General features: G+C 56.3%; 36 protein-coding genes. 18 read left to right on the plus strand and 18 right to left on the minus strand.

What is annotated here, in order from left to right; genetic code table 11:
* Positions 1-5 precede the first annotated feature (5 nt).
* From FHS27_RS31660 to FHS27_RS18380, 4 genes are all read left to right on the plus strand, one after another.
* On the plus strand, positions 6-140 hold the full coding sequence (locus FHS27_RS31660) for an IS4 family transposase (RefSeq protein WP_221225216.1): 135 nt from the start codon (positions 6-8) through the stop codon (positions 138-140).
* Between the two features lie 522 nt (positions 141-662).
* On the plus strand, positions 663-3656 hold the full coding sequence (locus tag FHS27_RS18370) for an FAD-binding and (Fe-S)-binding domain-containing protein (RefSeq protein WP_184306347.1): 2994 nt from the start codon (positions 663-665) through the stop codon (positions 3654-3656).
* A 448-nt stretch (positions 3657-4104) separates the two neighbouring features.
* Positions 4105-5124, plus strand: coding sequence for a hypothetical protein (locus FHS27_RS18375; protein WP_184306348.1), 1020 nt, complete (start codon positions 4105-4107; stop codon positions 5122-5124).
* 257 nt (positions 5125-5381) lie between these two features.
* Positions 5382-5642, plus strand: coding sequence for a hypothetical protein (locus FHS27_RS18380; RefSeq protein ID WP_009094362.1), 261 nt, complete (start codon positions 5382-5384; stop codon positions 5640-5642).
* 212 nt (positions 5643-5854) lie between these two features.
* On the opposite strand, the gene FHS27_RS18385 is transcribed toward FHS27_RS18380, so the two are convergent.
* Entirely contained in the window at positions 5855-6682 is an 828-nt protein-coding gene (locus FHS27_RS18385; RefSeq protein ID WP_184306349.1) for a purine-nucleoside phosphorylase, read from the minus strand.
* 126 nt (positions 6683-6808) lie between these two features.
* Between FHS27_RS18385 and FHS27_RS18390 the strand changes: the two genes are divergently transcribed.
* The 3 genes from FHS27_RS18390 (at position 6809) to FHS27_RS18400 (ending at position 14364) form a co-directional block, all read left to right on the plus strand.
* Positions 6809-9244, plus strand: coding sequence for an ATP-binding protein (locus FHS27_RS18390; RefSeq protein ID WP_246420113.1), 2436 nt, complete (start codon positions 6809-6811; stop codon positions 9242-9244).
* Between the two features lie 474 nt (positions 9245-9718).
* Positions 9719-13492 carry a secretin N-terminal domain-containing protein gene (locus tag FHS27_RS18395; RefSeq protein ID WP_184306351.1) on the plus strand — a complete coding sequence of 1258 codons (3774 nt, stop codon included), beginning with the start codon at positions 9719-9721 and terminating at the stop codon, positions 13490-13492.
* 5 nt (positions 13493-13497) lie between these two features.
* Positions 13498-14364, plus strand: coding sequence for a hypothetical protein (locus tag FHS27_RS18400; protein WP_184306352.1), 867 nt, complete (start codon positions 13498-13500; stop codon positions 14362-14364).
* Between the two features lie 155 nt (positions 14365-14519).
* On the opposite strand, the gene FHS27_RS18405 is transcribed toward FHS27_RS18400, so the two are convergent.
* The 3 genes from FHS27_RS18405 to FHS27_RS18415 all read right to left on the minus strand — a co-directional run bounded on the left by FHS27_RS18405 (position 14520) and on the right by FHS27_RS18415 (position 20242).
* Positions 14520-15866, minus strand: a complete 1347-nt coding sequence (locus tag FHS27_RS18405; RefSeq protein ID WP_184306353.1) for an MFS transporter — start codon at positions 15864-15866, stop codon at positions 14520-14522.
* A gap of 214 nt (positions 15867-16080) precedes the next feature.
* Positions 16081-18309 carry an outer membrane protein assembly factor BamB family protein gene (locus FHS27_RS18410; RefSeq protein WP_184306354.1) on the minus strand — a complete coding sequence of 743 codons (2229 nt, stop codon included), beginning with the start codon at positions 18307-18309 and terminating at the stop codon, positions 16081-16083.
* A 310-nt stretch (positions 18310-18619) separates the two neighbouring features.
* Positions 18620-20242 carry a cation:proton antiporter gene (locus FHS27_RS18415; RefSeq protein ID WP_184306355.1) on the minus strand — a complete coding sequence of 541 codons (1623 nt, stop codon included), beginning with the start codon at positions 20240-20242 and terminating at the stop codon, positions 18620-18622.
* 295 nt (positions 20243-20537) lie between these two features.
* On the opposite strand from FHS27_RS18415, the gene FHS27_RS18420 reads away from it, so the two are divergent.
* Entirely contained in the window at positions 20538-22232 is a 1695-nt protein-coding gene (locus tag FHS27_RS18420; protein WP_246420116.1) for a cytochrome c biogenesis protein, read from the plus strand.
* Between the two features lie 231 nt (positions 22233-22463).
* Here FHS27_RS18420 and FHS27_RS18425 read toward each other — a convergent pair whose 3' ends face one another.
* Positions 22464-22937 (minus strand): CBS domain-containing protein, encoded by a 474-nt coding sequence (locus FHS27_RS18425; RefSeq protein ID WP_184306356.1) that lies wholly within the window; start codon positions 22935-22937, stop codon positions 22464-22466.
* A gap of 805 nt (positions 22938-23742) precedes the next feature.
* Here FHS27_RS18425 and FHS27_RS18430 point away from each other — a divergent pair.
* The 8 genes from FHS27_RS18430 to FHS27_RS18465 all read left to right on the plus strand — a co-directional run bounded on the left by FHS27_RS18430 (position 23743) and on the right by FHS27_RS18465 (position 34194).
* Positions 23743-24054 carry a BON domain-containing protein gene (locus tag FHS27_RS18430; RefSeq protein WP_184306357.1) on the plus strand — a complete coding sequence of 104 codons (312 nt, stop codon included), beginning with the start codon at positions 23743-23745 and terminating at the stop codon, positions 24052-24054.
* A gap of 453 nt (positions 24055-24507) precedes the next feature.
* Positions 24508-25797 carry a DUF1559 domain-containing protein gene (locus tag FHS27_RS18435; RefSeq protein WP_184306358.1) on the plus strand — a complete coding sequence of 430 codons (1290 nt, stop codon included), beginning with the start codon at positions 24508-24510 and terminating at the stop codon, positions 25795-25797.
* Between the two features lie 219 nt (positions 25798-26016).
* The gene (locus FHS27_RS18440) at positions 26017-26196 is read left to right on the plus strand and encodes a hypothetical protein (protein ID WP_184306359.1); all 180 of its coding nucleotides are present in this window, start codon (positions 26017-26019) and stop codon (positions 26194-26196) included.
* Positions 26197-26630: 434 nt separating this feature from the next.
* Entirely contained in the window at positions 26631-27587 is a 957-nt protein-coding gene (locus FHS27_RS18445; protein ID WP_184306360.1) for a universal stress protein, read from the plus strand.
* Between the two features lie 182 nt (positions 27588-27769).
* The gene (locus FHS27_RS18450) at positions 27770-30550 is read left to right on the plus strand and encodes a cation-translocating P-type ATPase (protein WP_184306361.1); all 2781 of its coding nucleotides are present in this window, start codon (positions 27770-27772) and stop codon (positions 30548-30550) included.
* Positions 30551-30743: 193 nt separating this feature from the next.
* Positions 30744-31796 carry a class I fructose-bisphosphate aldolase gene (locus FHS27_RS18455; protein ID WP_184306362.1) on the plus strand — a complete coding sequence of 351 codons (1053 nt, stop codon included), beginning with the start codon at positions 30744-30746 and terminating at the stop codon, positions 31794-31796.
* A 24-nt stretch (positions 31797-31820) separates the two neighbouring features.
* Positions 31821-32129 (plus strand): hypothetical protein, encoded by a 309-nt coding sequence (locus FHS27_RS18460; RefSeq protein ID WP_184306363.1) that lies wholly within the window; start codon positions 31821-31823, stop codon positions 32127-32129.
* Positions 32122-34194: a glycogen debranching protein gene (locus FHS27_RS18465; RefSeq protein ID WP_246420119.1), complete on the plus strand. Its 2073-nt coding sequence runs from the start codon at positions 32122-32124 to the stop codon at positions 34192-34194. Before FHS27_RS18460 ends, FHS27_RS18465 begins: the two co-directional genes overlap by 8 nt.
* Positions 34195-34229: 35 nt before the next feature.
* Here the strand turns inward: FHS27_RS18465 and FHS27_RS18470 are convergent, their stop codons facing one another.
* From FHS27_RS18470 to FHS27_RS18505, 8 genes are all read right to left on the minus strand, one after another.
* On the minus strand, positions 34230-35282 hold the full coding sequence (locus FHS27_RS18470) for a dihydroorotate dehydrogenase-like protein (protein ID WP_184306364.1): 1053 nt from the start codon (positions 35280-35282) through the stop codon (positions 34230-34232).
* A gap of 86 nt (positions 35283-35368) precedes the next feature.
* A complete protein-coding gene (locus FHS27_RS18475; protein ID WP_184306365.1) occupies positions 35369-36931 on the minus strand; it encodes a bifunctional aminoglycoside phosphotransferase/ATP-binding protein in 1563 nt (520 codons plus the stop codon).
* 3 nt (positions 36932-36934) lie between these two features.
* On the minus strand, positions 36935-37354 hold the full coding sequence (locus tag FHS27_RS18480) for a hypothetical protein (RefSeq protein WP_246420121.1): 420 nt from the start codon (positions 37352-37354) through the stop codon (positions 36935-36937).
* A gap of 215 nt (positions 37355-37569) precedes the next feature.
* Positions 37570-38544, minus strand: coding sequence for a universal stress protein (locus FHS27_RS18485; RefSeq protein WP_184306367.1), 975 nt, complete (start codon positions 38542-38544; stop codon positions 37570-37572).
* A 48-nt stretch (positions 38545-38592) separates the two neighbouring features.
* Positions 38593-39495 (minus strand): universal stress protein, encoded by a 903-nt coding sequence (locus FHS27_RS18490; RefSeq protein ID WP_184306368.1) that lies wholly within the window; start codon positions 39493-39495, stop codon positions 38593-38595.
* 189 nt (positions 39496-39684) lie between these two features.
* Positions 39685-40680 carry a helix-hairpin-helix domain-containing protein gene (locus tag FHS27_RS18495; protein ID WP_184306369.1) on the minus strand — a complete coding sequence of 332 codons (996 nt, stop codon included), beginning with the start codon at positions 40678-40680 and terminating at the stop codon, positions 39685-39687.
* A 618-nt stretch (positions 40681-41298) separates the two neighbouring features.
* On the minus strand, positions 41299-46515 hold the full coding sequence (locus FHS27_RS18500) for a PAS domain S-box protein (RefSeq protein WP_184306370.1): 5217 nt from the start codon (positions 46513-46515) through the stop codon (positions 41299-41301).
* 218 nt (positions 46516-46733) lie between these two features.
* Positions 46734-46874, minus strand: a complete 141-nt coding sequence (locus FHS27_RS18505) for a hypothetical protein (RefSeq protein ID WP_184306371.1) — start codon at positions 46872-46874, stop codon at positions 46734-46736.
* 116 nt (positions 46875-46990) lie between these two features.
* Between FHS27_RS18505 and FHS27_RS18510 the strand changes: the two genes are divergently transcribed.
* Positions 46991-48949, plus strand: coding sequence for an ATP-binding protein (locus FHS27_RS18510; RefSeq protein ID WP_246420122.1), 1959 nt, complete (start codon positions 46991-46993; stop codon positions 48947-48949).
* 77 nt (positions 48950-49026) lie between these two features.
* Here the strand turns inward: FHS27_RS18510 and FHS27_RS18515 are convergent, their stop codons facing one another.
* From FHS27_RS18515 to FHS27_RS18530, 4 genes are read right to left on the minus strand one after another with little or no spacing between them, the layout of a single operon-like run.
* On the minus strand, positions 49027-50295 hold the full coding sequence (locus FHS27_RS18515) for an outer membrane protein assembly factor BamB family protein (RefSeq protein ID WP_246420125.1): 1269 nt from the start codon (positions 50293-50295) through the stop codon (positions 49027-49029).
* The gene (locus tag FHS27_RS18520; RefSeq protein WP_184306373.1) at positions 50292-51662 is read right to left on the minus strand and encodes a hypothetical protein; all 1371 of its coding nucleotides are present in this window, start codon (positions 51660-51662) and stop codon (positions 50292-50294) included. Before FHS27_RS18520 ends, FHS27_RS18515 begins: the two co-directional genes overlap by 4 nt.
* Complete coding sequence (locus FHS27_RS18525) at positions 51659-54169, minus strand: serine/threonine-protein kinase (protein ID WP_184306374.1); 2511 nt, start codon at positions 54167-54169, stop codon at positions 51659-51661. Before FHS27_RS18525 ends, FHS27_RS18520 begins: the two co-directional genes overlap by 4 nt.
* Positions 54166-54822, minus strand: coding sequence for a sigma-70 family RNA polymerase sigma factor (locus FHS27_RS18530; RefSeq protein WP_184306375.1), 657 nt, complete (start codon positions 54820-54822; stop codon positions 54166-54168). Before FHS27_RS18530 ends, FHS27_RS18525 begins: the two co-directional genes overlap by 4 nt.
* Positions 54823-55452: 630 nt before the next feature.
* Between FHS27_RS18530 and FHS27_RS18535 the strand changes: the two genes are divergently transcribed.
* Positions 55453-56070 (plus strand): hypothetical protein, encoded by a 618-nt coding sequence (locus FHS27_RS18535; protein ID WP_184306376.1) that lies wholly within the window; start codon positions 55453-55455, stop codon positions 56068-56070.
* 179 nt (positions 56071-56249) lie between these two features.
* Here the strand turns inward: FHS27_RS18535 and FHS27_RS18540 are convergent, their stop codons facing one another.
* Positions 56250-57608, minus strand: a complete 1359-nt coding sequence (locus FHS27_RS18540) for a YHYH protein (protein WP_184306377.1) — start codon at positions 57606-57608, stop codon at positions 56250-56252.
* Between the last annotated feature and the right edge of the window lie 63 nt (positions 57609-57671).

Here is a 57671-nt window from a genome sequence, read left to right on the forward strand (position 1 = left end):
AGTTCATGCTGATCCTGGCAAAGCTGGGAGGCTACCTGGATCAGAAAGGCCAAGGCTCGCCTGGATCAAAGACCATCTGGCGAGGACTGCGGCGAATGGAAGCCTACCGCGAAGCCTACACCGTCTTCGGAACTAGCTAATAAGATGTGGGCTATAAAGAGGGTTTACACCCCCGGCATCCGGTGTACCGGCCCTCCGGGCCTGAAGTGCAACCAACATCGATGAGCACACACAAAAAGGGCACCAAAACCAGCACGGCCGACACAACTCTGCCATCCCAAGCCCGGAGGGCTGATACAACTAATGCCGGGGCCGACAGGCCCCGGATACTTAACTCATCCAAAACTAAGGCCTGAAGGGCCGATACAACTCTGTCACGACACCCAGTAGTGCAGACAGTTGTGTCGGCCCTCCAGGCCTTTGGTTTTGGCTCATCTGACTGACGGGGGCGCAAGGCTGAGTGCGTTGGAGGGAGTCACGCTAATGGGTACAATGCCCGGCAATGTAGCGGTTCGCAGGTTTGGAATCAGACCTTGGTCGGCTTTGCTTGGCAGGCCCCGCGTGACAACATGGTCAACGTTTCTCCGAGTCACTAAGAAGTTTACGCTCGTGTGTGCGCGCCGGTGCGACCCACGAGGCTCTCGTCGCTGATGAAATCTTCCATGAATGACGTCTCTCGCAATTCGCCTTCGTCGGCCGATTGGAAATCGCTCGCCGCGGAACTCGATGGTGAACTGCATACCGGCGATTTGATGCGTCGGATTTATGCGACGGATGCGTCGGCGTACCAGGAGATGCCTGCAGCGGTCGCGATCCCGACGTGCGAGAATGACATCGCCACCCTGATTCGGTTCGCGGGAAAGCACCAGATCGGATTGATCCCACGCACCGCGGGAACGTCACTCGCAGGCCAGGTCGTCGGCAGCGGGATGGTGGTCGATGTGTCTCGTCACTTCACACGCATCGTCGAAGTTAACGTGAACGAGGGTTGGGTGCGTGTTCAGCCCGGCGTGATTCGTAACGAACTCAATGCCCATTTGGCGCCACTCGGTTTTTGGTTCGCGCCGGAAACATCGACTCAGAACCGCGCCATGATCGGCGGCATGGTCGGTAACAATTCCTGTGGCAGCAACAGTATCAAATTTGGCAGTACTCGCGATCACTTGCTCGAGGTGCGAGGGTTTTTGTCCGACGGCAGCGAGGCGATGTTCGCGGATTTGTCGAGGGCCCAGTTCGATGAAAAGTGCGCTGCCGCCGACTCACTCGAAACACGTCTCTACCGTCATGCACGCGAACGCCTCACCGATCCCGTCATCCGCGAAGAGATCACTCGCGAATTTCCCAGGCCTTCGATTCGGCGTCGCAACACGGGATACGCGATCGACGTTCTGATGGACAGCGACGTGTTCACCAACCCATCTCAGCAGCAGAACAATGACGCGGGCGGGCTGCCGTTTAACTTCTGCCGTTTGATCGCGGGTAGCGAAGGGACGTTGTTTTTCGCGACCGAAATCAAGCTGCGGATTTTACCGCTCCGCCCGCCATGCTCGGGATTGATGTACGCCCACTTTTCCACCGTGACCGACGCATTGAACGCGACGCTGATCGCGGTTCGGCATGATATCGATGCGTGCGAGTTGATTGACGACGTCATTTTGAAATGCACGCAGCGGAGTATCGAGCATCGACAGAATCGATTTTTCATCCAAGGTGAGCCGGCGGCGATTTTGGTCACCGAAGTACGCGGACAAACGGATGACGAGGTGCGAGCGATACAGGATCGAATTGCCGCGGAGATGAAGACCGCCGGATTGGGCTTTCACTTTCCCGTTCTGTTCGGCGATGAAGGCGAACGCGTTTGGGATTTACGCAAAGCGGGGTTGGGGCTGTTGGGGAACATTCCCGGCGACGAGAAAACGGTTCCCGTGATCGAAGACACCGCAGTCGACGTGCGGGATTTGCCCGCGTACATCGCCGAGGTGAACGAGTTGCTACGGAAACGCTTCGGGCTCGAGTGTGTGCAATACGCTCATGCCGGTTCCGGTGAGATTCATTTGCGTCCGATCATCAATCTAAAAACCGCCGAAGGAAAGCTGCTGTTCCGCAGCGTCGCATCGGAAATCGTGACGCTCGTCAAGAAGTATCGCGGATCGTTATCGGGTGAACATGGCGATGGGCGTTTGCGTGGCGAATTCCTCAAGCAAATGATTGGCGACGCAAACTACCAGTTGATTCGCGAATTTAAGAAGGCGTGGGATCCCGGCGGTGTGTTTAATCCCAATAAGATTGTTGACACGCCGCAGATGAACACGTCGCTTCGGTACGAGCCCGGCCAAACGTCGGGCGACGGAATCGAAACGGTTTTCGATTTTTCGTCGGACCAGGGCATCCTACGAGCGGCCGAAATGTGCAACGGCTCAGGCGATTGCCGAAAAACGCATCTCACCGGTGGTGTGATGTGCCCGAGTTACATGGCGACGCGAAACGAGAAAGACACGACGCGGGCGCGAGCGAACACGTTACGCCAGATTCTCACCTCGTCGGAAAAGTCGAATCCCTTTGATAGTGAAGAGATTAGAGACGTGATGGACCTCTGTCTGTCATGCAAAGGCTGTAAATCCGAGTGCCCATCGACGGTCGACATGGGCAAAATGAAAGCGGAGTTTCTGCAGCACTACTATGATGCCAACGGGGTTCCGCGACGCACGCGAATGATTGCGGGGTATGTGCGGGCTCAATCCATGATCGCAAATGCTCCCGCGCTGTTCAACGCGTTGGTCGGTGTGCCAGCGATACGTCGCACGATGAACCGACTGATCGGTTTTCATCCTGACCGTTCGATTCCCAAAGCGGCGCGGCAGACGTTTCGAAAATGGTTTCAAACGCGTCCACGTCAATTTGATGGTGCCGGTTCGAACGGACGCAAAGTTTGGATCTTTGCCGATGAGTTTACGCAGTACGGCGAACCGGAAATCGGGATCGCCGTGGTCGAGTTGCTCGAGCGCCTTGGGTATGAGGTCGGTATTCCCGATCATCTCGAAAGCGGCCGAAGTTCGTTGTCAAAAGGTTTGCTGAGAAACTCGCGTGATATCGCGAAGCAGAATGTTGCAATGCTGCGAGAAGTTGTCAGCGTACGAGAGCCGTTAATCGGAATCGAGCCGTCAGCAATCCTGTCGTTTCGTGATGAGTACCCGCAATTGGTTGGCGAGGCCGCACGCGACGACGCGGCGCGTTTGAGTGAAAACTGCTTTCTGTTTGATGAGTGGCTCGCGCGTGAAATCGAGGCGGGGCACGTCACCTCGGAAGCGTTTGTTTCTGACGCACGCAGTATTCTGGTCCATGGTCACTGCCATCAGAAGGCACTCGCGTCGATGTCGCCAACCATTCGGATACTGCAGTTGCCGGCGAATTACACCGCATCGTTGATTCGGAGTGGGTGTTGCGGCATGGCGGGTTCGTTCGGATACGAGCGAGAACACTACGATGTGTCAATGAAGATCGGCGAACTTGTCCTGTTACCCGCCGTACGAGCCGCTGAAGAAGACACGATCCTCGCTGTGGCGGGAACGTCGTGTCGCCATCAAATTCTCGACGGAACCGGCAAACACGCAAAACATCCCGCTGAAATCCTACGCGACGCGCTTCGCGGAGAGTAACCGTAAGGCAATGCAGGTCGATAGGAGGCTTTGATTCCTTGCGAGCGCCCGAACGCCGAAGGCGTCAATTTGTTCTTGCGCACTCAAGAATACCAAACGCCATGCGAAACTTGTAGCGCGACCGAACGCCTCAAGTCGTTTCACTCATCAAACCGGCGACGACATGTTCTTTAGCCTCTAGAAAAATCGAAAAATCTGTTCGCGGTTTTTGGGTTGCTGGCGAGGGCAGAATCTTGGTACAGCTGACGATGGTCGCTTGCGTTTCCCTGCTGGTTTGCACCCCGCTTTGTTTCACGGTGTTGTTTCACGGTTGTGGTGTGGAGTCAGCGGTAAGACTGCTGCAAAATTTCACTTGACTTTTTGCAAACACGCGAAACTGTAGCAAGCACATTCGGCTCATCGTTGTGGTGAGACGCAGAGGATGGAACTGCGAAGAAGGAGCATAGCGATGCGACGAAAAAAAAAGGATTCTCTCGGACTGTTTCAAGTCCTGTTGTTCACCACGTTCTTTTACGTGTGGAGCTTCGTCGATTCCGGTCCTACGGGGACACACACGCTTCAAGCGCAAACCGCAACGCTGCCGTTTCGTCCGATTGGAAGTGCCAGCGCCGTTGACCGATATTCACAACCGAGACGCTTCACCGAGCCTGCTCGTGATTCGCAGTGGCAGCGTGATGCACAGCCGGGCGCTTACCGCCAACCAGAACGCGACTCCGGGGTGAGGTATATCGAGACAGGGTACCGGGACGACATGCGTCGTACGGATGCGTACGGAAACGTTCGTCAGGTGTCGATGCAATCCGGTGGGTTCACTCTGCCGTCGGGAGGAGGTTCGGCACCTCTACCGAATGAATACACGCCTCCGCCACTGAACACGCCACCGAATCTGTTGCCTGGCGGTACGCAGCCACCGGCTCCGTCGGGCAACCTGCAAACGGCGCCGACGATGACTCAGCCGCAACTCGCTCCGCCGCCGACTTACAGCGGCCCGGCATACAATGCACCACCAGCGACCGAGAATTCCGCACCACGATCGTTGCCTACACCCGGAACAGGAACGCAGTCGTATCCGAGTGGCCCGGTCGCGGACTATCAGCCCGTCGCGCCGCCTCAACTGTCCAACGGTGGTTTTGCGACGATGAGTGATTGTCGATTGATCACACCGGCGAGTTCGTACTCGGCGATGAGTCCCTATGGTGACACCTGTGGCGGAGTTGCGCCGACGGGATACTCGGGGACATACGTCGCACCGCCGGCGCAAATCGCCGCACCCGCTGCGATGCCTGCCTATCCAACGCCGCCTCCGGGAGCGTTGGTGGGTTCCCCTACGGCCGCACCGGTAGGAAGTTTGGTAACGTTCGGGCAGGAAACGTTCCCGGTTCAGGTCGGTCAGGGTTTGTGGGGCCAACCGGTGGCGTACGTACCCGGCCAACGGTTCCGCAATTGGCTGCGATATTTTTCATTCTAGTGATGCGACCGATCTGCCAATTGAGTTAGTTATGTGTTAAGGAGCGCGATCCACTCGGCACCTTTTAATCCGAAATGCCGTGTTGATCCGAACGCACCTCGGGCAGTTCACGCGGCGACCGAGATTTGAATTGAGTACGAACGACTCAAAATTCCGAAATAACGATTGATGGTGCCTCGCCTTATCGCAACCTCCCACTCGCGACGCGACGCTCACCATCGCTCCAATCCCATTCACCTTCACGGAAAGAAGATCCCATGCGCACCACGTTCCATCTGGGGATCGCTTCGTGCCTCTTGTTCGCGGTTGTCGCCGCAGGATGTCGCGGTCGATCGTTTCTGCCAGCCGCTGGCACGATGAATCAACAGCAAGCCAATGCAGTCGTTCATGACCCCTACCCGCTCGATGACATCGGACCGAGTGATCTAGGGGCGCGGCCGCCAAGTTACCAAAACCCGTTGCCCGAACCGGTTCGAAACCGCATCGGAGCCGACGCGATGCCTTGGTTGGGGCGATAAACCCCGACAGTCAAACTGTCACCCCAAAACGAAACGCCAGGTAAGAAGAATGCGTGAAGAAAGTTGCGAGCGTTTGCACTTTCGATCCGCGGCTTCTTACCTGTTGTCGTTTCATGACGCCTCGGTTTGAGACTCACGCCAGTGTGTTTGCGGCGCACTGGCTCGTCGAGGTGTTGGCGTGACTCTGTGTCCGCGTCACTCTCTCGCATGTGTTACTGATTGAGTTCGCCGATCACGCCACGAACGATCGCTCGCAGTTTCGGTTCGGCCGCGTTTGCGATCGCGATGATCTCGCTAACTTCGGCGGGTTTGATCGCGTCGGGCAAGCACATGTCCGTGATCACACTCAGCCCGACGACTTTTAGTCCGCAGTGGATTGCGACGATCGTTTCTGGCACTGTGCTCATCCCGACGACGTCCGCACCGATTTGACGGAGGAAGCGATACTCCGCTCGGGTTTCCAGGCACGGCCCTGCAACCGCGACGAAGACGCCTTTGTGTGGGAAGAGCCCTTCGCGGTGAGCGACGTCCATCGTTCGTTCGATCCATTTCTGATCGTAGGGTTCGCACATGTCGGGGAACCGTGGCCCGAGCCGATCGTCGTTGATACCGATCAGTGGGTTTCCGCCCATCAAATTGATCTGGTCTTCGATCACCATGATGTCGCCGCTTTCGTAGTAGGGATTCAAACCCCCGCACGCGTTACTGACGACGAGCAATTCACAGCCGAGTTCTTTGAAGACACGGACTGGCAGCGTGATGTCCTGCAGCGGGTACCCTTCATAGAAATGGAAGCGTCCTTCCATCGCCATCACGGGGACGCCGCCGAGTTTGCCGATCACGAGACGGCCGGCATGTGACGTTGCGGTCGAGCTTAGGAAGTTGGGGATGTCGGCGTAGTCCAGCGTGGCTTCGACGTCGATATCGCCGACCAATCCGCCCAATCCGGTGCCGAGGATGATTCCCGCACGCGGAGCAACGTTGGTGTGTTGCCGGATGAAGGCACAGGTTTCTTGGATTTTGTCGTGCAAAGCGAGCATAGCAGAGGGATGCAGATTGAAGAGGAATGAGCTGGTCAGGCCGTATCGGACCTACGCTGAACGTTTGAATTTTGTATGTTAGCACGCTCGCACTTTTTCCGCATTCCTTCGACGATTGATTTTGCAATGGCCGTTCCCTCTCCGGACGTTTTCGAAAAACTCGCGACCTTTTACCTCGGTCGCCAATACGATTTACCGAACGGAAAACTGCTCGACGACCTTCTGCTCTATGACGCCAAGGACCTATGCACCCATGCGATGTGCGTCGGGATGACGGGCAGCGGTAAAACGGGATTGTGTTTGTCATTGCTCGAAGAAGCCGCCATTGATGGGATCCCCGCGATCTGCATCGACCCCAAAGGCGATCTCGCAAACTTGATGCTTGCGTTCCCCGACATGAAGCCGGGGGATTTCAAACCCTGGTTGGAAGCCGGTGACGCGAGTCGCAAGGGCATGACGCTCGACGAGTTGGCAGAATCGACGGCAACAAAATGGAAAGAGGGGCTCGCGTCTTGGGGACAGACACCAGAAAGAGTGGCGAAGTTTAAGGCGGCCGCGGACGTGGCGATCTACACGCCCGGCAGCAGTATCGGATTGCCCCTGACGGTCTTGAAGAGCTTTGATGCGCCGCCGGCCGAGGTGCTCGACGATGCCGATGCGATGCGGGAGCGAGTCACCGGAGCGGCATCGGGACTGTTGACTCTGCTCGGAATGGAAGCCGACCCGCTGCTCTCTCGCGAGCATATCTTGATCAGTTCGATACTCGATCACTGTTGGCGTGAGCAACGCAACGTCTCCATTGGTGATTTGATCGGATTGATTACGTCGCCCCCGATCACTCGTGTCGGCGTCTTGGATCTCGATTCGTTCATGTCGTCAAATGATCGTGGAAAACTCGCGATGACGTTGAACAACCTGCTCGCCTCCCCGGCCTTTTCGACATGGCTCGAAGGCGAAGCGTTGTCGGTTAAGAAATTGCTGCACACGCCCGAAGGCAAACCACGTTTGTCGATCATTTCGATCGCCCACCTCAGCGAACAGGAGCGGATGTTCTTCGTGACGATCCTTCTCAATGAGGTAGTTTCGTGGATGCGAACGCAGAGTGGAACCAGTTCGCTGCGAGCGTTGTTGTATATGGATGAGGTGGCGGGCTATTTTCCTCCGGTCGCCAACCCGCCATCGAAACCGCCCATGTTGACGCTGCTCAAACAGGCCCGCGCCTTCGGTCTCGGGGTCACGCTCGCAACGCAGAACCCCGTTGATTTGGACTACAAGGGGCTGTCGAACATCGGGACGTGGTTCCTCGGCCGGCTGCAAACCGAACGCGATAAAGCACGCGTGCTCGAAGGTCTCGAAGGCGCCGCCGCTCAATCCGGCAAACCGTTCAACAAGAGCGAAATGGAGCAACTGCTCGCGTCCTTGGGCAGCCGCGTGTTCCTGATGAACAACGTGCATGACGAAGGCCCGTGCGTGTTTCAAACGCGGTGGGCGATGTCGTTTTTGGCCGGTCCTCTCGCCCGGGGGCAGATTTCGGACTTGATGGCCGATCGAAAGGCGGAGTTGGAAAAGCAGGCGAAGAGTCAGAACGAATCCGTGGCAAAGAAAGCCGCGACGCCAACGCGTCCGGTGTTGCCTCAGGGCGTCGACGAATCGTTCCTCGTTCCGAGTCGTTATGTACGCGGCGAAGGCGAGCGGATTTATCGAGCGGCGCTGCTCGGCGAGGGCACGATGCACTTCGTTCGCAGTTCCGCGGGCGTTGACTCCTGGGTGGATGTGACTCGATTTTTGCGATGCGGAAACGGTGTTCCGAAGGACGTTTGGGAATCGAGTGAGATGCTCGACCCGGATGCGGAGCTAGAAAAGGAGCCGGATCCTACGTTTGCTTTCTCGCCGCTGCCCGATGACCTCTGCAGTGCCCGAACGGTGAAGTCGATCACGAAGGAACTGAAGGAGTACCTGTACCGCCATCACCCCATGGAACTTTACAAGAGTCCGACGCTTGGCGAGTACGCACCGCCGGGACTGAGTGAAACGGACGCCCGGTTGCACTTCGAACAGGCCGCTCGCGAGCATCGAGATCTCGAGACCGATAAACTGCGAATGAAGTACCTCAAGAAGATGAAAACCATCGAAGGGAAAATTCGTACTGCCGAAGAACGTGTTGCGAGAGAATCGGATCAATACGAGTCCGCGAAAATGTCGTCGCTGATGTCGTTCGGTGCCTCCGTGCTCGGTGCGTTCATGGGGCGCAAACTCGCCAGCAGTCGAAACGTGTCGAAAATGTCCACCGCCGCGCGGAGTGCGTCCAACGCCGCGCAGCAACGAGGCGACGTCAAACGGGCCGAAGAAGCGTTGGAGAGATACCGCATCGACATGCAGGACATGAACGACCGCCTCGAAGCGGAGTTGGCCGATTTGACTCACGAGCTGGACGTCGAAAATCTCGAACTCGAAACTCTCGTCATTCCTCCGCGAAAGGGCGACCTCAAAATCAGTGATCCGGTCATTGTATGGACGCCATGGCAAATGACCGACGACGGCGACGCGACTCCGTTGTTCTGATCTGCGATTGCTCGGAGCGTTTAGACGGTGACGAGGCGGTTGTTAGCGGAGGGCTTAATGCGGAATTTACGCGTTCGCTTGCCGCCGACGCGAGTTTTTCGGACGTGGTCTCTGCGTGGAACAAGCGGCGATCGATTCCTCGTCGCATTGCTTTCAAACCGTCTACAGGTTTGCCGCGGCGGTTCGTGATCGAGAGTGCGCAGCCTCGATGCCGCGAAATTGTCAATGTTTTGCGGGCTTTCGTCTCATCTGCACAGCGAAGAAAGTCATCTGGACGATCGGGCGCTGGGCGGGAGCAGATGACTGCCGAATTTGTCGAAATCCGCCATGAAACCGTCCAAAGGTAGCAGTCAGCCCTCAAGTGAGACGTCCGCAAGTGACGATGAAATCGATTGTACGAGAAAAATCTATTTTTCGTATTGACTCGGTATCAACGGAGATGCCGAGCAGGTTTCAATCGGCAGTAGGATTCGCATGGTGTTTCACGCAAGTACTCGTTCGACCACCGAACAGAAATGGGCCATTGTCGGAGCGCTACTATTCGCACTCGCGTGCTGGAATGCTTCGCTCGCCACTGCCGATCGTCCCAACGCTCCTGAGCTACGGCAAGTTCCGGTTCCCATGGAACTCGTCGAGCCGATTGCGACGCGGCTCAATCTCCACTATCACGGCGAAGCCGGTGTGACGATCACCGCCGACGACCGCGATGGCGGAGCGATCCTCGTCATGGCTCCACCGTCGATCCAAGACAAGATCGCCAGCGACGCCTTTGCTCTCGCGAAACGGCTCGCACCAACGATGGCGAAGGCCGGTGAGCCGACCTCCATGAGCGTGCATCTGATTCACATCAGTTGGCGAGAGGCCGAAGACACGCTGAAGGCGATCGCGGGCGGACATGTTCCCGTCACGACCAGCCGGAATGGTGAGCGAGCTTCGTTCCAAATCAACCTTGGTGAAACCGGCTCGGCAACGCACGTCGAAGTGGACCGTCGCAGCAATCAAGTGACGCTCACGGCATTGCCACAATCGCATGCGACGTGGCAACGTGTTCTCAGTGCGATCGACGCACCGGTTCGTTACAACAACGAACAGACCGAAGTGTTGCGTTTGGTTAACGCCGAAGTCGCACCCGTGCAACGTGCGATTCGCTTGCTCCGTAACCTCGAATCACCAGCGGCACCCAAACCGGCACGTCGCATCGCACGACCTGCTTCGGCAACCAACCGTGCCGGAAAGCAGTCGGCTCAATTCCGCACCGCCGCGTTCGCACAAGACAGCGACGCAGATCAAGATGAGACAACTCAGTCAGCCGATGTTGAGGCATCTGACGATTCCGAGGCAACCGAAGGTGGTGTGATCGGCGACACTGAAATCCAGATCGTTCCCGACTCCGGTTTGATCATCATCAAAGGTGCCAAACGTGATGTCGAGCGGATCAAAGAAGTCATCGCTGAAATCGAAGCCCAAGCCAAAATAACGCAACCGGAAGTCGAGGTTCGCCAACTGCAACACGCTGATTCCAACGCCGTTGCGACTTTGCTCGCTCAGTTGTACGAAGACGTTTTGTCGGCTCGCCAAGGTGACGTCAGCATCACGTCGCTCGATGCTCCCAACGCATTGTTGCTGATCGGTCGCGCCGAAGCGATTAAAGCCGTGCTCGATCTCGTTGACAAAATTGATCAACCGATCCCAGAGTCCGATCGCTTGCGGGTGTTCCGCCTCAAACATGCTTCGGCTAATGACGCCGAAGCCACAATCCGTGAGTTTTTCACGGCGATCCCAGGCGAAGACTCCGATCCGCGACCCGGCATCGGTAACCGAGTTCGCATCACAGCCGATTACCGCACGAACTCATTGATCATTGCCGCGGCACCACGTGACATGGTCGAGGTCACTCGTCTGGTCGAACAGCTCGATGTTCGTCAAACCGAGTCGTCCAGTCAAATTCGAATCTTCCCACTGCGTAACGCACGTGCCGAAGACCTCGCACCGGTTCTCGAAGACGCGATCAGCGCCGAACCCGAAAACGTTCCAGGCGACACGACGGTAAAGTCCTCGTCGCTCTCCATCGTTTCGCTCGGCAATCCCGGCAACCCTGTCCTAGACTCAGGAATCCTTTCCGGAGCCGTCGTGACCGCAGACAACAATGCAAACGCAATTGTCGTCCGTGCACCGAGCGAAGGCATGCCATTGATCGCCGAGTTGATTCGTCAGCTCGACCAGGCTCCTGGTATCGATTCGTTGGTGAAAGTGTTCACGATCGAAAATAGCGATGCGGCACAACTGACGACTGCACTGCAAAACTTATTCGGCGAAGACGCAAGTTCCAGCGGAACGAGTATCGGTGCGGGCAACCAAGCCGGACTGCCGTCGTTGTCGGCCGCCGACAGTGCTCTCGTGCCACTGCGATTCTCGACCGACGCTCGCACGAACAGCATCATCGCGAGCGGATCGGCCGAAGACCTCGAAGTCGTCGAAAGCATTTTGCTTCGCCTCGACAGTGCAGGCTTTGCTGAACGCATTACAGAAGTGATTTGGCTGAAGCATCAGATCGCCATCAACATCGCAACCGCGATCCAAGAATACGTTAGCTCGCGTCAGCAGTCGCAGAACATCATTCCTCAACTGCAACAGGGCCTTGGTCCTTACGACCTTCCCGATCGCGATTTGATTGTTGTTGCCGAAGGGCAAACGAACAGCCTGCTGCTGAGTGTATCGCCTCGCATGTACGAAGAGGTGCGTCAATTGATCGACCGTCTCGATCGTCGCCCGCCAATGGTGTTGATCAAGACTCTGATTGCAGAGGTTGTTCTCAGCGACGGATTCGAACTCGGTGGTGAATTCGGTTTGCAAGATTCGATCTTGTTCGATCGAGGTATCGCTGCCGACCCACAGGTGTCTTCTGTTCCCGGATTTAACTTTAACGATGCCGGAACGCCAAACCTAAATACGGCCGGCCGCGAAGATCTTGGCTCACGCGGTGTGACGACGTTCGGAGTGGCTCAGAGTGTGCTCGATTCGACGAACAACGGTGGTTTCGTATTCTCCGCCGCCAGCGAATCGATCAGCTTGTTCCTGCGAACACTGCAAACAGCAGACCGGCTACAGATCCTCAGTCGTCCTGAAGTCATGACGGCCGACAACACCGAAGGTTTCGTGCAGGTTGGTCAGAACTTCCCACGTCCGACCGAAATCTCGACGACTGCTCAAGGTCAGACGTTGATCGGGATTGAAGACGTTGACATCGGGATCATCCTTCGTGTCACCCCGCGTGTTGGGGCTGACGGGCTGATTTTGATGGACATCGATGCGACACGTTCGGCGATCAACAACACCGTTGGTCAGAACATCGGTTTTGACAATAACAACAACCCGATCTTCGTGCCGGCGATCGACACGACAACGGCTCAAGCGACGGTGACGGCGTTCGACGGACAAACGGTTGTGTTCGGTGGTTTGATCACTAAGCGGCGTGAGAACTTCACCCGCCGGGTACCTTACCTCGCCGACGTGCCATTGTTGGGAACGTTCTTCAAGTATGACCGCGAACAGGAACGTCGCACCGAGTTGTTGGTTGTGATGACGCCTGTTTTGGTCACTGGCAACGAAGATTTGGAATACGTCAAACAGATCGAATCGAGCCGCATGAGTTGGTGCTTGGCTGACGTGGTCGAAGCACACGGCGACGTGGGACTGTCGGGCGGATACGGATTGTGGGGACCCGCAATTGGCCCAACGATTTATCCTGACGTGCATCCGACCGTTGACGTCTTCCCTGCCCAGGACATGCCGAAACACTCGGCCGTCCGCAACGGCATCCCGATGTACCAAGAGAGCAGCTACGGCGGTAACGTCATTGGCACGGGAGCGACGGGGATCGACCTCGCACCAGGCGAGTCGATCATCTCCGACGACGGCATGTTGGGATCGGAACCGTACGCACCACTGCCAGGAAACCAAGATCCAGGTGCATGGGCCCCGCAATCAAACGTTGCACCTGCGTCGGAGTTGCCGGTTCCATCATCGGGAATCAACGCACCGGGTGCTGAGGTGTTGCCCGCACCCGTGCAACAGGCGTTGCCGCCGATCCCAGCCTCGGGTGCTTCGGCAACCGTGCCGGCGAAGCAAGGCATCATGAAAACCATTTCGACAGGCCCTCAGGATTCGACCGAGGCTCCGAAAGAACGACCCGGACGATGGTCGAGCTTCAACGGAAAATTGGGTTCGTTCATCTCACCGAGTAAGTGATCACCATGAAAAATCGTACGCTATCTATCGTTCTGCTGGCCAGCACCGTCGGTGCGATGACGAGTGGTTGCTCGACCTTTCAAAAGAAGGACGACTCGCTGCTCTCATCGACTCCGAAGAAGAGTCTGAGTGAGCGGATGCCGTGGTCGAAACCGAAAGACGAGATGCCCGAGCCGTATCCTAATCCCGTGAAGCTCGCTTCCACGTGGACGCCGGACACGCTGACTCAAACCGGCCGTGTTCCGACTCGCGGTTTCGGTGCTCGGGTGTTCTTCTACGACGAAAAATCACGAGCTGTTCCCGTTGACGGAACGCTAATCGTGGTCGGGTTCGACGAGAAGGAAACGCGTGAAGACGGAACGCCGTTGGTGAAGCGATACGAATTCACGCCGGAACAGTTCACCCGCCATTTCAGCCAATCGGATCTCGGCGCTTCTTATAGCGTTTGGATCCCGTGGGATGCCGTTGGTGGAAAGCAGACTCGCGTCTCACTCGTTGCCTCCTTCAAAACGAAGGAAGGCAAAGTGGTCCAGGGATCACCGACGAAAGTCATGTTGCCCGGCAAGAAGGACAGCGCCGAGACGACACTTGCTCAGCGGTACGCACCTGAATATCGGGAATGGAAAGTCGCCGCGGCGGGCAATTCGAAGCCAACGAGCGGATTGACGACCACGACGATTCATCGCAGTGCTCCGGCGGCTCGTGTCATGCCGGAAGTCCCCGAGATGCCCGGCATGTCGCAAGAGTGGAACGTTGCCTCGTCGAATGCGGGTTCCGCGTTTGATGTGACGATGAAACCCACGCAATCGCTACCGAGCGGATTCAGTACTGGTACGCCCGCCATGCCGGCGAGCACCCAGCTGAAACGCTAAACAGCACCGCAACCAGGCTGGCAACCAAACACGTACCACAGGCTGCCAGCCTGTCGGAAAAACTACCGGCTGCCGCCTGCTTGAACACGTACCACAGGCTGCTAGCCTGTCCGGTGCCTATCTACCGACGCCACGTTGAACGCCATCAGTCCCTATCACGGCGACTCAAACTCTTCCGGCGGTTCAGGCAACAGGAACGACAGTCCGCTGCCGACGAGATACACGAACAAGGCGACGATGCCTGCCGCGACTGCCGTGCTTCCCGAGGGCAACAGCGTCGTCAGGTAGGCGGTTACAGCGGCGAATGAGGTACCGATCATCCGGCCTCCGATGTTAGCGGCAAAACTCTCGCCGGTTCCTCGCAGATGCAGCGGGAACACACGTGGCAAATAGTTTCCCCAAAAGCTGAACTGCGCCACCGTCAGCATTCCGGCTACGAAAATGCCCCACTTGAGTAGTTCGAGGTTGTCGCGTGCGGGATAAAAATACAGTAGCGGCACGACGATCAATCCCGGCCACTGGAACACTCGCAACAGCCAACGGCGACTGACGATTACCATCGCGAGGGACGCGAGCACAAAACGTCCGAGTAATCCTCCGAACTCTTGATAGCCGTTCACTGTGGCGGCGATCTTTTGCTCCGTCTGTTTCCGTTGCGGCACGGTCATCTCGGCGGTCGCCGTTTTGACTTCCGGCAGATTTGGGACGATCGAGGGCGTTTGCTGCAACGCTCCGAAAGCGGCCCCGTAACTGCATGCGAACATCAGCGTCGTCACGATCGTTGTGCGACGTAGCTTCGGTGCGAACAATTCGCCGATGCTCGGACGCCCCAACGTGCCTTCGGCTTTCTTATGTGCCCACTGAGGCGACTCCGGTAAGAACGGGCGAATGAGGATCAGCGGAATTGCGGGGATCACCCCGGAGATTACCGTGTATCGCCAGGCTTCGTGTCCGCCCACGATTTCGGGCAGCGACGTGGCGTAGTGGATCGAAAGGTAGTTCGCCGCCGTAACCAACAAGCCGCCGATCGACGAGAACGCTTGCGTGTAGCCCAAGACGGCTTCACGCTGTTTGGGATCAGGGAACAACTCCGCCAACCAAGCGACCGCGGCAACGAACTCGACACAAACGCCGATGAATGTCGTGCACCGAAAGAACAAAAGCCATTCGACCGAGGTGACGAATCCACTCGCCATCGCCGAAAACGCGTAGAGCAAGATACTGATGACGAGCACGCGCCGACGGCCCCAAAGGTCAGTCAGATAGCCACCGAGCAGACCGAACACGCCGCCGACCATGGCGGGAACAAAGAATAGAATTCCACGCCAGTACTCGAATTCGGGAGTGCCCGGCATCGCACCGACCAACTCAGCCAAGGCAGGCCGAAGGATCAACGGCAGCATCAACAGTTCGTAGATGTCGAAGGCAAAACCGATCGCAGCAATGACGCATACGATCGCTTTGACAGTGCGAGAAGGAGTCGGATAGACGGAGGGGGACACAGGCGAGGTCTTCGAGGATAGATGCCGAGGCACAAAAACAGAGTTGCGGTAAGATAGCGTGAGCGAGCAGTTCGGCTCACGTGAGTGACACTGCAGTCACCGGAATGCGATTCCAGATTGCCCGGTCGATGCCGACACGGGCGATCGTAAGAGGGCGACTCAGAAGATTTGCAAACGTGAGCGGCAGCGTCCCACGGTGCTGCGGAGTTGTGGCTCACTCATTTGCAACAACATTGACGTTGTCGATGAAAATTTCCGCGTTGGTTGCGTTGCCGAACAAACCCGGACTGCCTTCCCGGTTCGGTGCCTCATCGATCGCCGTCAACGTCCAATCGCTGGGCTCCGTTTCGCCGCGTTTCCATACTTTGCCACGCAACACCGCGACTTCGTCTTCGACGGACGCTTGCAGTTTCAACGTGTACCACTGGTCCGCTCGCCACTCAAAGGGAACGCTCTTGGCCATCCGCAACTGTGCCGCCCAGGTGCGAATCTGCAATTGCTGCGACTCGCCCATCAGGTCGAGCGTGTAACGCTGGGCGATGACGCCCATGTCTGGCAACTTCGTCGTCCCGCGTGCTGCTTTGACGTCCGCCGTGATCGTGTAGTCATGCAGCGCCGTGGGGCCAAACCATGTTTGGCTCCGCGTTCCTTTCGGAATCGTTGTGATCTTGACGATTGCTGGATCCCCATCGATATCACGTGCTTCATGACGGTACCGAGCGCCGATCCAAGTCACGGGGACTTCACGATCAGAAAAATCGAACTTCCACGGAAGCGATCCGACCACCCGCAGTCTCGATTGGGCGCTAACGTCATCAATCGATGCAGTCACCGTCAAGGCACGATGTGTGTTCCCATTGCCGGCCCGAACGACCCCGGCCCCGTCGATCGTGGCATCGCCGGAAACGTGAAAGCGGATGTCGCCGAGATCCGGCGTCGGCACGTGATCACCGTTGGCGTTGAACGCGAACACTCGCATCGACAACGATTCGCCCGGCTGGACAATCGCTTCGGCGGGAACGAGTTGCAATTGAGCGATTGAGTCGTCCTTTGGCGAGACTTCGGATTCTTCGGCAAGCGAAGTGTCGTTCTGCGCCAGCGAACCGGTCTGTGCCGGATCGCCGATACAGTACAACCCGCCGGTGGTCGGCAAATAGAGGCGGCCGTGCGAAACAATCGGGGATCCACCAACGTCGTGGCCCTTTGGTAGTCTCACTTTGAAGAGTGTCTCGACTCCGTTTTCGGTCGGACGCATGACATGGAAGATGCCGGTGGACGTCGCCGCGTAGATCTTCCCGTCCGCATAGAGAAGGCTGCCTCGCATCGCCGTACCCAGCTTGATCGGTTTGCCAATCGGTTGTCCGGTGGTTGTGTGCAGAACATGCATCCGCGATGAATCTTCGACGACGTACAGACGGTCGCCGACGAGCAACGGCGAACTCTTGCCAACGGTGAGTTCTTCGGTGCGCCACTTTTCAGCCGAGGCCGAATCGAGCGACGCGTATCGCGATTCGATGCAGACCACTGCGCCCATAGCGGTGCCCTCCGGGTTTTCTTCACCGTGGGTGGCAAACACCATGCCATCGGAGTCGACGGCAGCGGTGGTATTGATGCCACGTCGGGAGATCGTTTCGCTCCACAGGATCTTGCCCGTTCGTGGTTGGATCCCATAAACGTTCCCATCGCCCGCGCCGGCAACCATCACGAATTGACCGTCGATCGATCGGATCACGGGAGTGCTGTAGGTCGTGTCTTCGGGCAACGGCCGAGTGCTGGTCGTCCACGCGAGAAGTCCGGTGATCTTATCGAACGCGAAAAAACGATGCGCTGGACGAGCGGCGGAGTCCCAACCGGTGGTCACGCCGCTGATGATGACCAAATCTTCGAAAACGACAGGCGTGTTCGTTCGACCGCCATACGTGCTCAGCATTCCGAACTCTTCACTGAGTGAATGCGACCAAAGCGTTTTGCCGGTCTCGGCGTCCATGCATTGAAACAGACAGCACGCACCGAGTGCGTAGACGCGTGATGACTCTGGATCGCCGCAAACGTTCGACCAACCGACACGTTCGGCGGGAAGGTCGGAGAGGAAAACGTTGTAAACGTTCTCCCATAGAAGTTCGCCTGACTGCGCATCAAGGCAGATGACTTTTTCCGCGTCGCGGATGGAACCCGGTTGGTCACGAACAATGGTGAACAGCCGACCGTTCATCACGACAGGTGTCGAAATGCCCGCTGCCTCTTCGGATTTAAAGAGGACGTTACTGTCGTCGCCGCCTTTGGGATCAAAACGATCGACCAGCCCTGTTTCGGCGGAAACATGGTCTTGGTGCAAACCGTTCCAAGCCGGCCAGTCCATGGGGTCATGCGTTTGGGCAGTGACCAAGTTGGGGAGAAGAGACACGAAACAAACCAAACTCAAACCAAAGCGAGCAGGTCGCATGTTTTGGGGCACTCACGAGCAGATTTCACGCGTTCGCGCGGACGGGGATTCTCGAACGCAATATTCTGCTAATTCCGAACTCTGTCGAGAAGGGGAAAAATCCCCAAAATCTTCACCGTGTTTCGATGCACGCGAGCGTCTATCGCCAACACGCATCGGAAGTCGGCACCGATTCCCGTCTTGGGAACCGCCCTTGAGACAGTTGAGGAATGGAGCTCGACACGGTTCCTTGCCACGCTCGCTAGGGCTGACGCTTAACCGTTGGCGAGAGTTCGGCTGGGGGAATTTTCGTTGGGGGAGTGAGCGGAACTCAATCCGTTTGATCGAAGCGGCTGAGTGCTCGTAGTAGTCCCATGGTAGCTTCGGTTTCTTCGATGACGATGTGATCGACTCCGAGGCGTTGCAGGCGTGTCTTGCTCGATTGATAGCGACAGCGAACGATCAGCTTTCCCGAGCGGTTAATACGGCGGATCGCCCGGACAATTTTTACCGCGGTGACATCTTGCGGGACGCAGACGACGCACAACGGACAGTCGCTCACGCCGGCCAATTTCAACACCTGCCCGTCACTGGCGTCACCGACCACGGTGTGGAAACCCGCCTGAGCGAACGATTGCAAATTCATCGGGCTGAGATCGATCAGGCAAACGTCCTTGCCCATCGTTTCGAGCTGGGAGGTCAATCGTCCGCCGATGGGGCCCGCACCGATGATGGTCGCCCGCTCGTTGTTCATCGGGACTTCCTTCGAGTCGGCGTCCGCTTCATCCGTGTTCGATCCGATGCCGATGAGTCTCAGCCCTGCTTTCATGAGCGGCGGAGTCAAAATGAGTGAGCCGACGGCTACCGCGACGACACGTTGGTACTCGATTTCGGAGAGCACTTCGGATTGCAATCCTAGCAAGACCAGCACGAACGCGAACTCACCAATTTGTGCCAATCCCAATCCCATTCCGATTGCATGGCGAAGAGACATCCCCGTTAACCGCAACGCGATCGCCGCGGCACAGGTCTTGATCAGCAGGACACCGGCCAGCGAACCGAAAATGAGTACGGGCTCCTGCCAATACAAACGTGGATCGAATATCAGCCCGAGCCCAATGAAAAAAACCGCCGCGAACGTTTCGCGGAACGGCAGCACCAACGCGTCGATCTGATGTGTCCAACGGTTCCCATTGAAGATCAGGCCTGCGGCGAATGCGCCGACGGCTGGTGGCAGCCCAACGGAATGTGCCGCCAACGTGACACCACCGAGTGACACGATCGTAAACAGAATCACCAACTCGGGGCTGCGGTAACCCGCGAAGAAGGGAATCACCCACTGCGACAACACCACTCGCAACAACGCGATGACACAGATGAATGCGGTCGAAATGCCCGCGAGGGTCAGGTAATCATTCACGCCCGGTGCCCCGTCCACGCCGGTCAACAGCGGCACGAGCAACAGCAGGGGAATCAGGGCGGCGTCTTGAAACAGCAGGATGCCGATCGCGCGACGTCCGTGCGTGGACCGAGATTGGCCCCAGTCCGACAACGCTTTGAAAACCAAAACCGTGCTGCTGAACGTGATCGCCGACGAGATCAGTACCGCCGATTGCCAGTTCAGCCCCATCGCGATCAAGGTTGCCGTGACGGGGATGCCGACCAAGCTCATTTGAACGACGCCGCCGAGCAAAAATTTACTGCCCAGCCGCGAGAGATCGTCCAACGAAAACTCGACGCCGATCGAGAACAGCAGCAAGAAAACGCCCGCCTCCGCAAAATGTTCGAGTTGGTGGGCGTCATCGGAAATCCAACTCAAACCTCCCTGACCGAGAATCGCGCCGACGACGAGATACCCGATGAGGACAGAGCACTGCAACCAACGACAAACCAGAGCCGCGACCAAGCCGGCGCTAAGGATGATGAGTAGGTCGTGGATGAGAGATTCGGTCATGAATTGAATTTAGGTGAAAGCCTGCTCAGTCGCTATGGCTGGTCCCCGTGGTCGCAATCAACCCGAGTGAGTCGGTCGTCCGCGATGGAACCATTTCGTCACAGTCGAGGAACACATGCGTGCCCATTGTCACGCCTTTGACGCGAAGTGAATGTCTCGCCGAGTGTGATTGCTAACGGAACGATGAGTGAACGCGTGCGGGCAGGCGGGGCGGCGCGATCGGCATGTGTTTTGCGATCCCTTTTGCGGTTACCGAATCGATCGATTCGCCTCCCGCCAAATCATGTGCCCTCCCATGTTTCGCTTACTACCGGTCGTCTTCGTCTGCGGTGCTCTGCTCGCGACTGAACTAATCCACCCAACCCGTGGCTTCGCCGAGGATTCTACTGACGGTATTCAGGCACCCAACGTAGTTCAGATGGAGGTGTTTGTTCGTGGCGACGTTCAATCGGCCAAGGACGTCACGCGGTATGTTGACGCGTTGCAAGGTCGAATTCGAGGGTTAGAGGTGTTCGTCCATGATGTTATTAAAGACCGCAAACACCTCGTTCGGCTCTATGAGCTGTCGAAGAAAGCAGGTCGCGACAAACCCGTCGTTCCGGCATTCTATAGTTGCGATCGAATGTATTTCGGGTTCGAGGGTGAAGCGAAGAGTGGGCCCGGGATCGAGGAATTGTTCACGGCGGAAGTCTACACGCGTTCGACGTGCCCCCGGTGTGGTGAAGCAAAGCGATATCTCAAAGAGGTGCAAAAGCGTTGGCCGGCGATTCGGTTTCGCATTTATGAAATCACCGATGATGTGGCAGCCCGGCAGCGTTGGGAGGCGCTTTGTCGAGGCAGCGGATCGACGCCCGGACTTCCCGTAATCGACTTCGGACGAAACGTCATCATTGGTTATCAAGGCGACGACGTGACGGGCCGTCTCATCGAAGACGTGATTCGTCGCAAAGCCCGGATCGAACAAGAACCCGAGACGAAAACGCAGCAAGGCGATCGATACGGAATGCTGCCCGTGTTTGGACTCGGTCCCTCGTTCCTTGCGGCTGGCATGTTGCAATTGGATTCCGCACCCGATGAGTCGACCGCAGATGCAGCATTAGACGCGACCTCGGACGCAGACGTCGAAGCGGCGAACGACGCGATGTTCAATCTGGATGATCTGGCACTCCCCGAAGTGGCCAGCGACTCGGAGACGGGCGAGGTTGCCTTTGAGGCAAGTGAGGCGGAGCCGGAAGAGATCGAAGCCATCGACGTTCCACTGTTTGGCGAACTGCGTGTTCGTGATTATGGGATGCCGTTGTTCTCTTTTCTCGTTGGTTTGGTTGACGGTTTTAATCCATGCGCCATGTGGATTCTCGTCTTTCTGCTTTCCGTGCTCGTCAACATCAAGGACCGGCGAAAAATCTTGCTGATCGCCGGAACGTTTGTTTTGGTCAGCGGGCTCGCTTACTACGCGTTCATGGCCGCGTGGTTGAGTTTGTTCTTGTTCATCGGGATCGCCCGGCCGGTTCAGATCGCACTGGGCGTTTTGGCTTTGATCATCGGAATCGTGAACGTCAAAGACTTCTTCGCTTTTAAGAAAGGCATTTCCTTTTCAATTCCCGAAAGTCAAAAGCCGGGGTTGTACCGTCGGGTACGAAAAATCGTCGAGGCCGAGTATCTGACCGCTGCGGTGGCGGGCGCAGTGACGTTGGCGGTCGTGGTCAACATGGTCGAGCTTTTGTGCACGGCCGGGTTGCCGGCGCTGTACACCCAAGTACTGACGTTACAGGAGTTACCCGCCTGGCAAAATCATCTCTATCTGTTGATCTACATTTTTGCCTACATGCTCGACGATCTCGTGTTGGTGACGATCGTGGTCGCCACGCTTTCGAACCGCCGGTTGCAAGAACGAGAAGGCCGATGGCTCAAACTGCTCAGCGGTATCGTCATCCTGCTTCTGGGGCTTTGCATGCTGTTCCGCCCTGAATGGCTGACGCTGGGCTATTAGAGCATTTTCAAAAAAGTCGTCGCCGATGTCTCCAGATTTGGGCTGGCTGAATCCGGTCGAGACGTCTCTGAATTGACCGCAGTCGGCGGTCGACGCGTTTGGAGACGCAGCAGCCTCAGGAATCGGAGGTCTTAAGGCAAACGAAAAAAAGGCAACGCGAGCGTCCGCCTCATCTCGCGATGCCCCTGAGCGTGGCATGTATTTGTGGTTAGTCAAACGCAACCGAGTCGGTCAGCCCATCTCGGCGACGAATCGAACGTAATCGGTTGCCGACACAATGCCGAGCAACTTCTTGTCATGGTTGATCACCGGGACATGATGAACTTGATGTTTGACCATCATCTTGGCGACCTCTTGAAGACAGTCGTTTTGTTCGGCGGTGACGGTGGCATTGGACATCACCGTTGCGACCTCATCACTACCCAAGCATTCCCGGATCAGATCGACGACCAAGTAGCTTTCGTCGTAGATCGCCATATCGCAATCGAGTGTCCGTTCGGCGTCTTGGATCAGACGCAGCATGTCACTGACTGTGAGGATCCCTTTGAGGGAACCGTCGTCGTCGATGACCGGGAGCGCCGACAGATGATTCTCGGTCATCTTTTCAACCGCATCCTGGATCGTGTCAGTCTCGGTGACGGTGATCGGTCCGCGTCGCATGAAACTATGAAGAGGAATTTGCAGATCGGTTTGTGTCGCGTTCATGGTCTTGCCTCGCTAAAGTTCAGACGGACGATCTCATGCACACTGCGTGATGATGATCAACGCGATGAGTCGCAAACCCTGTGCCCTCCTCCGTTTTTCGTTCGTGTGTCGGCGTACACAGGGTGCTCGCGTCGAGACGTGTGATAGACGCACGATCATGCGCGACGCAACGCACATTTAGGTGCGTTGGGTGGACAGGAGAGCACATGGACGGGCGCATCCAATGTCTGCCAAATCGGATCGAAATGGATGTCGCAAAATAGAGGTAAGGCGGGTTGGCAGATAAGCACAACGCTGGGGACGTCGTCGCGTTGATCGTCATGCCAAAGATACCCTGCTTTCCCTAGTGTTCGTAAACATTTCTCCAGTACTCATAAATGAAGCTGCGATTGCGGGAAACTTGGAAGTGTCGCGATCGCCAGAGGGGAATGTGCGACGAATTTGGCCATCACGCAAATTGACGCACTTGTCTATTCCGGTCGGTCGTTGCAATCGGTTCGGTCATCAAATCAGGTGCGACTGAATACTGTTGGCACAATGCTTGCGGCCTTAACGTGGGTAGGTCATGTTCCCTAAGCGTGCGGCAAGGAGTGGTGAAACGCCTTCCGCGTTGGGCTGCTAGGGCGTGAGCATGAGATTGGCGGTCGATGAGAGTTGCGTTCCCAAGTCGTCTTCGGACAGGGCCCGCTCAAACGAGAAAGTATGTTACGTCGAATGAGACCTTTCCATCGCGGGTTCAATCTTAAAACTGATGCAACGCATCGAAGGAATTATTGAGAACATCGCACTTCATTGGGGATCTCCTATGTTCGACACGCTTGAACAGCCGACTCAATTCATTTCGCGTTCAACGAATGCCTCTTCCCACGCGGCAGACCCAACGTCCAAGCCGCGTATCGCCGGCCCTCGTCAGATCGATCCGGTCGTCGAGCGTCTTCACCGGGCCCTTGCTGATTCCAAACGATGTGGATTGCGAAACGCGCGATGCCGATTCGATCGTGGTGTCGTCACGCTGTTAGGAACGGTTGATTCGTTCTATCTCAAACAGATTGCACAAGAAATCGTTCGCCGGGTTCCAGCGGTAAAGACGATTCGCAATCAACTGCACGTCCGTTAGGGGGCAATCGCTATCGCAGAAAACCCCGCTGGCCGTGTTGTCGGGTGGACGAGCGGGCCGACGGAGTAACGCGGTTTGCCGACTCAATTGGTGCGGATTTGCTGCTCGCCCCGCGCTTCCGAATCTCTCCCAAATCGAACGTGCGGGTTCGGAACCTCATTCCCGATGACGGGCGTGTCCCCCCATCCGGGAAACGCTTTCGCATTCTTCCACCGCTCCTTTTCTATTGCGATGCCTAAGTGGCGGCCTTATTCAGCCTCCGAGGCCATTTTAGCGGAATCTTTTTCCTGGCTGGTTCAGGTGGCGAGTTGCTAGCTCGCAATTGCAGGTATTCCACTCGGGGGAGCCCTACAAAACTTGACACGTTATTGTATTACTACAAGAATGGCGAGGTCTTCCATTGCGGGGCTGCAGTGGGGCGTTCCTTGCCTCTGGATGTCAAGGGTATTTGTCATGATTAGATTTTCGAAGCGGCGGCGCCACGGTTTTACGCTGGTGGAGCTTTTGGTTGTGATCGCCATTATCGGCGTGTTGGTTGGGTTATTGTTGCCCGCGGTTCAGGCCGCACGGGAAGCTGCTCGGCGGATGAGTTGCAGCAACAACTTCAAACAGATTGGTTTGGCACTGCATAATTACCATTCCGCGTACAAGCAGTTGCCGCGGCACATGGGCGGTTCGCGATCGCCAACGAATCAACAGTGGTATTCGGGCGGTGATGGAGCGCGGGCCGCCAATGCGTCCTCGTTGAGTATTTTCGTTGGGATGTTGCCGTTCATCGAGCAGCAAGCGTTGTGGGAGCAGATATCCAACCCCAATAACAGTTATTGGAACGGATCTTCGGTGGTCAGTCCGATGCCGACGAGTCCATGGAATTCGATGGGGCCGTCCCCGCATGAATCACGGTATGTGCCGTGGCGTACTCAAGTTCCCGGCTTCCGTTGCCCGAGCGATCCTGGCCAGGGGGAACCATCTTACGGTCGGACGAACTACGCCGCGTGTCTCGGCGATGGGATCAGTTACACCTCAACCGGTGTCGGTTCTTATAACTCGGCGGGATGGCTCGACGAAGTGTCCGTTGGCACCAACGCGTGGCAAACTCCGGAAGGGCGATCGCGTTACACCCGCGCAGGTTGCCGGGGAGTGTTCGTGCCACGTAAGGACATGCGTTTTCGTGACATTCTCGACGGTCTCGCCAACACGATCATGGCCGGAGAGATCGCGACTGATCTAGGCGACCTCGACAAGCGAACAATTTCGATGCGAACCGGCAGTCACAACAGCGCTACGACCGGACCTCTTCGTGAACCAGACGCGTGTACGGATCTCGGTTACATCGATCCCGAGCGGCCTCAGTTCTGGGAATCATCGCGGGCCTATACCGGTTCAGGTGCTCCGAGTAACGGTGAGGTTGAGCGGCCTCAGTTTGGACGCGGTTACCGTTGGGCGGTTGGTTCGCCGACCATGACCGGCATGTTGACGGTGTTGCCGCCAAACCGAGAACTCTGCAACGCGTACAACCATAACGGTGAGTCCACTGCAACAGCGAGTAGCCGTCACCAAGGCGGTGTCCATGTGTTGATGGGTGACGGAGCGGTTAAGTTCATTACCGATTCGATTGAAGCGGGTGATTCCAGCGCCGATGGGATCTTCCTCAACAATCAACCAGGCGGACAGAGTCCTTACGGTTTATGGGGTGCGTTAGGATCTCGAGCTGCCAAAGAAGTGATCGACGAAGAGTTCTAACTGTTTTGGCACCGTTGATTTGAGAGGTTTAACCCGCGGGCTCGCTTCCTAACGAAGAAAACGAGGGGAATGGCGAGTACCCGTCCGGTGTCACCTAAAATTTATCGCCATCTAATCACTTGGCCCCCCGATCGGGTAAGCTAGTTTTTGTGACACCGGTCGTCATCCCATGGCGTCCGGTTTCTTTTTTGTTTCGTTCATGTTCCCAATGGAATTGAAATGTTGTTCACACGCTTTGCGTTCGTCGGTTTGTTGGCTCTTTCGCTGTCTTGTGTTACCGGTTGTGGTGGCAGTGAGGAGCCTCAACTTGTCGAAGGCCCCGTTGTCGAAAACGGCGGGATGTCAGAGGAAGAGTTGAACTTCGACGCACCTGAAGAAGAAACTTCGGGCGCTTATTAGACGCCGTTACCTCTGCGAGACGGCACTACTCACGTGCCGATCTCGCTTTTTTGCATTTCACGCGGGTGTCGACGCCCGTCGCAAACCTTTCTTGGCACCGCGATCACGATGTCCGGTGCCCGTCGATGCCCCAACCTCCTCGGGTTGATTTTCTTTCGCCGGATCAGGCATTCCGAGCTAGCGCGATCACTTCTTTCACATCGCACCGCTGTTTGATGTCTTGGATGCACCTCGATCGCCGCAACTTCTTTTTATGGGGGAGCATTTTGTTTGGCATCTGCCTGTGCAGACGTGACACGTGCGCAGCCGTTGTGAGCGTAATCGCACGCAGTGTGCTCTACCGGTGAGGTAGACGCGTAAATCGCGGTTGGTACCTCGTTTGCAACTGAGTCCATCGACCATCTTTAAACGGTAACTGGACTACGGAGTCGATCATGCGAGTACTTTTGGCGAACGATGCTTCCAAGCATTCCCATGCCGCAGCAGAATATCTGCTGGCCCTTCCGTTTCGCAAACCGATCGACCTGGACATCGCTTCGGCGGTAATGCCGCCTGTGTTTATGGACATGGGCTCTCTCGGAGTGCCGGACGATCTCACGGAGTTTATTAGCGAAGAGTGCGAGAGTGCGAAGGAGCGGGTTGCGAAGACCGCCGAGGAATTAGGCGGCCCGGTTCACAAAGTCCAAACACACGTTTCAATCGGTCAACCGTCACACGAATTGCTTTCACTCGCTGATGAACTCCACGCGGATTTGATCGTGATGGGTGCGGTCGGTCACTCGGCTCTCGATCGGGTTCTGTTGGGGAGCGTGTCCGACTACGTTGCTACGCACAGCGAAACGTCAACACTCGTCGTTCGTCCTCGTCGTGATTCTGACATCCCTCCCAAACTGGAAAAGATCGCGATCGCGTTGTCTGGCAGTCCCGAAGATCAACGCATGATCGACTGGCTAAAACAATTTCATCTGCATCCGAGTATCGAAGTGCATTTAGTTCGTGTGCTGCGATTGGATACGTTCTATCGTCAGGACATTCGACGCAGAGCGTCCAAGTTTTGGGACGGGTTCGTGAACAGCGCCCAGGCTCAGATTTTGGACTTGGAAACGCAACTGCAGTCGATGGGGCTAACCACGGAAACGCATCTCGTTGAATCCGATCATGTCGGCGACGCGTTGATCAACTACGCGGAAACGCATGGCTGTGATCTCCTCGTGACGGGCGATAGCGACAGCGGAATCTTGACACGCGTGTTTATCGGCAGTACGTCACGATACGTCCTCCGTCATGCGGAATGCAGTGTTCTGATCGTTCGTGATCGAGAAGATCGGGCTCGCGCAAAAGAATCTGTGTTGAATGAACCCAAGCGGACCAGCGCGACTGCGGTGAGTTAACGCCGAACGTTTGTTACGAGAGTGGCAATTGATGGATCGGCAACCGCATCGAGTGAGATTGGCGGAGTCGGACCAATTGCATCGCGATGTGCAGCGTGGGGCGGCCCGGCCGATCTAGATGCTGCGTCGGACCGCGGTGGGGGTGGAATTTCGAGGGGAGAATCCAGCATTAAGTTCATCCGATGGCAATCCAAACGGTTGTTGAGTTACCGAGTGACCCGGACCACGAGCAAGAGGTGATAGCACCGCCCGGCGGTTACCATGCCGATCGGGTTGATACCGTTGTCGAGTCATTGCAAACTTCTTTGTCGACGGGACTGACCGAGGTGGAGGTTGCAAGGCGACGCGACCAATACGGCATCAACACGCTGCATGGAGGTCAAGAGGCCCGTTGGTATCAGGTGCTCGGTCGTCAATTCACCGACGTGTTGATCCTGATCTTGATCGTCGCAGCGATCGTTTCGTTGGGTGTGGGCGAAGTCACCGACGCGGTCACGATCTTTGCGATCGTGTTGCTCAATGGGGCACTCGGCTTTGTTCAGGAATGGAAAGCAGAACGTTCTCTCGCGGCACTTCGAAACATGTTGGCTCCGACGTGCCACGTCATTCGTGATGGCGACGAACGAACCGTGGAAGCTGATACGCTCGTTCCCGGTGACATCGTGCGTCTCGAGACCGGAGACAATGTGCCGGCCGATTTGCGGATCGCTGAATGTCGAAACCTTCGTATCGATGAGTCGGCGTTGACAGGAGAGTCCGTCTCCGTTTTTAAACATGCCGATCCGGTCGATGCCGGAACCAATTTGGCCGAGCGAACCGATATGGCATGGATGGGAACGGCAGCAACGGGTGGCCATGGTATTGGTATTGTGGTCGCCACGGGGGGGCAAACCGAGTTCGGACGCATCGCGACGATGACCGAAGCGATCGGACGCGACACCACGCCGTTGCAGCAAAAACTCGGCGTGCTCGGCAAACAACTCGGGCTTGCGGCGGTGGGAGTATCGGTCATTGTCGCGTTGACAGGTTGGGCGATGGGCAAACCGTTGTTGGAAATGTTCCTGACGGGTGTGTCTCTCGCGGTGGCCGTGGTGCCGGAGGGATTGCCTGCGGTGGTGACGTTAACGTTGGCACTTGGTGTGCGAGAGATGGTGCGGCGGAAAGCCTTGCTGCGTCGATTGCGTGCGGCCGAAGGTTTGGGCGCAGCGACCGTCATTTGCACGGACAAGACGGGGACTTTGACGCAAAACCAGATGACTGTCCAACGGATTTGGATGGCGAATGATGAGGTCAACGTGACCGGTGTGGGATACGATCCTGCAGGCCATTTTGAGATTGATGGTGAAAAGATCGATCACCGAGAACACGACGGTTTGCGTCATTTGCTCCGGTCGAGTCTCCGGTGCAACCACGCGAAATTGACGAAAGAGAACGGTGTTTGGCAACAACGGGGCGCGCCCACCGAGAGTGCGTTGGTTGTCGCGGCGTTCAAGGCGTGGTTAGATCCGTCGGATCACCACCGTGTGGTCGAAGAACACTGTTTCGATTCGACTCGAAAACGAATGACGGTGATCGAGCAATCCGGCGACAGCCTGACGGCGCATGTTAAAGGGGCCCCTGAGGTCATCCTATCACTGTGTTCGCATATCTGCGATCACGGACGCTGTCGTCAGTTGACGAAAGATGATGTCGCTCGTGTGAATATGGCCACGGAATCAATGGCGAGCCAGGGGCTACGGACGCTCGCGATCGCACGCCGCGATCTTCCCAACCATCATTCGCTCGACGCAGACAGTGTTGAGAATTCGCTCACGCTCCTTGGCATCGTTGGGATGATGGACCCACCACGTCCGGAAGTTACTGATGCGATTGCGTTGGCGGGGACTGCGGGGATCCGTGTCTTGATGATCACGGGAGACTCAGCGGCGACCGCGTTTGCGATCGCAAAACAGATCGGATTGTCTGCGAAGAAATCGCTCCTGGGGAGTGAACTCGATGCGATGACTGACGAGGAGTTATCGCGGGATCTGAAAAGCGACGTTGTCTTCGCCCGAACAACGCCTGAGCACAAGTTGCGAATCGTGAAGGTCCTTCAGTCTCAGGGGCACGTTGTTGGAATGACTGGCGATGGCGTCAACGATGCTCCTGCGTTGAAGAAGGCTGACATCGGAATCGCGATGGGGAAACGGGGGACCGATGTCGCCAAAGGTGCATCCGATATTGTTTTGACAGACGACAATTTCAGCTCGATCATCAGTGCGGTCGAAGAAGGTCGGCGACAATACGACAACATACAAAAGTTCGTCAGATACTTATTGTCATCGAACACCGGCGAGGTCATCGCAATCTTTGCGAATATCATCATCGGCGGACCGTTGCTGTTCCTACCGGTGCAGATTCTTTGGATGAATTTGGTCACGGACGGCTTAACCGCGGTTGCTCTCGGTTTAGAGCCTGCGGAACGTGGAACGATGCGCCGTCCGCCCCGCAGTCCTGATGAGCCCGTGTTGACGAAGTCGGGGATCGCGATGATTGCTGCCCTCGGTACTTACGTGGGCCTCGTTTCGTTGGCGTTGTTTCATTTCTACCTGCGTGAAGGTGACACTCATTCGTTGATCGTCGCTCAAACGGTCGCCTTTACCGGCATCATCGTGATTGAGAAGGTTAACGTTCTAAACTTCCGGTCGTTGCATACACCTATGAAGTCGGTCGGGTTTTTCAGTAACCCGTGGGTGTTGGTAGCGATCGTCCTAACGATCCTCTTGCAAGTTGCCGCCGTGTATGTGCCACTGCTTCAGTCGGCACTGCGTACCGTGCCACTGACATGGCAGGATTGGGCGTTGATCGTCGCCGTGGCAATGCCCGTGTTCTTGGTAACCGAGGCGGTGAAGCTGTTCGCGAATCGTGGCGAGACCAACGAAGTCGGTACGACGGGTATCGAGTCGGCTGTGCAGTCAAAGTAGACGCAAAGTGAAACAATGTTGGGCAAGGCACTTCGGCAGGTGCGCATCCGATTGCACAGTAGCACGAGTTGATGAGTCTTTATGACACGGTTTTTTTACCAATCGAATGATCCGGTGCCACGGCGCACAAATTGCACGTTCTAGATGTCACGTAAATTGCTTCGTTCGCCACATAAGTCGGGAGAGTTCTGAGATGGCCACTTCAATTGAAACTCTGTTGGGAGACGACGCTCGATTTCTCTTGGATCATGAGGCAACCACGATTGACCGAGGCCGTTTGCAACTGCCGGGGCCCGATTTTATCGAACGGGTTGTCAGCGGGAGTGATCGCAATCAGCGGGTGATAAACAACCTCACGAGACTTTTTGATCACGGCCGTTTAGCGGGAACCGGTTACGTTTCCATCTTGCCTGTCGATCAAGGGATTGAGCACACCGCCGGGGCTTCGTTTGCCCCAAACCCGGACTACTTCGATCCGGAGAACATTGTGCGGTTGGCGATGGAGGGCGGTTGCAACGCCGTCGCGTCCACATTTGGAGTTCTCGGTGCGGTTTCTCGGAAGTATGCCCATCGCATCCCGTTTCTAGTGAAGATCAATCATAACGAATTGCTTACCTATCCGAATTCCTACGACCAAGTCATGTTCGGCGGTGTGGAGCGAGCGTTCGATATGGGCGCTGCTGCCGTTGGGGCGACAATCTACTTCGGATCTCAGGAATCGCGTCGCCAGATTGTGGATGTTGCCGAAGCGTTCGAGCACGCTCATGATCTCGGGATGGCCACGGTGCTGTGGTGTTACCTGCGCAATTCCGATTTCAAAACGGACAAAGACTATCACACGTCGGCGGATTTGACCGGCCAAGCGAATCACTTGGGTGTCACCATTCAAGCGGACATTATCAAACAGAAACTGCCTACCAACAACGGAGGATTCACCGCGATCGGGTTCGGAAAGACTTCTCCGCTCGTTTACAACGAACTCACGTCCGAGCACCCGATCGATCTTTGTCGTTATCAGGTCGCGAACTGCTACATGGGGCGTGCTGGGCTGATTAATTCGGGCGGCGCGTCGTCGGGTGCGTCCGATCTTTCCGAAGCGGTCAAAACCGCCGTGATCAACAAACGTGCCGGCGGGACTGGGTTGATCTCAGGCCGTAAAGCGTTCCAGCGTCCGATGAAGGACGGAATCGAACTGCTGAATCGAATCCAAGACGTCTACTTGGATGACTCTATCACGATTGCTTAACTGAATTCCAACGAGGAGATCAAAATGAAAGACCCGTTTGTACAATCGCAGTGGGAACAGCTTTGCGATCACTTGGATCAGGTTGCTGAACATTTGGGTGAGAAAACGCACCAGGTAGCAGAATTTCGCCGTGAAGCGGAGGCGTTTCGAAATGGCGAATCGCCAGACCGCTACCAGCATCTACTCGAACGAGTCGCGCAGGCAACCGAGATCGCGATCCGTTGGCAATCAGCGAGCGATCGGCATGAACATGACGACGCTCTCGTCGATGAAGCGAGCGATGAAAGCTTTCCCGCGAGCGATCCACCGGTGTTCAGCCACAGTCATGCCTGAGCCCATGTCGCGGCGATGGGAATCACGGGAAGGTTCGCCCTACCCGCTCGGTGCATCGTACCTTGAGTCCGACGAAGCATTCAATTTTGCAATCTATTCGAAACACGCCGAACGAGTGACGTTGTTGTTGTTCAGCGAAACGGACATGACGAATCCGGTCGTGCGTTTCGAGTTCGATTACTTGTACAACAAGTCGGGGGCCGTTTGGCATTGCCGAATCCCATTGGCTTCGATGGCGGACGCAAAATACTACGGATATCAGATCGATGGTCCGGCGCCGGGAAGTACCTTTGAATTTCACGCGTTCGATCATGAAAAGCTGCTTCTCGATCCATACACGCGAGCGGTGCACTTCCCGGAAGGCTTCAATCGTGAGGCCGCACGGAGGCCCGGTTCCACCGTCGGCGTCGCGCCGTTGGGCGTTTTACCCACGGTCGGCTGTGGGTTCGATTGGGGTGACGAAACTCGTCCACGGCATGAATTTGATTTTGTGATCTACGAATTGCATGTGCGTGGGTTAACGCAACATGAGAGTTCAGGTGTGGCTCCCGATAGGCGGGGCACATTTTTGGCCGTTGTCGACAAAATTCCGTACCTTCACGATCTCGGAGTTACCGCGGTTCAGTTGATGCCCGTTTTCCAGTTTGATCCCGACGATGGAAACTATTGGGGCTACATGCCGTTGGCGCTCTTCGCGCCCCATCATGCCTACGCCAGCAGCTCGCATCATTGCCGGCAACGCGACGAGTTTCGGACGATGGTCAAAGCGTTTCATGACGCGGGCATCGAGGTGTTGTTGGATGTGGTTTATAACCATACCTGCGAAGGTGACCACACGGGCCCGATCTACAGTTTCAAGGGAATCGATAACAGCACCTACTACGTTGCCTCTGGTGATCAGGCGAATCCGTACGCAAACTTCAGCGGCACGGGCAATACGTTGCACACCGCCAATCGCAATGTCCGGCGTTTGGTCGTTGACAGCATGCGACATTGGGTCGACGAGATGCACGTCGACGGATTTCGGTTTGACCTCGCGTCGATCTTCACACGCAGTTCCGATGGATCCATCAACGCGAGCGATCCGCCTATTATCGGGCAAATCGGTGCGGAGGATGATCTCGCCCATATTCGTTTGATTGCCGAGCCCTGGGACGCATCGGGCGCCTTCCAACTCGGCCGGAGTTTTCCGGGGTTGCAGTGGAGGCAGTGGAACGCTCGGTTTCGAGAATGCGTGCAAAAATTCGTTCGAGGTGATCGCGGTCTCGTGCCAGAATTAATGACACGTATCTATGGCAGTTGCGATCTTTTTCCCGATGACCGGATGGATGCGTACCGACCGTTCCAGAGTGTAAATTACGTTGCCTCGCATGACGGTCTCACGATGGCCGATCTGGTTTCTTACTCCCGAAAGAATAATTGGGCCAACGGACATCAGAATGCAGATGGGCCCGTCGACTACAGTTTCAATTGTGGCGTCGAAGGTTGGTTGGCGGTCACCGATGATGTGCTCGCCGAGCGAAAGTTGCGGGTGAAGAACTTTTTCGCGATCCTGATGCTGTCTGCGGGAACACCTATGTTTCGAATGGGCGACGAGTTTCTCAATTCACAATCAGGAAACAGCAACCCGTACAACCAAGACAACGAAACGAGCTGGCTCGATTGGAATCTCACGGAACAGCACCAGGATATGCTTCGATACGTTCGAATGATGATTGCGTTCCGTAAGTCGCATCCATCGATATGTCGCTCGCGGTTTTGGCGAGATGACATCAAGTGGTACGGCACCGATCATTTGGTCGATCTCTCGGCGGAGTCACAACATCTCGCGTATTGTTTGCATGGTGACGTCGAAGACGACTCCGATCTGTATGTGATTATTAACAACTCAGAACGATCGAGTTCCTTCGGAATCCAAGAAGGCGGTCCAGGATCATGGCGACGAATCATCGACACGGCCCAAACTAGTCCGCTGGATATTGTCGACGAATCCACCGCCGAACTGGTCGTGGATAGTTTCTATCTCGCATCGCCCCATAGTATTGTGGTGTTCACGCGTGAGTGACGATCCGCGGAGAAGGCAGTTCGCTGAGCGTGATGCTAGTGCGTGGTGGGGTGCCCCCAGCGATCGGAGTGCAAGACGTGAACGGCGCTCTCGGAATCGATCGTCTCGAGGCGTTTGGTAAGTGCGGCGATGTACGCTGAACGCTCTTGCTCGTCCGTGAACTCGAGTGGCCGCTGTGTCTGCAAATCTCGCAAGGATTTCATTTGGTGTCGATCTAAGAAAACGGTCAACCCGTCTAGCAAGGATCGGATTACGTCAGGTCCTTCGCGATAGATCGCCGACGTCACCATGGCAACGTCTGCTCCGGCGAGGAGAGCCTTGATCAAGTGATCGGCGTGTCCGATTCCGCCACTCGCGGCGAGCGGCATCGCGGGGCAGAAGCCATGGACTTGCATCAACGAGTCTAACGCGTCCGTCTCGGATTCCGAGGACGTCAAACGCCAACGCGATGCGAGCTTGAGGCTATCGAGGCAGATGTCGACGGTCGGTGCCCGTCCGTGCAAGACCAACCCCTGTGCTCCAGATTGCAATTGCCGCGCGATGTGAGGGATGCTGGTGAAATTCCGCCCCAGTTTCACGAACAGCGGAATCGTGATCGCTGCGTTCACGTCACGAACGGCATCCAAAATCGTCGTTTCGATCTCGGCAGAGCTTTTGTATTCCCTCGCTCGGCTGTGGTACACGTTCAATTCGATGGCTGCTGCGCCCGCCTCTTGCAGCTCGCCCGCGAAATCCATCCAACCACCGGCTGTGTAACCGTTCAGGCTCGCGATGACGGGAATGTTGAGCATTGAGCTCGCTCGATTAACCAACGCGAGGTACGACTCCGCGTTCGGGCACGCCCAATTATGTCGCGACGCGTCAGCGGAATTGAGGATACGTCGCTCGCGTCCGGTGAGAGCACGGCCGATCTCAACGCTCCACTTGACGACTTGTTCCTCAAACAGCGAGGGCAACACGATCGCGCCGGCACCTGCGTTTTGCATTGCGATGCGTGTTTGCTCGTTCATGGTCATGGGACACGCGCCGATAATCACCGGCGACGTCAGGGAAAGTCCGCCAAAATCGGTGTTGAGATGTGTGTACATCGGATGTGTCCTAAAGATAAGAGGGGCGTTGTGCGAATGGTACGGTTGAGTATTAATCTGACCGAGCTATTCGCGATGAATACTTCTTACAGACGGCTCACGGTGTCGACCAAGTTGGGGATTTCAATGACGTAACGACGTTCAGACGGGCTCAGGCAATCTCGCTCGGCGAGTTGGTGATTGAGTACATTCACGTCCGCATCCGATGCGCTCGTGTCTTTGGCGATGCGATCGGCGACACGTTGATGTAGCGTTTGAAGATCCGATTGGCATTCCAGAATCCGGAACGCGACGCCTTCGTTTTTCGCGATCTGTTCAAACTGCTCGCGGTGTTGTCGTTTGAGGAACGTGGCATCCACGATGACGCTGTAGCCGGCGTGGAGGACGCGACGAGCCAAACATCCCAATCGCTGGTACGTCGTCTCTGTGTGCTCGGTCCCGTAGAGTGTTTTCTTGGCGATGTCCGAGACACGATCAGTCGGTTCGAGACCGAGGCGACGCTTTCGTTCGACATCGCTGACGACGCGAAAGCAATCATGACGCTGCACCACGAATTCGCTCAAGGTGGTTTTACCGCTTCCGCTAACGCCGTAGGTGATCCACAGGCTTGGTGTTTCCTTCAGCGTGAAGCGATAGGCGAGGTCGAGATGCCGCCGTGCGTCGATCGTGGCTTGGTCTTGCTCCTCTTTTGAAATATCAAACTGAGATGCTCTCATCATCGGCACCATCGCCCGGACGAGAGCCCGGTAGAACAGGAACCAACGCAGCAGGCTTAACGAGTCGTAGTCACCAGATCGTTGAACGTACGCGTTGATGAAACTGCGAGAGAGATCGAGGTGGCCACGTGCGGCGAGATCCATAGCCAGAAACGCGGCGTCGCTGAGCACGTCGATCCAGCGCAGCCGTTCGTTGAATTCAATGCCGTCAAACGGAATCAGACGATCTCCCCAATGCACGACATTCTGTAGGTGAAGGTCGCCATGGCATTCTCGGATATAGCCATCCGACACGCGTTGAGCGAACTGGTCGCGGTGGTTGGCAATGTATTCCTTGGACCAATCACGTAGCACCTTAATCGTCGCGACGGTGCTGTCATCGATCGCTTGGTCTTCCAATCGGTCGAGCAGGAGACGGGAATTGGAACTTAAGAAGTCGGGCCACCCGTCGGCAAATTCGGGTTCGCAGACAGCCGCGGATTGGTGAAAAGCAGCGATCCAGTCAGCGAGGTCGAGCACTTCTTGGCTCGTCAACAGGCCCTCGTCGATGCGTTCGCTTAGCAACGAACCCTTGGGGAAACGTGTCATCTTGACTGCGTATTCGACGATTTTACCATCGCCGCCGACTTTCAATTCGCCATCATGTAGCGTGATGGGAACGACGCCGAGATAGAGCGTTTCATCATAGCGACGGCCCAATCTGACTTCCTCGGCGCAGTAGTATTCGCGTAATTGAAGATTGCTGTAATCGAGGAAGTCTGTCGTCAGCGGTTTCTTAATTTTGTATGCAAACTGACCAACCAAGAACACGATCGAAATGTGGGTTTCAAATGTTTCGATTTCGCCGACGACGTCATGAGGGTATGCCTCTGGGCGGGTCAGCGAATCCTTCAACTCGGTCGTGTGGACGTCCTCAGCAGATGAGATCTTCATCGACTACTCCGTTTGTAAACTCATCAATTCAATTCGGTGCTTACGCATATAGGAATGGCACTCGACGCAGCGAACCGTCATCGCAACATACCCAAGCGTGGCACGGTTGATGTCTTTGTCCTGAGCGGCTTCCGCGATGAGATCAGCACTACGCCGAAAATCACGACTTTGCGATGCGTATTCTTTGGTCTGCAAGACATTCCATCCCGCCTCCATGCTGAGCAGTCGCATGCCTCTAGCGTTCGACGCAACCTTTTCGTAATCCTCCATTGTCAATCCTTCGAGGATTGATTTCGATTTCTCCAACTTCATCCGCATCAGCGGGCTGAGCTGCGTCGCGGGTGCCGATGGAGGATCGGCATGGATAGGCAAACCAAACGCAACTGCGGCAACCACGAGAGTGCAAATGATGATCCGGTTCATGTCGATTCTCCAAAGAATGTCGTCACGCCACATGTCGTGGGTGACCGCGGGTGGGGTGTCGGTGGCTGCGATCGCAGAGCGATTTGGTCCCTTAGTGTGCTGAGCGTTAGCGTCGTTCCATGGTGTTCTGTCAGAGTGGTTGAGAATGATTCGCGAGATCGCGGCACGTCTCGGTCTCAGGAAAATCCCACGACCTCAACAAGGAAGCTATCCGGTTAGATCAGCGGAAGAGGTTCGTCCTCCTGTGTTAATACCGATCCACTCGGAGCGACGGGTGACCGGAAATCGTCCGGCTTTAACGCCAACAGCGAGCAACTGATGTCCGAGATGACGGTTTCTGCGGTATTGCCGATCAGAACACCCGATATCCCCGTCCGGCATACCGTGCCCATTACCATCAAGTCCGCCTCAACCTCGTCGGTGACATCCCGAATGACGGTGGCGGCACTTCCTTGACGCAAATGCAAATGGATGTCGTTGGCTTCGGCGAACGGAGCCTGCAACAATTGGTCGACGGCCTGACGGACACGCGCGTGATGGTCGCGCCGCATGGATTCGATTTTTTCCGGTCCGACGTGCTGCAGCATGGAATCTTCCATCCACAATCTCCACGCGGCGACAATGTGGAGTGTCGCCCGATCACGTCGTGCGATTGAATAGGCTTGCTCGAGGATTTCACGATTCAGATTGCAGTGTTTCTGATCGGTGGATTCGACGTCGATTGCCGCAACGACCTGATCGAACTCTCCGTGCAACTGTGGTTTGAGTAACAGTACCGGGCACGGACAAATACGCAGCAGCGACGTGCCGACACTGCCGAACAAACGTCCCGTTGGCGAGAAGGCGTCTGCGTTCTTGACGACCAAGTCGTGGTCCTCGTCGATCACTCGCCTCGTGATCTCGGTGGCGGCGTCACCAACGGCAACGCACACGTCGATTGGCCGACCGATGTCGGAGATCTCGCTCGCGATTTCCATTAAACGCCGCCGACGATCAGCCGCCACTAACGCTTCGATTTCATCTGGTTTAGCAACATCCGTCATCAGGCCGAGCACCGATGGCATCGGCTTGACCACGTCCATCAACGTCAAAGACGCTTTGTTGTCGAGTGCCAGTTGAGCGGCGCGGGTAACGGCGGACTCGCGGTGTTCGGTCCCCGCGTAGACGAGAATGTTGTTGAAGCGTTTCATGAGTCTGACTTCCAGATCGGGCGTTAGGGAAGGAGTCGCGTGTGCGGATTACGCACCGTGGGCCCCGATTTCTTCCATCTCTTTCTTTTTTCCACCGTGAATCATTCGGTTGCGAGTGATCCAGACGCTGCAGGGAGCGTGTCGAAGGACATACCGCGTCATGCTGCCCATCAAAACACGTCCAAGACGCGTTCGCGGAGTTTCTCCAACCACCATCAAATCGACTTCATGCGATTCGGCGTATCTCACCAGCCCTTCACCGATGTGATCGCTTTCGATGAGAAGTCCCTTGGCGTTGGGAGCCGAGTCGTGTAGTGCAGCGGCCGCTCGCTGGATCGATTCCGGGGACACCTTTGGCGGAGGTGCATCGAAAAAGCGATCCGGATAACACACCGAGATCAGCCGCACGTTGCTTTCGGCGCCCCAATCGAATTCGGCGAATTCTTCGATTGCCGCCTGTGCGGGGCCGGCGTCTTCGTAGCCGATCAAGACACGAAGCGGATGGACACCCTCAACAGCGCCGGTCGGGCGAATCACCAAGACACTGCAGGGTGCGTGTGTCGCGACGTAGTCACTCGTGCTGCCCAACAAAACGCGGGCGATACCAGCGTGCCCCGTTGCACCGAGGACAACTAGCTCAGGGTGAATCTCGCGAGCAACGGCGGTGATCGTTTCCGCCGGATGTCCCTCACGTACGATCTGTCTTAATACGACATTGGCACCCGTGAACATCTCCTGCACGCTCGCGAACGCTTTGTCTGCGAGTTTGCGTTCTCTCGCCAGACAGGTCTCGTACCAATCGCCGGCCAAGTAGGTTTTCTGGGCGCCGGGAACGTAGATCACCGTCACAACGGTCAACTCGATCTGCTCATCGTGTGGCAAATGCGCGAGGAAGCGGGCCGCGTCATTCGCTGTCGAGGAACCATCGGTCGCGAGTAAAATGGACTTCATCAGATACTCCTTCGAATCGAACTCACCAATCGCACTTCGGTGCCAGGTATGCCTCGAATGATCGTTGCATTCCGGGTACCAAACCTCAAAACCTCTTCAACTCGGCTGTTCCAGAGAAACCTCCCGTGCACCCACGCACAGGCGCGCAGATGTGACCAACCTTGCCCTGGCGTTGACTCCTACTGCCAATCAGTTCGGTGTGATTCGACCGTGTCCCTCTTCCCACATCGAAGGCAGTTCGGGGTACGGTGATTGACCGGCAACTGGTTGATGAAAATTGCAATGAGTTGTGTAGTGTTCGCGACACTCGTCTTCGCGACCGCGCACGATTCGGCAGCCTTGCAATTTGCCGAACTGCGACGTGATCACGGTCCACCGACCATGTGACTGCGCGTCGTCGCGGAAGATTACAACCCAATCATGAGTCGTGTTAAGTTCATGTGCTCGAGCGGTGTTGGAGAACATCGCTGTGTAGTGTCGTCCGCCGCGTTCAGTATGAAGGATCGGTAGCCACGCGATGTTCTTTGGGTTGAACTTCGAAGGTGAGATTTTGGGCAGTTGACCGGCGATCGCCTTTTCCCGGTACTCCTCGTCAATGTCCAACAGTTCCTTGATCGGCACGGCCTTTCCTTCGTCAATTTCCGCGCCAGGTTGTGATGGCGAGCCCTCCGTGAGTTTCACTGCAAGCGAGTCTTTGATCGCTTGAACGCGTTTGCGTCCGATGCCGGGAACCCGTTCGAGACGACCCTCCCATGCGGCCGCGTCGAGTTCCGCGAGTGTCTCGATGTGAAGGTGTTCGTGAATCCGATGCGATAGCTCTCGCCCGATACCGGGCACCGTTGAAAACAGCGTCTCCGCATGTGATTCCCCACGAAGACGATCGAGCAGCGACATCCGTCCGGTTTGAAGGTATTGCTGGACCAAGTTCGCGATCGAGTTTCCGACCGATGGCAGCGCGATGAGTCCTTCAATGCCGTCATGTTCGACTAAGACACGGACTGACGTTGGGAGGCTCCGGATCGTTTTGGCCGCCGCATGATACGCACGGACTCGAAATTCGCTGGCCTTCTGATCATTGAGAAGCTGAGCGATTTCATCGAGCGTTTGCGCGATCTGCTGATTCTCGTGAAGCGAATCGATCTCGTCGCTGGCGTGCAGCGGATCGGATGAGTTCAGGACTGCCATGGCGAATTCCTTCAGTGTTCGTTACCTCTGCTGTCGCCGGTGAACGATGACCGCATCGGTGTGCCGTTGTGGGATCGATGGTCCGGTGTGCGGCACTGCGCACAACGAGCCATGTCACCCACCTGAATGTCTTCGAGCGGGCCAATCGGCACAGTCCGTTCCGGCCCGCCCAGCGCTGTCACGTATCACTTTTGCGACAGACGGTCACTCTGGGCAGCGGTGCGGAAGTGGGGGTTACGGGCGAACTGCGGATGCGATGTCCGCCGTAAAGCCGATTCGCCGATAGTGTTGGTCTATGCGTCAATAGCCGCAAACGACGTACCGAGGCCTGGAATCGTGTAGATCGCACTCAATGGCACACAATTGTGACGCGGCGTCGCGCGATGCTGGTCGGAGCCGCACTCCCTTCGACCAATTCCCGAACGAAATCGCACTTCGGCAAACCAATCCGGAAAGCTTGAACGGCACGATAGCCGGTGGATCCCTCCTCTCTAAAGTGGCGTAAACAATTCTTTCCTCGATCCGTCAGCGCCCGGTATCGTCCTGGTGGCGTGGAGGCATGTCACGCCGAAATGACGCGGTTCGCGTCAGTTTGACGCTGGCGTTCTCATGTGGATTTCAGCTGCCTGTCAATTTTGCGACACGGCTGACAAGGTCAACCGCATCGACCGGTTTGGCGACGAATTCGGTGCAACCGGCCGCGAGAGCATCGTTGATCTCTTCGGCCGTCGCACCGGCGGTGAGTGCGATGATTGGAATCGTGACTCCGTGGTCGCGGATCTGTTGGGTAGCTTCGCGACCGTTGAGTTCGGGCATTTGCATGTCCATCAGGATACAAGCGAACGGTCTGCCCTCGCGTTCGGCGTCGCGAACCGCCGCGACCGCTTCGGCTCCGTTGACCACCTCGGACACCTCGGCACCGGCACGGGATAGAAACCGAGTCGTCACGAGTCGAATGTCACGCGCGTCATCCGCGACCAAGACGCGAGCCTTAATCCGGTCGAGTTTCGCACCGCTGGCCCGTCGCGGTTGCAGATCGGCAGGCGTTGGCGTGATCAACTCAGTCAGATCTTCGACGGGAAGACGCAGCGTGAACTCGCTGCCGTGTCCTTCAGTACTCTTCACGGAGATGTCTCCGCCGAGCAGGTTCGCGAGACGTTTGCTGATCACGAGTCCTAATCCAGTTCCTTCGACACCCACAATCTTGCGATCATGGACTTGGGTGAACGTTTGGAACAGGCGATCGAGATTTGCGTTGGAGATTCCGATGCCGGTATCGATCACGCGGAAACAGAGCGTTTCTGGTTCGTCGTCGTCCATGCATGTGACGACACGAACGTTGCCATCAGGTGTGAACTTAAGTGCGTTGCCAATTAGGTTGACGAGAATCTGTTCGACTCGAGATCGATCGCTGCGAAGCCGCAGGGGGACGGAGCCTTCGAATTCGAATACCAGCGGAACGCCGGAGGATTCACTGCGGTGTCGCATTAACTCGTTGATGTCAGCGAGCATCGGAAGGAGTTTGAAACGCGACCGACGCACATCCAATTTGCCAGCTTCGACTTTGGAGAGATCTAAAATGTCGTTGATAATTCGCAAAAGGAAGCGGCCGTTGCGAATGACCGTTTCGAGATGCCCCGCGTCGACTTGTTTGCCTTCTCGAAGATCACGCAGCGACAGATCAGTGAAGCCCAGAATAGCCGACATCGGCGATCGAATTTCATGACTCATGTTGGTCAAGAAATTGCTCTTCGCCAAACTGGCCTCTTCTGCCGCAACGCGGGCGGACTCGAGATACGATTCCGTCTCTTTTCGGCCCGTGACGTCAGTCATGTACACCGCTGCGCCGTTGTCGACGGGAAAGACGCGAGCGTCGTACCATCGTTGTAGTCGACGTGAGTAGTACTCGGTAGTCTCTCCAATTTGCGAACGGTGGACTCGCGCAAGTGCGGCCACCAGCGGAGCCTCGGCATGATCGGAGAATAAGTCTGCGTATTGCCTTCCCACCAAGACGGTTTCGAGACCGGCGAGTTGCTGCGCCGCTTGATTGGCGAATTGAATCTCACCGTTCTCATCGAAACTGATAAACGGGTCGTGGCTTTGTTCGATCACTTCCGTGATGATCGCGCGAGAAGCGGCGAGTTTCTGTTCGGTTAGTTTGCGTTCGGTGATATCCTCGATCAACGCAATGCTGCATTCGAGTTTGCCGTCGACATCGCGTCGCAGAGATGTCGTGAGGTTCGCCCACAGGGTTTGTCCGTCGGCGCGGGTGTAACGTTTCTCGAGTGTGTATCCTTCGATCTCACCACGCTTCATTTGGGCAAAGAGAAGTAGATCCTTGTCGAGATCGTCGGGGTGGGTGATGTCTTGGAACGTCATCGAGGTCAGTTCATCGAGCGAGTAACCCAAAATCTGGCAGAGTTTCTCGTTCGCGTGTAACCATTCCCCGTCGAGGCCGACGTGAGCGATTCCGATCGCGGCGTTCTCGAAAGTCGTTCGGTATTCGATCTCACTATTGCGCAGTGATAGATTTGCCTCGACGACTTCGGTGACATCGCTTTGAATGCCGACGAAGTGGGTTACGTCGCCGTCCGGTCCGGAAACGGGCGTCACGATAAGGTCGTTGTAAAACGGTTTTCCATCGCGCCGGTAGTTCAGAATGGTGACTCGGCAGCTCTCGCGATTGGCAATCGCTTCCCGGATTTGTTGAACATCGGCGGGGTCGGTCTTGGGGCCCTGCAGGAACCGGCAATTGCGGCCCGTGATGTCATCGAGGCGGTAGCCTGTCAGTTTCTCGAATCCCTGGTTTGCGTAGACGATCGGCATGTCGTCTTTGGTCGCATCCACAATGAGAAAACCGTTACTCGCCGCATCAATTGCTCGTGTCCGCAGGCGGAGTTGCTCTTCCGCCTTGCGCATGGACGTGATGTCATAAATCGTGATGGCGGCGGCATTCACCCGCTCGTATTCGTCCAGCACCGGAGTCACGCGAATTTGGAGAGTCAGTTCGCGCGACCCAACACGCGTTGATACTTCTTGAGCCCCCGCTTCGCCTCGGCGAGCGATTTCGCGTAGCATCGTTTCGCATATTTCGCTCACCGATGAAGGCAGCACATCGTTGAGTCCCGCGTTGCGCGAAACATCGAGGTCGTGATTGAACAGACGCACTGCACCGCGATTCCAACTGGTAATGCGAGAATCAAGATCTACTCCAATGATCGCGTCGGTGCTGTCCTGCACGATCGAGGTGAGTTTGCGAAGTTTGTCAGCGGTTTCCTTGACGGTTCGTAGGTTCGTCATCGTCAGGACGATGCCACCGCGATCTCGGTAAGGAGCGACTCTCAACAGAATCGGCTCGTCGCGACGATCGACCGTTTCGAGTTCGATGGGTTGGTTCTCCGCTTCCACCTCGCGTACCAATTTGATGAGGTCGATGCCTTCGAGTGCGTGAGCGTAGTCCGAGAGTGTTTCGCCTTTGGCGTCGTTGCGCCGGATCAAAAGAATGTCAGCCGCAGCAGGGGTCACTTGCCGAATATTTAGGTCGGAATCGAGCAGCACGATACCGACATCGCTTTCCCGCATCACGTTTTCGAGATCTCGGGTCATCTCTGTCAGCAATTGCAATCGCCGGCTGCTTTCGGCGTTGGTCGTGTGCAGTTCTTCGTTGACGCTGTGCAGTTCCTCGTTCGTGCTCTGCAACTCCTCGTTGCTGCTGGTCAGTTCTTCATTGCTCGATTGGAGTTCCTCATTGGTGGTCTCCACTTCCTCGATCGTTGCTTGCAGGTTTTCTCGCGTGAAGTCGAGATCCATCTCGAGCATTCGGATTCTCTCTTCCGCCAAGACGTTGTTATGCGGTGTGTGAACGTCACTGGTGTTTGACGAAATCGCCTTTGACACGGCGTGTGGACTGGGGAGGGAAGGAGTTTCGGGCTTCGCAATGTGCTCGAATGTGATGAAGTAATGCGTTTCGGAGTACGTCGGGTGATGCAGTGCTCTGACGTGAACGTCGATGCGTTCCCCGTTCACGATTCCTCGTTCGGAACAGAGCGGAGATTGGTGATGACGGATTCGCTGGATCGTGACGGCAACGGGTAACCGAAGTGATTCAACGAGCATGTCGTCAATCGTCCCGTTGAGTCGACCGGGCCGCGTTTCAATAAAACGCGAAATGTCACCGAAAATTTGCAGAGGTCGCATTCCCTCATCGACGAGAATCCCCGACGGTGCATACTGTTCCAGTAGGCGGTCATACGATCCGATCAAGGCAGGCGACGGACCACGCGACGTTCGTGGTCGGAGCGAAACGGATGCGTTCGTTGGAGGGCGTTTACGTAACTTCAAATCCAGAGGCAAGCGAGATTCGCGTTCCTTTTGGAAGATACGCCATTGTTTGTCCAGGACCGCGAAGTCATCGTCCAGATCACCCGGCGTTTCGCTCGGTCCGAGCCAAAGGACACCCCGTGACCGCATCGCATGGGCAAACATGTTGAGAACGCGGGACTGAGCGTCTTCGACCAGATAGATCAGCAAATTGCGACACGAGATCAGATCCATGTTGGTGAAGGGAGCGTCTTGCAGAACGTCATGTCGAGCGAAGACGATCGTGTTCCGGATCGCCGGGATGATTTCGAATCCGTCATCGGTCTGGCTCAGGTATTTTTCGCGAAACTCACTCGGTATCTCGGCGAACGAGCTCTCGGGAAAGAGACCGCGTTGGGCGTACCGAATCGCATCGGGATGAACGTCGGTCGCGAAGATCTTGATCGTGAAATCGATTCCTGACTTTTCACGTTCGTGATGGATCAACATCGCGATGCTGTACGCTTCCTGTCCGGTGGCGCAGCCTGCGATCCAGGCGCGGAACTCATCGCCCTCCGCTTTCCCGCTGACCGCCGTTCGGATGCAGCGATTCGCGAGACGATGATAGCCGTCGGGGTCGCGAAAGAATCGTGTCACGCCAATCATCAAGTCATCGGCTAGTCGAGAAAGCTCGGTCGGATCGCTGTCGAGCTTTGCGATGTACCTGTCCAACTCGTCAATCTTCGACAACATCATGCGTCGCGATAATCGACGGGTAAACGTGCCGTGTTTGTACTGACCAAAGTCGATGCCACACGATTTTTCCAAGCGGCTGTAAACCGCCGTTAATTCGTTACGTTCAATCGATGGTGCAGTCTGCGCGATGACTCGGTCGATCTCCGAGCCACCGAGAAACGCCACCAGGGATTCGGCGAGCTCGGCGACGGGAGCAACCACGTGAACCGCGCCGGTCTTCATCGCGTTGAGCGGCATGCTGTTAAACTGGGCACTGTCTTCATCTTGAGAGATGACGAGTCCCCCGGCGCGATTGACGCTCTGAATCCCATCGCTGCCGTCGCTGCCAGTGCCCGACAACACCACTGCGGCAATGCGACGTTCTTTTTCATTGGCTAAGGAGTGAAAGAACTTGTCGATCGGAAGGTTCAACTCGCCGTCGTCTTCACGGTCTTCCAGTTGAAGGCGGCCATGCTCGATGACGACGTGTTTGCCCGGCGGCAACAGGTAAACCGTGTTGGGCTGTGGAACCAGGGATTCGGTCACCTGGATCGCACCCATCCGAGTCCGGCGGCCCAGCAATTCGCTCATGTGGCTCTGGTATGCCGGCGAAAGATGTTGCACGACGACAAAGGCCGCCCCTGTCGTGGAGGGCAGTTGTTCGAACAAGGTCTCGAGTGCCGAGAGTCCGCCTGCAGACGCCCCAATTCCGACGATCGAAACGCCGCTGAGGTCTGAATCGGAACGTCGCGTCGTTTCGTTTTGGATGGCTACGTCGTCTGGGTAGGCGGGTTGGTCCATGGGCGGCTGTTATGAAGCCTCAACAGAAGACCGAGGCGGAAGGAAAATCGACAGAACACTCGAATACAGAATTTACCGGGGCGTTGACGAATACGAAACAGCCGCCTCGATGAAAGGGGTGGGAATCTTGGCTCACCTGTGACGGTATTCAAATAGCGTGCCGAACCCTGGAATGCCGTGCCCGCAGGGTTGTGTTGGATGATGGTCGAGCATGTTGGTCAGTTATCAGCCAGTGTCATGCACGCCTGAACATTGGCATACGCCGCGTCGACTCGCGGCGGGTACTCACCATTGAAACGCGATTGGTTATCGCCCAGAATGCCGCCGCAAAGAATCACGAAGCAGTTTTCCGCGGTCACGACGTGCATCCTCCGTCGTGGTCGTTTGAGAGATGGACTTTTCAATTATCGCAAGATCGTCGAAGGCTCTCCTGTTCGTGATACCAACGTCACGAGAACTGATTCAGGCCTTCCCTTTGAAATCTCACAGTACGAGCGAAGAGCGATTGAGGCTAGCGGTATCCGTAGCCGAATTCGGGATCATCGAAATCGATTACGAAAGTGGAACCGCCGTCGCTGACGAAAAAGCCGCTGAACTGTTCGATGTTCCATCATCGGTTGCGTTGTCACGCCGCGAGGTGCATCAACGCATTCACTCCGAAGATGTTGAGGATGTCGAGCGGAGGGTAGCGGAGTCGTTGAAACCCGACGGCAAGGGCGAATTCGCGATGCAGCACCGCGTCGTCCACCGTGATGGGACGGTGAAATGGGTCAACGTGCGTAAGCGGATTTTTTTCAACGAGAAGCACGGCACACGTGTTCCCGTTTCGGGAATGGTCGCCGCCGTTGATATCACCGAACAGAAGGAATCCGAACAGAAGATTCGATCGAAAGAGAACCGACTGAAACTCGCTGCCAAAACCACCGGGTTTGGAACTTATGATCTGAACGCTCGCAGCAGTGAAACGATTTGGTCGGACGAGATACTTCAAATCTTCGGAATCGATAACGGACGGTCGTTCACCCGGAGCGACATGTTCGAACAGATCCATGCGGACGATCGAGATCGCTATCGAGAATTGTTTCAACAGCTACTGCGTCGCGATGCGCCGGAAAACTTCAAGTTGGAACACCGGATCGTTCGACCCTCGGGGGAAGTGCGATGGATCGTCAATTCGGGATGTGTGCTCTTTAAACAAGGACAGGCCTCGGGATTTCCTGATCGTGTGATTGGAACGATGCAGGACATCACCGAACGAAAACTTTTCGAACAATCGCTGCAGCGAGCACGACGCGCCGCCGAAGCCGCCAACCGATCACGGGGCGAATTCCTTGCAAACATGTCGCACGAAATTCGGACACCGATGGCCGCCATCATCGGACATGCGGATATTTTGCGAGATCATTTGAGCGATCCTGACAATTTGCAAGTCGTTGAAACGATCCGTCGAAACGGGAATTTCTTACTCGGCATTATCAACGACATTCTGGACCTGTCAAAAATCGATGCGGGCAAATTGGAAGTCGAACGCGAACCGGTTCGTCCGGACGCGATCGTCGCTGAGGTACGCTCGCTGATGGACGTTCGGGCTGCCGAAAAGAAGCTTCCTTTGAAAGTGTCGTTCAATGGCCCTGTGCCTGCAACACTGAACACGGACGCGATTCGCGTTCGGCAAATTCTCGTTAATCTCGTCGGCAACGCGATTAAGTTTACCGACGAGGGGAAAGTCGAGCTGATTGTTCGTTTTGACCAAGAGGCGAGCGTGCTGCACTTCGAAGTCGCCGATACCGGGATCGGGATCCGATCGGAGGACCATGAGTCGCTGTTTGATCCCTTTGTGCAAGCCGACAACACCTCGACCCGGTCCTTTGGCGGGACCGGATTGGGGCTCGCGATTTGCCAGCGACTCGCTCACGCCCTCGGCGGTGAAGTGAAAGTGGAGAGTGAGTTCGGCGTTGGCAGTGTCTTCACGCTTTCGATCGCCGTTGCCAAAGGCGTTCCGCTGATCAAGCCTGACTTGGGGCTGGACATCCACTCGGAACAGAGGGGCGTTGAGGTCGAACTGTCTGCGAGAGTGCTCGTCGTTGATGACCGTCGGGATATCCGTTACCTGGCTCAGCACTTCATCGAAAAAGCGGGCGGTGAGGTTCTCACGGCGACCAACGGTAAGGAGGCGATTGACTTCATCGAGAGCGAGACCAAACCCGATGTGGACTTGATCGTGATGGATATGCAAATGCCGGTGATGGACGGATACGAGGCAACCAGCGAGCTGCGCAAACGGGGCTGTACGCTGCCGATCATCGCCTTGACCGCCAACGCGATGAAAAGTGATCGCGACGCATGCTTGGCCGCGGGGTGTACCGACTACACGACCAAACCGCTCAATAGCCGGAAACTGATCACGATGATTGATCGATTGGTTAACGTCTGATTGGATCGGGGCATTTCTAAAGCGATTCGCTGTCCGATCGCCTCGCGATGCATAAGGTGGCGAGGTAACAACGTGGTTCACTCGATGCAGTACAACGCCTGATCGCTGCGGAGGTACAGTTTGCCATCGCTAACGGCGGGGGAGGCATTGAAATCAGATTCGTCTGATGCGAATCGATTCCGTGCGATCGGCTGGAACGTGTCGCCCGGTTGGAAAACGATCGTGCCGCTGCGCCGCGTGACCACGTAGATGGAATCGCCGATCAAGACGGGGGAAGCGTAGACGGGGCGGCCACTTTCCAAATCACCAACGCGTTGACGATAGACGACCTCACCGTCATCCGCGGACGTGCAGTATGCGATGCCTCGATCGTCGATCCAGTAAAATCGTCCCTCGTGCAACAGTGGCGTCGCGACATAACTGCTCGATCGGTTCGTCCATAAAACATTTTGATCGGTTACGTCAGCATTGCCTGATTGTTTGCCTTCAGCTTCGACTGCGATGCTGCCCGAGGCGCGATAGCCGCCGAAACTGTACACGGTGTTGCCGTCGACGATGACCGACGGCGAGACGTTGCCTGTCATCGGGGTGGAGGCATACCAATCCAGTTCCCCAGACGTCGGGTCGAGTGCCCAGATTTGTTCGGGGACACTGATCACAATCTCGTCACCGGCGGTCGATCGGACGAGTCGCGGCGTGCCGTAGGTCAATTCGAGCATTCGATCGCTTTTTCGCCATCGCTCACGCCCACTCGCAGTGTCCAACGCGATGATCGCTTTCGCCTCTTCGGCCGCATTGACGATCACGGTGTCTTCGTACAACAGAAGGCTGGCCCCGGAACCCCATCTGCGATTGCTGGACCCTTTTCCCGTATCCACGCTCCAGTTCAGCTTCCCATCGAGCGTGAGCGAATGCACACCGCCTTTGCCGAGGAACACGTAGATGTTCTTGCCGTCGGTAACGGGTGTGTTGCTCGCGTAACCGTGTTCGGTGATGTAACCGCGGAAACCGTCTTCTCGATAGTCGATCGGGAAATCATAAGCCCACTGTTGTTTGCCCGTTTTCTTGTCGAAACACAACGCCTGACGCATCGCGGGAGAACCGTTTGCCACGTAACACGTGACGATGACGCGATCGCCAACAATGATCGGGCTGGACGATCCGCTGCCTGGTAAGTCCACCTTCCACGCGAGGTTCTGCGAATCGCTCCACGTCGTTGTGACGGATTCGTCGGAGTGAGCCGATCCGTTGGGACCGAGAAACGCGGGCCAGTCCTCGGCGAACACGGTCGACGAAGTGAGCAAGCCGGACAGAATGGCCGCGACGAACACGGATGATCGAATCATGAGCGGGGCACCGTTTGCGGTTCAGGGGACGGATGTTTGAACTGACGGCGTGCGGCGATCGCAATCCCGCTCGTGATCGCAACAATCGCCGGGTAAGCGGCCGCCGGCAAACGTGGGACCGCTGTCACACCGACCGGTTGATTTTGCGACGACGCGGCTTCCTCGAGTGACGCCATGATCGCATCGAGTACCGGACCGGACAGCGGCGGGACGACTCCGCTTGCCACCATTCCTAACGAGCGATGCAACATGACTGCGGACTCGAGTTGCACATCGATCGAAAGGTTTTCAATCGTGAATTTGGGTGACGGCAACAGCACACGATCCAACGCGATCATGCCGCCGGGGCCACTGAACCAACCGGCCATCAACTCGTCCGCGATTTCGATGCGCTCCTCCGGAGACGCTTCGATCACGCGTTTGAGCAGTGGCAGAGTATCGCGACTGAGTTCCCACTCGTTTTGGACGTTCTGGCCGTCTTGGTGAGACTGTCCGAATCCCCAAAGAGGAACCCACTTCAGCAATCCGTGATCATGCTCTCGCGATTCATCATCGGATGCCAACAACAACGCACCCGCTTCGCTGGACTCGGTCGTTTCGCTCTCCACCACGAATCCGTCGGATTCAGGCTCGATCGTCGACACCGGTTGCACGGAATCCGCAGCCGACACGGCGGTCGTTTGCTCGCTACTCGCCGAGGTCAACGAGCTAATTGCAGCATCGATCGCAACGACCGCGCGCGGGTTGCTTTGTTGAACGAGGAAATCGCCGCCGACGTTACCGCCCGAGGTGAAGTTGCTACCGGAGCTGTTACCGGTAGATACCGTCGCGTTGAAGTTCGTGTTGTTCGAGCTAGAATTGCTCGATGGGCTGCTTCCGCCGAGCGAATTGTTGGAGGAATTGCTGGAAGAAAACGACTCGCCCGATGCGTTCGACTGCGCCGACGTAATTGGGGATTGTTGGTCTGCGCGATTCGGCTCATTGTCGCGCGACAGCCGCCGGTTGACTGGATCCCGCCGGTCGGAGTCTCTCCTGATTGGATCTCTTCCGCCGGCCCGGTCCAAATCGTTTCCGCGCGAGTCATTCGATCGCAATTGATCCTCACGCGCACCGTCTCGTTGTGCGGCATCGCCCCGCTGCGAGTCGATGCCACGTTGTTCCCGGGCTCGATCCGCACCTCCTGGAATGCCGCGAGCCGACGATACTTCGGCAGAAGTCGACGAAAAGTCACCCGTGACGTCTCTGCGCGATGGAGGGTCGGTAACGTGTTCGACCGTCTCGCCGAATTGAAAGATGCCTCCGGCGAGCAACGTTCGAACTTCGAGTCGTTCGAGTCGCAACAGTCGTGACTCATTCGCATCACTCATGATTCGCCTCTTAGTTGATTCAAATTGGTTTCGTGTTTTTGTAGAAAGATTCGGTACCTTGGAACTTGCGGGGCCAAGTCCACCGCGAGTTGTTGATGCGAAATCGCTTCGTCGTAATACTCTTCGGCTTGACGACGATCACCGAGTTGTTCGCAGAGGAATCCGAGATTGTTCAGGATACCGCCCGTCATGCTGTGGACTTCGGCGTCATCAGGAAATGCCTCTCGCAGTGCACTCGCATGTTCGTTTGCTCGGAGGAATGACTCACGTGAAAGTTCGAGATCACCGATCGCAGCGAGCGATAACCCGAGGTGATTGAGGCTGATACCGAGGTCGCGACGAAAGGTTTGCTGGTCGGGCCAACGTGCCCGTAATTGTTCGCTGATGTCAATGGCTTGGCGAAGCGACGTGATGGCGTCGCGGTGACGTGACTGTTCGGCCTGTGCGGTCGCCAACGTGTTGAGCGTCAACACGACTTGCGTTGCCGCCTGAGCGTCGCCCCGATCACGGTTGAGTCGGTCCAACTGCCCGCCGAGAGAACGCCTCGCCAACACGGACGCCTGTGACGGGTCGCGTTTGACCAACACACCCGCGAGATTGGACTGAATTGTCGAACGCAATTTTTCCTCATCCTCATTCTTCTCGAGTAATTCGATTGCACGCTGATAAACCGTTTGGGCTTCGTCGACGTTTTCCGTATCGCTCAGCATTTGCCCGAGGTTATTCAACGTCGTGGCGAGTTCTCTCGTTGATGATTCGTTTCCGAGTGAGTGTAAACGCGTCTGGTTTACGATCGCTTTGCCAAACCAAGACGTCGCTGCATCGAGGTCACCACTGCGGGCATAGCGTTCGGCCAAGTTGTTTTGACTGACGGACCACTGCAACTGGATGTCGTCGTTGCGTGGATCATTTCGTGCGACTTCTTCGAGCAGTTCTTCTGATCGAATCAGGGCCTTGATCGCGTCCGCGTTCTGGCCGAGTTCACCCTTAATCGTGCCAATCTTCCCGTAGGTGATTGCCAGATCGAGTTGTTGTTCACGGTTCGTCGCCGAACTCGCGTCCGACTCGGATTCCAGGCGTTGGTAGTATCCGAGTACTTGCAGAAGCAATCGTTGCCTGGCGGCGTTTGCTGCCGGGATGTCATCGAGCAATTCTGCGACCTTTGAACCGAGTCCGTCAATCGCTTCTCGAGCGACGATTAGGTTGTTGATCGCCTTGGTTGCATTCGTGTCGGAGACGCGTTTTTCGGCTGCCAATAAGACTGTTCCGATTGCAAATCCGGCAATCATCAACAGACCGATCACCGTCCCCGCCGCAACCAAACCTTGATATCGCACGGCATAACGAACGCAGTGATCCAACAAAGTCGGCGGACGTGCGATGGTAGGTTCCCCCGCGAGTACCCGGCGGAGATCGTCCGCAAATTTCTGAGCCGTTTCGTAGCGATCGTCGCGTCGTTTGGCCATCGCCTTCGCAACGACGGTATCGAGATCGCGAGGAATATCACGGCAATGCGTTTGCAGCGACACCACAGAATCCTCATCAATTTGACGAAGGATCGCGGGAGCATCCACGCCGTCGTGGGCCGGTTTACCCGAGAGGACTTCGTAGAGTGTCGCACCGAGCGAATAGACGTCGGCTCGACCGTCCACGATCGCGGATTCGCCGCGTGTCTGCTCCGGGCTCATGTAACGCATCGTACCGATCACATCGCCCGACTGCGTCAACGACACATCGTTTTGCACTCTAGCGAGTCCGAAGTCACTGATCCAGGCTTTCCCTTCACTATCGATGATCAGGTTGGACGGTTTGATGTCTCGATGAATGATTCCGAGTTCGTGTGCAGCATGCAAACCTTCGGCAACGGCAATGGCCTGTGTCACGACGGCACGCCAACCATCATGCGTGGCGGGCGTCTTGCCTCGTTCGATCACTTTGTCGAGCGAGTCACCGGCGACGTACTGCATCGCGTAGAAATGCGTTCCCCGCTCGCATCCGACCGCGAAGATCGGCACGATGTTGGGATGCTGCAAACACGCTGCTGCCTCGGCTTCGTGTTGGAACCGAGTCAGCTTTTGTTGGTCGAGTATCGAGGCGAGCGGCAGCAGTTTGATTGCCACGGTCCGTCGAAGTGATAGCTGTGTGGCGCGGTACACGACGCCCATCCCGCCACGACCGATCTCTTCATGTAACTCGAAATCGCCGAGACGGTGGGCGGTCGAGTCTTTATCGGCGATCAGTCGCGGTGCGGGACTGCGTACGGCGAGTTGATGAAGGTTTTCGAGTCCGTCGACGCAATCCCGCAGTGCATCACGCAGTTCCGGATTCGACCGGGTCAGCGACTCAACCGAGGGTGGCAGTCCCGATTCCAAGGCGGACATGTACTCATCGAGCAGATCGGCGAGTTGGTTCTTTTGGTCGCCGGTGAGATTGCGCATCACGAGCGGTTCATCGTCTGACCAATCCTCACGTGATTCGAACGCCAACGCATTGACCGGCGTGATCATGAGAGGTCTCCTGCCATGTTGACGTCACACACTTCTTTGAATTTTGCAATCGCTCGCAACCATAGCATCCGTGCGGCACCTGGTTTGATGTCCATCTTTGTTGCGATTTCTTCGAACGAGCATCCCTGCAAATTGCGATACACGATCACGTCGTGATAGCTCGGTTTCAGCTTTGCAAGTTGATCGGCCAGGTCCGCGGCGAGTTCACGCCGGCATACGATCTCACTCGGCGTGGCCGCAGGATCGGGAATTAGATTCGACAACCCCGCGATGCTGTCATCGATCCGCTTAGCCACTTTGTCGAGCGAAACTTCGCGGCGGATGTCGCGTTTCTTTGCGAACACGTTCCGCTCGATTGCGTGACTGAGATGGTGGCTGAGAATTTGTCGCAGCCATGCGAGCAGTTCGCCCTCGCTGCCACCACGAAATTGATCGAAATCCCGGTGGGCAGCCAGCATGGTTTCCTGAACCAAGTCCGACGTACTCATCCTTCGCCGCAGACGCGCATCCAACTGAGTCGTCGCCAAAATATTGAGATAGTTTCGGTATATCTGCAACAAGTCCCCGAGCGATTGGCGGCGTCCGCTGCGAATACGGGTGATCATTTCCGAAATGGAAACTTCCGGAGCGGCTTCGGCAGGAGCAGAGGACATGCGTGTGCCTTTTTGAGCGTTCATGGGTGACTGTTTGTCGAAATCGTGAACCACATTGGTCGTATGATTCTTAGGTCCGACTTTGAGATGAGATGTCACACTGAAATGCGTCGTTTCACCGCACTTTGGGTCAAAAACTTCTCTTTTTCGTGACAAACGAAGCGGAAATTCGCCCTTGAGTACGTTGGCGTCGTGCTCGAAACGCATTCCATGCTCTCGTGTCGCTATGAGCAAACGAGAGCGACAAGTCCCCCAAAATGACTCGCAAATCGATTTTCGTGGCTTCGATGACAGTCTTACGCTCCAAGGCGAAAACAGGTTGACCGCTGGGCGAGTTTAGGACGTCGCAAGCCCCAAGATCGTACGATTCGCTTCGCATCGGCCTGCGTGGTGTGTCGTTATCGGCGAATTTTGATCTTGGATGGCCCTGTTGGAAACGGGTTCGCGCATTACGTCCTGCAATCCCCATGCTTGATCCAATCGAAGCGTTCGTGGGCACTGAATCGGAATTCTCCCGTCCTGTCGCCCTACGGCGAGTGAAACATCGCGAGCGGTCTGGTCTTCCCCCCCTCGTTTCGATTGCGGATGAAGCATTCCCTATTTCACACGAATTCAAGAAAAGGAATTTCAATGAATCCTGTCTCCTCCACGTCAGCGTTTTCGCAGACTCAAGTCAGTTCCAGTGCCAGCCGCGCTCAATCGGCAGGCCAAAGTCCGGCGAAACGGTTGGATGAATCGTTGTCGGCGTTCCTGACCGAAAAGGGCGTCTCGAGTGAAGATCAGACCGCGATCAAGTCTGAACTGAGTGACGCAATCACGTCGTTGGTGAGCGCCGGTACGGCCGTCAGCCCAACGGAAGTCAAAGCGGCATTGAGCGAGATTTTGAGCGACCGCGGTCTTGATGGAGAAGGCTTCGTCAGCCAACTCGGGACACCCGGATCAGGCGGTAGGCAGGGCTCATCATCCAGGGAACAAGGCGGGCAACGCGTTGGTGGTGGCCGTCGTGGCGGCGGAGGCGGTGGCCCACGCGGCGCGGGCGGACCTCCTCCGGGCGGCCGACCGGGCGCCGCGGATGAATCGACCGAAACAACGTCCACATCCGAAACCAGCGAAATCGATGATCTGCTCGCTTGGTTGGAATCGCAGACCAGTGAAAGCGAATCGAACTCTGGATCCAAGACAACGACGCACACTCTACCAGGATCGTTCATCAAACGCGGCGGCGGGAATCTCGACGCGACTGTATAACGGAAGTGCAGTACGGAAACGCCGGAGGGCGTTGGTCATGGTCTGTCTTGCCCCGGAACCAGGCCAGCGTCCGACGGCTTTGTGTGTCGCTTTCAATCAAGACAAGCGAGCGATGAGCCAGAGTCAGGGGCAAAACCCGTTTGAGTTCGTTTGCAAGGGGCTACAGTCATTGGCTACGATCACCGGCCGCGAAAGTCGGGGCGGCGGAGATTTCCGTTTGATCCCGCGGGCCCCATCGGATGTCCGCCGGGCGGTGCGTTTTGATGCAACAAACGTTGCTGATCCTTTGTCAAAATGCTTTCAAGTCGTTGGTCGACGTGCGTCTGCAGTTGCTCAAGTTCCCGGCTTTGCGCCGCGGTTAGATTCAAGAATTGACGCACGAATGCGGGCAGCACAACGCCTGGCAACGGAGGTCCAGGATGCATCCCTTCGCCACCTGGAGTTCCGTTAGGAGGCCCACCAATGCCCGGCATCGGTCCATCAAATCCACCACGACTTTCGCCGCGAATTCGCCCGTCGCGATCACCCGGGCCGCTGGCAAAACGGTCGTCACCTCGTCCACCAAAGCCGCGTTCGCGAGAACCGAAACCACCTGCCCCGGAGTTACCAGGATGCATCGAGCCAGGGCCCAACGAACCAGGGTTTGGGCCGTGGCGGAAATCTTCTGATGGAGTTCCCCGGTAGCAACGTGGTACAACGGGCCATGCTTCCGTCATGAAATAGGCGTACGTGCCGTCTGAGTATTCGGGCGTGATTGTGAAGCGGCCGTTGCACTCATCCAAGTCACCGCTGCCTTCGACGTGTTCGTAATCGCGCACAAACGTACCGTCGTACTTTCCGTCGGGCGCGTTGCCGCCCGGGCGACTGCCTTTCTTGAGTTGATAACTCGATGTTAACTTCACAACATCGGAATCCGAGTTCTTCGGATCACTGTAACCGTAGACCGCGTAAATCGGGAAACCGTCCGCCGCCCATCCGATCAGAGGCGAGTGCTGCCCCGCTTCCACTTTGACTGAATCGATCAATCCGGTCGGTAGCCCGTGGTAGTGATATTTGCCGGTCGGTTGCACGTGAGCATGCGAAACATCAATTCCGAGCGCGATCGCACCTGACAATGGCTCGTACTGCCACCCCGGTTCTCCGTCGTAGAACTCGCCCGCGCCCGGATCAAACGGCACCCCGTTGATTGCAACGCCGAATTCGCCATGCATCGGAGTGATCCGATCGGCGATTTTGGGATTGGCGGGGACCCGATATTCATGTCGTTGGGCGGTAATACGATTTGGGTTTCCGCGGTTTGGGAACGCGCCCGTTCTATGATTGGGAATGCCGTTGGCGCGGATGATCCGTTCGTCGCCGACGACCTCGATCGAGACTTCGTTCTTGATCGCAGGAGTCGATGTGGCCGGCAGCGGTTTGAGGACGCCTCGCTGTGTGATGGTGTGCAAGCGAGGACGTGGCGGTTGTTGGGCGATCGCGATTGCGGTCGCGCCGACGCACAGGGTAGCCAAGCTACACATGATCCAACGACGTTTCATGGTCACGGTCTTTGGGTATGAGAATCGGTTGGGGGCGGGCCCCTCTTTATCGTTTCCAACGTC

Origin of the sequence: Aporhodopirellula rubra, assembly GCF_014192335.1 — a bacterium.
Taxonomy (GTDB): Bacteria; Planctomycetota; Planctomycetia; order Pirellulales; family Pirellulaceae; genus Rhodopirellula; species Rhodopirellula rubra.

Excerpts from the sequence above, each read along its gene's own strand:
- FHS27_RS31660 (WP_221225216.1), top strand. The coding sequence starts at position 6 with ATGCTGATCCTGGCAAAGCTGGGAGGCTACCTGGATCAGAAAGGCCAA.
- FHS27_RS18370 (WP_184306347.1), top strand. The coding sequence starts at position 663 with ATGAATGACGTCTCTCGCAATTCGCCTTCGTCGGCCGATTGGAAATCG.
- FHS27_RS18375 (WP_184306348.1), top strand. The coding sequence starts at position 4,105 with ATGCGACGAAAAAAAAAGGATTCTCTCGGACTGTTTCAAGTCCTGTTG.
- FHS27_RS18380 (WP_009094362.1), top strand. The coding sequence starts at position 5,382 with ATGCGCACCACGTTCCATCTGGGGATCGCTTCGTGCCTCTTGTTCGCG.
- FHS27_RS18385 (WP_184306349.1), bottom strand. The coding sequence starts at position 6,682 with ATGCTCGCTTTGCACGACAAAATCCAAGAAACCTGTGCCTTCATCCGG.
- FHS27_RS18390 (WP_246420113.1), top strand. The coding sequence starts at position 6,809 with ATGGCCGTTCCCTCTCCGGACGTTTTCGAAAAACTCGCGACCTTTTAC.
- FHS27_RS18395 (WP_184306351.1), top strand. The coding sequence starts at position 9,719 with ATGGTGTTTCACGCAAGTACTCGTTCGACCACCGAACAGAAATGGGCC.
- FHS27_RS18400 (WP_184306352.1), top strand. The coding sequence starts at position 13,498 with ATGAAAAATCGTACGCTATCTATCGTTCTGCTGGCCAGCACCGTCGGT.
- FHS27_RS18410 (WP_184306354.1), bottom strand. The coding sequence starts at position 18,309 with ATGCGACCTGCTCGCTTTGGTTTGAGTTTGGTTTGTTTCGTGTCTCTT.
- FHS27_RS18415 (WP_184306355.1), bottom strand. The coding sequence starts at position 20,242 with ATGACCGAATCTCTCATCCACGACCTACTCATCATCCTTAGCGCCGGC.
- FHS27_RS18420 (WP_246420116.1), top strand. The coding sequence starts at position 20,538 with ATGTTTCGCTTACTACCGGTCGTCTTCGTCTGCGGTGCTCTGCTCGCG.
- FHS27_RS18425 (WP_184306356.1), bottom strand. The coding sequence starts at position 22,937 with ATGAACGCGACACAAACCGATCTGCAAATTCCTCTTCATAGTTTCATG.
- FHS27_RS18430 (WP_184306357.1), top strand. The coding sequence starts at position 23,743 with ATGTTCGACACGCTTGAACAGCCGACTCAATTCATTTCGCGTTCAACG.
- FHS27_RS18435 (WP_184306358.1), top strand. The coding sequence starts at position 24,508 with ATGATTAGATTTTCGAAGCGGCGGCGCCACGGTTTTACGCTGGTGGAG.
- FHS27_RS18440 (WP_184306359.1), top strand. The coding sequence starts at position 26,017 with ATGTTGTTCACACGCTTTGCGTTCGTCGGTTTGTTGGCTCTTTCGCTG.
- FHS27_RS18445 (WP_184306360.1), top strand. The coding sequence starts at position 26,631 with ATGCGAGTACTTTTGGCGAACGATGCTTCCAAGCATTCCCATGCCGCA.
- FHS27_RS18450 (WP_184306361.1), top strand. The coding sequence starts at position 27,770 with ATGGCAATCCAAACGGTTGTTGAGTTACCGAGTGACCCGGACCACGAG.
- FHS27_RS18455 (WP_184306362.1), top strand. The coding sequence starts at position 30,744 with ATGGCCACTTCAATTGAAACTCTGTTGGGAGACGACGCTCGATTTCTC.
- FHS27_RS18460 (WP_184306363.1), top strand. The coding sequence starts at position 31,821 with ATGAAAGACCCGTTTGTACAATCGCAGTGGGAACAGCTTTGCGATCAC.
- FHS27_RS18465 (WP_246420119.1), top strand. The coding sequence starts at position 32,122 with ATGCCTGAGCCCATGTCGCGGCGATGGGAATCACGGGAAGGTTCGCCC.
- FHS27_RS18470 (WP_184306364.1), bottom strand. The coding sequence starts at position 35,282 with ATGTACACACATCTCAACACCGATTTTGGCGGACTTTCCCTGACGTCG.
- FHS27_RS18475 (WP_184306365.1), bottom strand. The coding sequence starts at position 36,931 with ATGAAGATCTCATCTGCTGAGGACGTCCACACGACCGAGTTGAAGGAT.
- FHS27_RS18480 (WP_246420121.1), bottom strand. The coding sequence starts at position 37,354 with ATGAACCGGATCATCATTTGCACTCTCGTGGTTGCCGCAGTTGCGTTT.
- FHS27_RS18485 (WP_184306367.1), bottom strand. The coding sequence starts at position 38,544 with ATGAAACGCTTCAACAACATTCTCGTCTACGCGGGGACCGAACACCGC.
- FHS27_RS18490 (WP_184306368.1), bottom strand. The coding sequence starts at position 39,495 with ATGAAGTCCATTTTACTCGCGACCGATGGTTCCTCGACAGCGAATGAC.
- FHS27_RS18495 (WP_184306369.1), bottom strand. The coding sequence starts at position 40,680 with ATGGCAGTCCTGAACTCATCCGATCCGCTGCACGCCAGCGACGAGATC.
- FHS27_RS18500 (WP_184306370.1), bottom strand. The coding sequence starts at position 46,515 with ATGGACCAACCCGCCTACCCAGACGACGTAGCCATCCAAAACGAAACG.
- FHS27_RS18515 (WP_246420125.1), bottom strand. The coding sequence starts at position 50,295 with ATGATTCGATCATCCGTGTTCGTCGCGGCCATTCTGTCCGGCTTGCTC.
- FHS27_RS18520 (WP_184306373.1), bottom strand. The coding sequence starts at position 51,662 with ATGAGTGATGCGAATGAGTCACGACTGTTGCGACTCGAACGACTCGAA.
- FHS27_RS18525 (WP_184306374.1), bottom strand. The coding sequence starts at position 54,169 with ATGATCACGCCGGTCAATGCGTTGGCGTTCGAATCACGTGAGGATTGG.
- FHS27_RS18530 (WP_184306375.1), bottom strand. The coding sequence starts at position 54,822 with ATGTCCTCTGCTCCTGCCGAAGCCGCTCCGGAAGTTTCCATTTCGGAA.
- FHS27_RS18535 (WP_184306376.1), top strand. The coding sequence starts at position 55,453 with ATGAATCCTGTCTCCTCCACGTCAGCGTTTTCGCAGACTCAAGTCAGT.
- FHS27_RS18540 (WP_184306377.1), bottom strand. The coding sequence starts at position 57,608 with ATGAAACGTCGTTGGATCATGTGTAGCTTGGCTACCCTGTGCGTCGGC.